Annotated in this window: 35 protein-coding genes and 1 pseudogene; 15 read left to right on the plus strand and 21 right to left on the minus strand. The window is 40.6% G+C overall.

Annotated elements, in window-relative coordinates:
* Positions 1 to 174 precede the first annotated feature (174 nt).
* Positions 175 to 771: an Sbal_3080 family lipoprotein gene (locus AB4153_RS17065; protein ID WP_229372555.1), complete on the plus strand. Its 597-nt coding sequence runs from the start codon at positions 175 to 177 to the stop codon at positions 769 to 771.
* 97 nt (positions 772 to 868) lie between these two features.
* Here AB4153_RS17065 and AB4153_RS17070 read toward each other — a convergent pair.
* Positions 869 to 1,126 (minus strand): annotated as a pseudogene (locus AB4153_RS17070) (phosphoribosylformylglycinamidine synthase subunit PurQ); the annotation flags it as partial.
* Between the two features lie 350 nt (positions 1,127 to 1,476).
* Here AB4153_RS17070 and AB4153_RS17075 point away from each other — a divergent pair.
* A complete protein-coding gene (locus tag AB4153_RS17075) occupies positions 1,477 to 2,397 on the plus strand; it encodes a manganese-dependent inorganic pyrophosphatase (RefSeq protein WP_102528488.1) in 921 nt (306 codons plus the stop codon).
* A gap of 145 nt (positions 2,398 to 2,542) precedes the next feature.
* On the opposite strand, the gene AB4153_RS17080 is transcribed toward AB4153_RS17075, so the two are convergent.
* A complete protein-coding gene (locus AB4153_RS17080) occupies positions 2,543 to 2,866 on the minus strand; it encodes a hypothetical protein (protein WP_102528487.1) in 324 nt (107 codons plus the stop codon).
* A gap of 197 nt (positions 2,867 to 3,063) precedes the next feature.
* Between AB4153_RS17080 and AB4153_RS17085 the strand changes: the two genes are divergently transcribed.
* Entirely contained in the window at positions 3,064 to 3,405 is a 342-nt protein-coding gene (locus AB4153_RS17085) for a DUF4156 domain-containing protein (protein WP_102528486.1), read from the plus strand.
* 52 nt (positions 3,406 to 3,457) lie between these two features.
* Here the strand turns inward: AB4153_RS17085 and AB4153_RS17090 are convergent, their stop codons facing one another.
* Positions 3,458 to 4,738 (minus strand): glycerophosphodiester phosphodiesterase family protein, encoded by a 1,281-nt coding sequence (locus AB4153_RS17090; protein WP_371998255.1) that lies wholly within the window; start codon positions 4,736 to 4,738, stop codon positions 3,458 to 3,460.
* A 304-nt stretch (positions 4,739 to 5,042) separates the two neighbouring features.
* On the opposite strand from AB4153_RS17090, the gene mgrA reads away from it, so the two are divergent.
* Positions 5,043 to 6,059, plus strand: coding sequence for an L-glyceraldehyde 3-phosphate reductase (mgrA, locus tag AB4153_RS17095; protein ID WP_102528485.1), 1,017 nt, complete (start codon positions 5,043 to 5,045; stop codon positions 6,057 to 6,059).
* Between the two features lie 10 nt (positions 6,060 to 6,069).
* A complete protein-coding gene (locus AB4153_RS17100; protein ID WP_241906430.1) occupies positions 6,070 to 6,678 on the plus strand; it encodes a protein tyrosine phosphatase family protein in 609 nt (202 codons plus the stop codon).
* 42 nt (positions 6,679 to 6,720) lie between these two features.
* Here the strand turns inward: AB4153_RS17100 and AB4153_RS17105 are convergent, their stop codons facing one another.
* The gene (locus AB4153_RS17105; protein WP_102528484.1) at positions 6,721 to 7,512 is read right to left on the minus strand and encodes a TetR/AcrR family transcriptional regulator; all 792 of its coding nucleotides are present in this window, start codon (positions 7,510 to 7,512) and stop codon (positions 6,721 to 6,723) included.
* 323 nt (positions 7,513 to 7,835) lie between these two features.
* On the opposite strand from AB4153_RS17105, the gene AB4153_RS17110 reads away from it, so the two are divergent.
* From AB4153_RS17110 to AB4153_RS17130, 5 genes are all read left to right on the plus strand, one after another.
* Positions 7,836 to 9,347 (plus strand): flavocytochrome c, encoded by a 1,512-nt coding sequence (locus AB4153_RS17110; protein WP_102528483.1) that lies wholly within the window; start codon positions 7,836 to 7,838, stop codon positions 9,345 to 9,347.
* A gap of 11 nt (positions 9,348 to 9,358) precedes the next feature.
* Positions 9,359 to 9,727: a cytochrome c3 family protein gene (locus AB4153_RS17115; RefSeq protein WP_102528482.1), complete on the plus strand. Its 369-nt coding sequence runs from the start codon at positions 9,359 to 9,361 to the stop codon at positions 9,725 to 9,727.
* 39 nt (positions 9,728 to 9,766) lie between these two features.
* Positions 9,767 to 10,897 carry a hypothetical protein gene (locus AB4153_RS17120; RefSeq protein ID WP_102528481.1) on the plus strand — a complete coding sequence of 377 codons (1,131 nt, stop codon included), beginning with the start codon at positions 9,767 to 9,769 and terminating at the stop codon, positions 10,895 to 10,897.
* Between the two features lie 166 nt (positions 10,898 to 11,063).
* Positions 11,064 to 12,149, plus strand: coding sequence for a hypothetical protein (locus AB4153_RS17125; RefSeq protein ID WP_102528480.1), 1,086 nt, complete (start codon positions 11,064 to 11,066; stop codon positions 12,147 to 12,149).
* A 284-nt stretch (positions 12,150 to 12,433) separates the two neighbouring features.
* Positions 12,434 to 13,174 carry a cupin domain-containing protein gene (locus tag AB4153_RS17130; protein ID WP_102528479.1) on the plus strand — a complete coding sequence of 247 codons (741 nt, stop codon included), beginning with the start codon at positions 12,434 to 12,436 and terminating at the stop codon, positions 13,172 to 13,174.
* 471 nt (positions 13,175 to 13,645) lie between these two features.
* On the opposite strand, the gene AB4153_RS17135 is transcribed toward AB4153_RS17130, so the two are convergent.
* Positions 13,646 to 16,318 (minus strand): TonB-dependent receptor domain-containing protein, encoded by a 2,673-nt coding sequence (locus AB4153_RS17135; protein WP_229372539.1) that lies wholly within the window; start codon positions 16,316 to 16,318, stop codon positions 13,646 to 13,648.
* Positions 16,319 to 16,502: 184 nt separating this feature from the next.
* On the minus strand, positions 16,503 to 19,331 hold the full coding sequence (locus AB4153_RS17140) for a hypothetical protein (RefSeq protein ID WP_371998215.1): 2,829 nt from the start codon (positions 19,329 to 19,331) through the stop codon (positions 16,503 to 16,505).
* A 735-nt stretch (positions 19,332 to 20,066) separates the two neighbouring features.
* On the opposite strand from AB4153_RS17140, the gene AB4153_RS17145 reads away from it, so the two are divergent.
* Positions 20,067 to 20,603, plus strand: coding sequence for a prepilin-type N-terminal cleavage/methylation domain-containing protein (locus AB4153_RS17145; protein WP_102528476.1), 537 nt, complete (start codon positions 20,067 to 20,069; stop codon positions 20,601 to 20,603).
* Positions 20,604 to 20,680: 77 nt separating this feature from the next.
* On the opposite strand, the gene AB4153_RS17150 is transcribed toward AB4153_RS17145, so the two are convergent.
* From AB4153_RS17150 to AB4153_RS17210, 13 genes are all read right to left on the minus strand, one after another.
* The gene (locus tag AB4153_RS17150; RefSeq protein WP_303513917.1) at positions 20,681 to 22,639 is read right to left on the minus strand and encodes a TRAP transporter fused permease subunit; all 1,959 of its coding nucleotides are present in this window, start codon (positions 22,637 to 22,639) and stop codon (positions 20,681 to 20,683) included.
* A gap of 133 nt (positions 22,640 to 22,772) precedes the next feature.
* Entirely contained in the window at positions 22,773 to 23,696 is a 924-nt protein-coding gene (locus AB4153_RS17155; RefSeq protein ID WP_248956167.1) for a TAXI family TRAP transporter solute-binding subunit, read from the minus strand.
* Positions 23,697 to 24,101: 405 nt separating this feature from the next.
* Positions 24,102 to 24,995, minus strand: coding sequence for a penicillin-insensitive murein endopeptidase (gene mepA, locus AB4153_RS17160; RefSeq protein WP_371998216.1), 894 nt, complete (start codon positions 24,993 to 24,995; stop codon positions 24,102 to 24,104).
* 245 nt (positions 24,996 to 25,240) lie between these two features.
* Entirely contained in the window at positions 25,241 to 28,411 is a 3,171-nt protein-coding gene (locus tag AB4153_RS17165) for an efflux RND transporter permease subunit (RefSeq protein WP_371998217.1), read from the minus strand.
* 9 nt (positions 28,412 to 28,420) lie between these two features.
* Positions 28,421 to 29,728: an efflux RND transporter periplasmic adaptor subunit gene (locus AB4153_RS17170; RefSeq protein WP_371998218.1), complete on the minus strand. Its 1,308-nt coding sequence runs from the start codon at positions 29,726 to 29,728 to the stop codon at positions 28,421 to 28,423.
* A 621-nt stretch (positions 29,729 to 30,349) separates the two neighbouring features.
* A complete protein-coding gene (locus AB4153_RS17175) occupies positions 30,350 to 30,766 on the minus strand; it encodes a hypothetical protein (protein ID WP_102528470.1) in 417 nt (138 codons plus the stop codon).
* A 216-nt stretch (positions 30,767 to 30,982) separates the two neighbouring features.
* Positions 30,983 to 31,552 (minus strand): LPP20 family lipoprotein, encoded by a 570-nt coding sequence (locus tag AB4153_RS17180; protein WP_241906428.1) that lies wholly within the window; start codon positions 31,550 to 31,552, stop codon positions 30,983 to 30,985.
* Positions 31,545 to 32,807: a transglycosylase SLT domain-containing protein gene (locus AB4153_RS17185; protein WP_371998219.1), complete on the minus strand. Its 1,263-nt coding sequence runs from the start codon at positions 32,805 to 32,807 to the stop codon at positions 31,545 to 31,547. The genes AB4153_RS17180 and AB4153_RS17185 overlap by 8 nt, the downstream gene beginning before the upstream one ends.
* Positions 32,808 to 32,811: 4 nt before the next feature.
* On the minus strand, positions 32,812 to 33,621 hold the full coding sequence (locus AB4153_RS17190; protein ID WP_371998220.1) for an ETEC_3214 domain-containing protein: 810 nt from the start codon (positions 33,619 to 33,621) through the stop codon (positions 32,812 to 32,814).
* Positions 33,614 to 34,228 (minus strand): hypothetical protein, encoded by a 615-nt coding sequence (locus AB4153_RS17195; protein ID WP_371998221.1) that lies wholly within the window; start codon positions 34,226 to 34,228, stop codon positions 33,614 to 33,616. Before AB4153_RS17195 ends, AB4153_RS17190 begins: the two co-directional genes overlap by 8 nt.
* Before the next feature lie 230 nt (positions 34,229 to 34,458).
* A complete protein-coding gene (locus tag AB4153_RS17200; RefSeq protein ID WP_157936222.1) occupies positions 34,459 to 35,541 on the minus strand; it encodes a CsgG/HfaB family protein in 1,083 nt (360 codons plus the stop codon).
* Between the two features lie 227 nt (positions 35,542 to 35,768).
* Positions 35,769 to 35,963 (minus strand): DUF3012 domain-containing protein, encoded by a 195-nt coding sequence (locus AB4153_RS17205; RefSeq protein ID WP_102528464.1) that lies wholly within the window; start codon positions 35,961 to 35,963, stop codon positions 35,769 to 35,771.
* A gap of 75 nt (positions 35,964 to 36,038) precedes the next feature.
* Positions 36,039 to 36,392, minus strand: a complete 354-nt coding sequence (locus AB4153_RS17210; RefSeq protein WP_102528463.1) for an STAS/SEC14 domain-containing protein — start codon at positions 36,390 to 36,392, stop codon at positions 36,039 to 36,041.
* Positions 36,393 to 36,551: 159 nt separating this feature from the next.
* On the opposite strand from AB4153_RS17210, the gene arfB reads away from it, so the two are divergent.
* The 3 genes from arfB to AB4153_RS17225 all read left to right on the plus strand — a co-directional run bounded on the left by arfB (position 36,552) and on the right by AB4153_RS17225 (position 37,971).
* Positions 36,552 to 36,968 (plus strand): alternative ribosome rescue aminoacyl-tRNA hydrolase ArfB, encoded by a 417-nt coding sequence (gene arfB, locus AB4153_RS17215; RefSeq protein ID WP_102528462.1) that lies wholly within the window; start codon positions 36,552 to 36,554, stop codon positions 36,966 to 36,968.
* A 132-nt stretch (positions 36,969 to 37,100) separates the two neighbouring features.
* On the plus strand, positions 37,101 to 37,547 hold the full coding sequence (gene aroQ, locus AB4153_RS17220) for a type II 3-dehydroquinate dehydratase (RefSeq protein ID WP_248956161.1): 447 nt from the start codon (positions 37,101 to 37,103) through the stop codon (positions 37,545 to 37,547).
* Positions 37,548 to 37,581: 34 nt separating this feature from the next.
* Entirely contained in the window at positions 37,582 to 37,971 is a 390-nt protein-coding gene (locus AB4153_RS17225; RefSeq protein ID WP_102528460.1) for a DUF3859 domain-containing protein, read from the plus strand.
* Between the two features lie 2 nt (positions 37,972 to 37,973).
* Here AB4153_RS17225 and AB4153_RS17230 read toward each other — a convergent pair whose 3' ends face one another.
* Positions 37,974 to 39,950, minus strand: coding sequence for a diguanylate cyclase (locus AB4153_RS17230; protein WP_371998222.1), 1,977 nt, complete (start codon positions 39,948 to 39,950; stop codon positions 37,974 to 37,976).
* 245 nt (positions 39,951 to 40,195) lie between these two features.
* Here AB4153_RS17230 and AB4153_RS17235 point away from each other — a divergent pair, with 245 nt between their 5' ends.
* On the plus strand, positions 40,196 to 41,203 hold the full coding sequence (locus AB4153_RS17235) for a class I SAM-dependent rRNA methyltransferase (RefSeq protein WP_371998223.1): 1,008 nt from the start codon (positions 40,196 to 40,198) through the stop codon (positions 41,201 to 41,203).
* 76 nt (positions 41,204 to 41,279) lie between these two features.
* Here AB4153_RS17235 and AB4153_RS17240 read toward each other — a convergent pair.
* Positions 41,280 to 42,516 (minus strand): tetratricopeptide repeat protein (locus AB4153_RS17240; protein ID WP_371998224.1); only part of this gene is annotated, 1,237 nt, incomplete at its 5' end.

Consider the following 42,516-nt stretch of genomic DNA (forward strand, 5'->3'; position numbering starts at 1 on the left):
AAGGGAAATGCTGTTGTTTCCCTTTCGTCGGGTGTGGGCGAAGCGCCACGACTTTACGCCTAAACATTTTTAGTGATTTATATCAATAACATAAAACCACCAATATGTTATAAACCTAAGTCAATAACAGTTAATTAGAAGTCATTATTTTTAAAAATTAAAATGGAGTTAATTTTGAAGAAAGTATTAATTAGCGTAGGTTTTATACTTTTAACAGGTTGTACAAGTGTCAATATCGAGCAACTTGACCCTAAAATGCAAGTAAGTCACGTATGTATTGAAGAAAATCCCAAAGTAATCGTTCACGACTTTTTACCTGTTGTTCAAAAAGGCTTTAAACGTCACGGAATAACAACTGAAGTTTATACTGACAGTATGCCAAACTATTGTGACTACCATTTGAACTACACCGCTTTGAAAACTTGGGACATGGCTATGTACATGCACCATGCAGAGTTATGGCTATACCGTGGGCTAGATAATATTGCATATGCCGAATATCACCTTAATGGTAAAGGTGGATTAGCTTTAAATAAGTGGGCAAGTGTAGATTCCAAAATGGATCCGGTTATTAATAAACTTCTATCAGGTTACTCACCTGAGATTGTTGATGCTTACCGTAAAGCTATCCCAACGAATAAACCTAAGAAGTTAGCCTCAGAAAGTACAGAAGATCAATTAAGGAAATTGAAAAGGTGGTTGGGGGAACAGCTTATTACTCAGGAAGAGTATGAACTAGAAAAACAAAAGGTACTTACAGAGAAGTTATAACAAAGCAAAAGCTAATTAGTTAGAGATTAAAATCCAATAAGAAAGGCGACAGTTTGGTCGCCTTTTTGCTGTTAACTCATATTAGGTTAATTTCAAATTATCCTAACTTAACGCGTGCATTACGGAACATACGCATCCATGGGCTGTCTTCTGCCCACTCGTCTGGGTGCTAAGAGTTCGCAACGCTTCTGAATACACGCTCTAGATGCGGCATCATAATAGTCACTCAGCCATCTATGGTAGTTAATGCAGGGTTTGCATTTGGTGAACCATTTGGGTTTTCTGGGTATTGCGTTGCAATTTGACCGTAACCGTCAACGTAACACAGCGCCACTGTATCTGATACTTCAGAAATTTAGTAGGGTAATTTAGTAGGGTCAGTGTAAGCTTTATTTGAGCACCATACATTTCCTGACCTCAAGACCAATTTTATACCCTTTGCTCTAACTCGTTTCTGTCCAAATATTTGTTAGTGTTTGTGAAGCCAACATCGGTAATAAAGTAACATGCCTTATGAGCGGGTTTATCAATGGTAATCCATTTCTCTGCTTATGCTTGTTGCACGATTAAACGCTAGCTTTTCCCTCGCAATTAGCAGTCATTGCTGCGCTGTCCGCGCTTAATAAACCACTTCAGGCTTTTTAGTTATTGGTCGCTTGGTGATTTCTTGTTAAAATCGCAGCAAATTTATAGGAGCGTTTAACAATGGCAATGTATGTAGTGGGTCATAAGATCCCAGATTCAGATTCAATCTGCGGTGCAATCGCACTAGCTTACTTAAAAAATCAAATTGAAGAGCCTGCAATTGCAGCACGTTTAGGTGAGCTTTCACCTGAAACAGCCTATATCTTAGATAGATTTGGTTTTGAAGCACCAGAATTCAAAGAAAGCTACGCAGGCGAAGAAGTTTACATCGTTGACCATTCAGAACTTACCCAAGCACCAGATGATATCGCTGAAGCGACTATCGTGGGTATCGTTGATCATCACAAATTAGGTGACTTAACAACCTCTACTCCGCTTGAGTGTTGGATCCGTCCAGTAGGCTGTTCAAATACAGTGATTAAAATGATGTACGATTTCTACCAAGTAGAAATCCCAGCTAATATCGCTGGCATCATGATGTGCGCTATTTTAAGTGACACGGTTATCTTCAAATCGCCTACCTGTACCACTGCTGATATCCGTTGTGTTGAAGCATTAGCTGAAATCGCTGGTATTGAAGACTTTAAAGAAGTCGGCATGGAAATGTTCAAAGTAAAATCAGCAGTTGAAGGCACACCAGCCCGTGACCTTGTATTGCGTGATTTTAAAGACTTCAACATGAACGGTAACCTTGTGGGTATCGGTCAGCTAGAAGTTATCGACTTAGCAGTATTTGATGATATCAAAGCAGATTTAGAAGCTGATATTGCAGCACTAAAGGCTGAAGGCAATCGCCACAGTGTTTTATTATTGCTAACTGACATCATGAAAGAAGGTTCAGAAATGTTAGTGGTTTCTGACGATGAATTCCTTACAGAAAAAGCATACGGTAAAGCCAGTGTTGATGGCCGCGTATGGTTAGACGGTGTATTAAGCCGTAAGAAGCAAGTTGTACCATCTCTACAAGATGTGTTTGCATAAATTGCAGAAACTGCGAGTCTTCAATGTACCTCGCTAAAACGAAAAAAGCTGAATCATTTGATTCAGCTTTTTTGTATCAAAAACAAAATGCAGCGTTAGCACTTAAGAATCGAGAGTTAAAAACATAAAGTATCAATACTCACGATTAATGTGTTTCGGTCAGAAGTTCAATCCAAGCCTCTGAATCTGCAACCATAAACTTGTAACTTTTATGATTGTTTAACTCTATTTTAATCGCATCAGCGGTTACGGGTAATATCCCGCCTCCCGTTCCCCAGCACTTTTCAACCTTCTCAATATCAGTGAGTGCAATCTCATACGGCCCCATTTCAAATATCTTATTTGAAGCTTCAAAATACAAACGGCTTTTAGTTAACGATAGCTGGCCATCTCCACTAAATGCCCCATTCTGCGCAGTAGCAAATGTAGACCTTACAACTGTTTCATCACCAAAATCTATTGTACTCATTGGTCATTCCTCACCTTGTCGCTCACTGATATCACCGTTAATATTGCTCGCTGTTCTCTAACAATAAATAGATGTACTATCAGTTAGCATCACCGATATTACTGCTATCATTAGCCATAAATTTCATTTTACTGAATTAATTATAGTCGGCTAAAGCTGAACAGCCATTGAATAAAATAAATATGAATAAGGCGATTATGAATACCCTTAAAGTACTTTTGATAAGTTTGAGCATACTTAGTCTGACTGGCTGTATCACAACCCCAGAAATGAATAGTGAACATGTCGCAGTCTTGTGGTCAGAACAAGGTGATATGGATATCTGTGAATTAAAAGGCACTCTTATTGGTTCACAGGGGCATTGGTATGATTATCTGTTTATTACCAATAAAGATTTAACTCAAGGTGCTATTAATCAATTAAGAAATGATGCACTTACACTAGGTGCTAATACGGTATTTCTTTATAAGCCAAAAGTCTTTACCACTTCAGTCACCTTGTTAGCTAATGCTTATACCTGTCCAGCTAACGTAACATAGTCAACCCCTATATCAACTCAACATTGATATAGGCATTGAAATTATTTTAATATCACTTTACATCCATACAGTTAGCATAATAAGTCACAGTCGCGGGCCAGTCTGAAAACACGCCCATAACACCGACGTCTTTTGTTAGCACATCCAATAACTCAAATGCATCACCTTCATTATCGACAGCGTCAGTTATCGATTGATAATACCAACCGCCTGCGCCTTGAGTTAATAGACCTGAACGTTCAAGTGTCCAAGTAATAATATTCAGTCCCGCCCCTTTAGCCGCGACAGCATACTCTGAGGGAACTATTTGATTCTCGGCATCTAGTGTCACCACCCCCCACAATGGCGGGGCAATAATCTTCACGCCATCATTTGCTAGCTCATCCATAGTCGGTGACCACGTCGCACTGTTTTGTGGGTCAAAGTCAGCCAAATCGTATCTATCGTCAAGATACACTCCTTGCTCACCAAAATCTGGACTATTGGCAATCCAGTATTTCACATCTTCAAGGTTAAATGATTGAGGGTAAACATTGGCGGCATCGACATCTGCAGCAACATATTCATCTACCATTTTTTGGGCATAATCTTGCTGGCTAAAACCGTCAAATGGCATTGCTACACTGGCCGACTTTAGCTCTGGTGTCATCTTTACTCCAGCCGCTTTAAACATAGTGATACTTTCAGCATGGGTCATTAGCGTGCCGCTACCTGAGTATAAATCGGTGCGCCAGTTAGCCGTTCCAGCCATAAACTCTTCAACTGTCGTCGCATTTGGGTTTGCACCATCCATTTTACCTTCAAGCATTTTAAACTCAGCCAAGGTGATATCACTGGTACAACATTGCGCCGTCGCCATAACGCCATTTACTAAGTCTGCAGGGCTGAAAGGGACTGAGCACTTAGCAGCAAGCTCAGGAATAGCTAAAATATTAGTTGTTGTTGCCAAATCACATTGCGAATGACGACATACCAGCGCTTTATCTTGAGTAAATGTCACATCACATTCCACTACACCTGCACCTGAATCAATCGCAGCTTGATAAGACTCTTTAGTATGCTCAGGAAACTGCATTGCCGCGCCCCGATGGCCGATGGAAAAGTCATGTCGATACATTGTTTCACCAGCACATTGGGTCAATTGGTTTTTTAACTCACTGTCTTGCATTTGCTCAACTAAATATGAGGGTCTTGGGCCAACACTTACCACCACGGTTTTATCTAATTTCGCATCAACCTCACCTTGGCCGTTATCATCGTCATCATTACAACCTGAAATAAATAACAAACCTAGTGACATTGCTATTAGCGCAAGTTTGTTTTCACTCTTCATCAACATGCTTAACTCCATTTAATTTTTAGATGTACCTAGCAATCAGCTCAAACTTAAGCACAATTTGCTAAGCCACTTCGGAACGTAACCTTGCATAATCTAAAGAGTAAATGTGACTACAAAACAAACAAAATATGACATTTATTAGCATTTAATAATACAAAGAGTCCCATTAATGGGTGAACTCTCCGACTAACTGTAATAATCTATTTTAAATAGCTAATGGATAACTTGTAATAGTTCATAGGCGTCAAACCTTACTGAGATAATGTTTGCTCAAAACCGCTCATTTTTAGGATGATAAATGATTACTCACGAACCCAATGCACACTATATGGCCAACCCTAACCGATATAAAAATATGGCTTACGAACGATGCGGGCGCAGTGGCATTTTGTTACCTAAGCTCTCCCTAGGGTTATGGCAAAACTTCGGTGAAAACGACTCTCGAGTCAATGCTGCTAACATGCTTCATACAGCCTTTGACTCTGGTATAACCCATTTTGACTTAGCTAATAATTATGGCCCTAATTATGGTGCTGCCGAATCAACTTTTGGTTCAATCTTTAAACACGACTTAACGCCTTATCGTGATGAATTGATTATTTCTAGCAAAGCGGGTTATGACATGTGGCCAGGCCCTTACGGAATGGGTGGATCACGTAAGTACTTGGTATCAAGCTGCGATCAAAGCCTTAAACGCACTGGCTTGGACTACTTTGATATCTTTTATCATCATTGTATGGATGCTGATACGCCATTAGAAGAAACCATGCAGGCACTGGATTACATTGTGCGTTCAGGCCGTGCTTTATACGTCGGGATTTCAAATTATCAACCTCAGCAAACCCAACAAGCCATTAAGATACTGCAAGATTTAGGTACTCCTTTATTAATCCATCAACCACGCTATAACCTGTTTGATCGCTGGATTGAAAATGGTCTTACGGAAGTGCTAAAAACTGAAGGCGTTGGCTCGATTGTATTTTCGCCTCTGGCGCAAGGCTTATTAACCAGTAAGTACCTCAATGGTATTCCTAAAGATTCTAGAGCAGCACAAGAACATCAAATTTACCTCGCCGAAAAAGACCTCACTTCAGCAAAAATAGCAAAGGTGAAAGCCTTAAATGAACTAGCACAGCAGCGTGGACAATCGTTAGCGCAGATGGCCATTGCATGGACACTGAATAATGAAGCTGTAACAACCTGTTTAATTGGTGCCAGTCGTCCGGCGCAAATTCTCGACTCTGTTAATGCACTGAATAAGCTAGACTTTAGCCAACAGGAATTAACTGCAATCAATAACATTCTAAAGGAATAGGATTTAAACGATGAACAGCCTAATCAATGATAAAGCAACATCTGGCAAACCACTAAAACACCGTGCAAAAGGGGCTATAGCCATGACAATGATGATAACCGCATTAGCCCTAGTTAACCCTGTTGCCGCTGAAATTAATCCCGCACAGCTTGCAGATATAAAAGCGATCAAAATTAACAACAGCCAGGTGATAACCGCAGGTTTGCCGACAAGCTCTGAGTTTGAAACGCTCAAACAAGCAGGCGTTGAGGTCGTGATTAACTTAATTCCGACCAATAATCCTAACTTTCTTGCTGAAGAACCCGAATTAGTAAACGATTCAGGGATGAAATATGAAAACATCGAAGTCGATTGGCAGCAGCCAACAATAGAAAATGTTGAGCAGTTTTTTAATGTGATGGAACAAAACAATGATAAGTCGATTTTAGTGCATTGCGCCGCCAACTATCGCGCCTCAGCATTTTACTATTTGTACCTAGCTACCCAAGGTATCGATGTTTCTGGAGAAGTACTAGAAGATACATTATCGCCTTGGGGGGACTTACAACAAAGCTTTGAAAAATACCCACAATGGCAAGCACTCATTGAACAAGTAAAGCTCAAATATACAAATCAATAACCTAAGCGTTTAAGGGAAATCTATCCGTGGCAGTCCTACATCTTAGCTGCTTGCACTTGAGTGACTTAAGCAGCCACGATGATGTCCATCAAGTTTCGCGGATAATGCTTTACACGAACTGCAGCTTAAGCGCCTTTTATAGTTCTTTTCAAAAAACTCTGAAGTTCGATTTTCTAGGCTCTGGAACAATTCTTGATTGAGTGCCGTTTGCCACTGATATTGAGCCATCAATCTCGATAAGTGGCGGTAACATGTCGTAGATTGATCTGACAAAAAGTCTGGTGAAATCAATTTACTCTCAAATTGAGTCAGTGACCCTGTTAAGTAAAAAGCTATCCCTTGAACCAACTCTTTGGCTTGTAAAGGTGTTGCTGTTAGTTCACCATTTTCAATAGCTAATTGCACCGCATCAGTTAACCATTGCCAAAACGAATTAATACGTTGTTTGAATAGCTTTACTTTTTCATCACTTGCTAACTTCCAAATCATTGCATTAACAGAAACAGACCGTAAGGTAAAAAAGCTTCTGCTTCTTTTAATGGTTTCAAAAGTAAATAAAATAGGTAGCAATAATCTTTCTTGTGCAGATAGTTGAGGATTTTTTTCTACAAATAGCGGCATGTAATTTGAAGTCGCACTGCGTAAAAACAAGCACACTAAAACATCTTCTTTGCGTTCAAATAACTTATACAAAGTCCCTGTTGAACAGCCGACATCTTTAGCTATCTGTGAAAATTTGAATGACACAATCCCTTGGGACTCAATCAAAAGCTCTGCAACATCTAAAATTTGGTCACAGCGAAGTTGAGTCAATGTTTCTGTAGGACATTTCATAATGCATACCTAATATTTGATTAACTCAATTATCATCCTTATTACTCTTTATAGGTATAACATCGGTAGATAATCGGGATTAAGTTCACGCTCATTAAGCTTTTTCATTGGTCTTTGTGATTCAGTTCATATCTTATTTCAATAGTGATAATTAACTCCCGTTTATTCACGTAAAAACGCATTGATAACTCAGTAGTTCATGAACAATGTTCTTGACCCACTTCACGAATAAAATTGCCCCCCCAAAAAAAGCGTGATGCCATTCAAATTTGAACAGCATCAATTTGTTTATCTTAGTCGCATCAAAATGTGAGGAAAGATAAATGCACAACAGACGTAACTTTTTAAAATTAAGCGCAGGTGCTGCAATCGGCGGATTAACTGCAGCCATGCCAGCTAGCGCACAACAAAGTCAATGTGAAGAAATTAACTGGGATGAATCAGTTGATGTTCTTGTTGTTGGTTCTGGGTTTGCAGGACTATCGGCTGCTATTAATGCCAAAAAGCAGCAAATCGGTAGTGTACTTGTATTAGAAAAAATGCAGGTAATTGGTGGTAATTCTGCAATTAATGGCGGTTGGTTAGCGATTCCTCAAAATCCAATTCAATTAGCTCAAGGTATTAACGATGATTCTCCAGAAGAATTAGTTAAAGACCAAATTATCTCAGGCAGAGGCATGCAAAATGTCGATATGCTGAGAACCATCGCGAATCGTTCATTAGATTCTTATGACCTATGTATTGAAACCGGTGTGAAATTTCGCGAAGGATTTAACATCCAAGTGGGTGGTCATAATAAAGCGCGCGCTATCAGAACTCAGCATGGTACTGGCGGTGATATCACCACTAAATTATTCGAAGCAGGTAAAAAGGTAGGCGTGGAATATCGCTTACAACATTACATTGAAGACTTCATTATGGACGGCCAAGAGATCGTTGGTGTGAAGGTAAGACAGAATTATCGTTACCCAGATCTTAAAACGGGTAAAACAATCTATATCAAGGCTAACAAAGCCGTTATCCTCGCGCACGGTGGTTTTGCCCAGAATATGGAATTACGCCAAATGGTCGATCCATCACTGGATCCAACATTAGATTGTACCAATGCTCACGGCGCTACAGGTGAAGTAACCTTAACCGCAATGGCTAACGGCGCCCTACCTGTCCACATGAATTTAATCCAAACCGGTCATTGGGGTTCTCCTGATGAAGGCGGATTCGGCTGGTCGAATGCATTACTTTCGATTGGTTGGCACCAAGGTGCAGCTATTAGTGTACTTAATGGCAAACGCTTTATGGATGAGCGTGCAGATCGCAAGACCTGCTCTGAAGCGATTATGAAAAATCGTTATGAAGACAACAGTCCAGCCTACCCAATTGTGCTGTTCAACTATGAGAACTATAAAGACGACGACCGTGTTGTTCGTTCATTACGTGACGAAATGGCTTGGAAATTGGACTCATTGGATGATGTTGCCAAGAAGTTTAGTATTTCTGCGACAGCGTTGAAAAACACAATTACTGAATATAACCAGCATGTTGTAGACAGAACCGATCCGTTATTCAACCGTAAGATGGACACTGCAGAGGTATTAACAGGGCCATTTGTTGTTTCACGTATTTGGCCAAAAGTGCATTACTGCATGGGTGGATTAAAAACAGATTTAGGTGGCCGCGTGATTGATGGTCGCTCAATGAAACCGATTAGAAAAATGTATGCCATCGGTGAAGCTACTGGCGGCATTCATGGTGAAGCTCGCTTAAGTTCGACCTCATGTCTTGAGTGCTTAGCAATGGGCATTATCGTTTCTGAAACTATTAAATCTGATCTGTAGGCTGAACCACCATGAAAAAATTATTACTAGTCGCTTTTTTATCTACTGCGTTTTTAGCCACCGCTAATGCGGGTGAGCTATATACCGTCAAAGGAAAAACGCAAGGCAGGGTGAACCACGAGATGCTTTATCAAGATGGCTGTAATGCTTGCCATCAAGGTTCACCAAGAGCGAATACCACAGATGAGGCCTGTGTGGCATGTCATGGCACTGTTGAAACAATTGAAATTGATGAATCAATTTTAGCAGTACCAGAAGCACACCCACACAAGTCTTTGCATTATAACCAAGGCGCAAGCTGTTTAGCCTGTCATAGCGAGCATACAAAAAAAGCTCCTACCTGTGCTGACTGTCACCGTACTTGGTTCCATGAAATGTAACACAACAATAAAACAACAATGATTTTATAGGGAACGAGAATGAAGAAAACCGCCAAGTTTATGTTGTCGATGGTGGCCACAGCGATTGCTATGTCTTCTGCGCCAGTAATGGCTGAAGAACAAGAAGATGGTATTAACATCGGGGGCGCAGTGCGCGTCAATTATGCGTATAGAGATTACGACGAATCTAATAAAGATAAATTAGGTGAGCTTGATTTCGATATGGCTGCCATTAAGTTTGATGGTAAAAAAGATGACTGGGGCTTAGCTGCTGAGTACCGCTTTACCGCAAACACCAATTACATCAAATATGGTTACGGCTATTATGATATTGATCCGAATTGGCAGCTACAAGTCGGTATTAATAAAGTGCCCTTTGGTAACCCTGAGTTTATCTCTAACAGTTGGTGGTTTGGTTTACCTTACTACTTAGGTTTTGAAGATAATCACGATGTGGGCATTAAAGCCTCTTACGACAATAATGGCTGGAACACTGATTTCGCGTTCTACAAAAATCCTGTTTACAGTGCAACTGAAAACAAGCGTTATTCAGCGTCATTATTCAGTGGTGAAATCAATGGCACTGAATATCATAACGAAGAAACCAATGGGTTTAACTTTAGACAAACCTATACCTCTGAGTATGAAGGTGGCTCTACAACGTTTGGTGGTTCTGCTCAATATGGTCAAATCTATAACAGTGATACAGGTAATATGGGCGACCGTTATGCTGTAGCGTTGCATTTAGATAGCACTTACAAAGGCTGGAACTTGCAACTGCAAGCGATGCAATACGAATATGACGCGGCTGACTCTGCTGACGACAATAAAATCGGTATTGCAGTGGTGAGTTGGCAATATGAAATCGCTTCTAAAGGCCAGGCCTATAGCGCTAACATCGCTAAAACCTTCGCCACAGATTTCGGTAGCGTAAAATGTTACAACGATTTCGGTTTAATGACCCCAGATGTTGCTGATGACAGTTATGACAACAGCATGCAAAACGTCACAGGTTGTGCGATTTCTGCTGGTGCAACTTACACTATGATTGACTTTATTTTGGGTAAGAACATGACGTTTTCTACCGCTAATAATGACCACGTAGGTTTACCTGAGTTTGGTAATGATTGGGACAAACGTATTAACATAAACTTTGGTTACTACTTCTAATGAAGTCGTAATCAAAACCGTTACCAACGGTTAATTCATTACTCTCAAACAGGCAGGAACTGACTCTCTCGTTTCTGTCTGTTTTATTGCTCACTTTATCAATCAAACATTGTCTTTATCAACTAAAACCAATGTCATAAACCACTAAGCAGTAATCACTCCAACTATGAAAACACCTTCAGTTAAACTGCCTCTACTGGCCTGTATGGCGGTAGTTGCTCATTCTTCACATGCCATGGATGTCGAACTCGGTGGGTTCATTAAAATGAACGCTCGCTATGTGAGTGGTGATGTCGAATTTCAAGACTTATGGACTGGTGGAGGTTCAATTTCTGAGCCCACTAAACGGACACAATTTAGTGCTCAAGAATCACGATTAAATCTTGCTATATTTTCCGAGGAGGTAAAAGGTTTTATTGAAATGGATTTTGTCGGTTCCTCTCAAGGTAACCCAGTTATTTCAAATTCATACAGCCCCCGTCTACGGCATGCTTTTATCGAATATCAAGATGTTATGGCAGGGCAGACTTGGTCAACGTTAGTCAATACTTCAGCCTTTGCTGAAACAGCAGATTTAGGCGGGCCATTGGTTGGTCAGGCTATGGTGAGACAAGCTTTAATTCGTTACACCCATAACGATTGGCAATTTGCACTTGAAAACCCTTATACCTACGGTACCGATGCAGTCACTGAAAGTAACGACTCAAGCCAACAAGAGTGGATTGATACCCGCAACGACTATGTACCTGATCTCATCGTACGCTATAACAAAAAAGGCGATTGGGGCAACATATCAGCATCAGGCATTATTCGTTATCTCGATCCTGTTGATACCCAGCAATTAAGTAAAGGTATTTCAGTGGCTGGAAAGTTTAGAACCTTCGGCAAAGATGACCTTCGTCTACAACTACATTATGGTCATTTAGGGCGTTATGTAGGGACTGATGCCGCAAAAGATATTATTGATGGTGAATTAGAAACCACGCTGTCAGCTATGATGGCTTATCGCCATTTCTGGACTCACAGACTCCGAAGTACCGTTTTTATAGGCCATACAACGACAGAAATTGAGCGCACTCGTCGAAATCATTTTGGCGCGAATATATTTACCAATCTTACTCCTGAGCTCTCTGTTGGTTTTGAAGTGGGGCAATACGCCATTAACGATAAATCGCCGAGTTACAGTAATGAATTAGTAGACACTGGACAATCACAATACGCCCAGCTCAGTATGCAATATTCATTTAGGTAATAAATGTGGAATTTAATTTCAAATTGCAGGGTTAAAAACCTATTTCGTATAATTGTTCGTATTTATAAACCAATTAAACTTATAAAAATTGACCAACAACAATAAATCAAATGAATATTTGAACATATTCTCAATTACTTAAGATTAGCGATACTAGTCACGAATAAAATTGTCGTTGCGATACCTGCGTGATCTATTTCACCTTTATGTTACCAAGATGAATTTATAGTTAAGTCATAGCAAAAGTAAAGATTAATATCTCACAGTTCCAACTAGGATAAACAATGAAACTTAAAATGATTTTTGGTATTGCTGCGCTTGCATCAACAGCTGCTGTTGCGCAAGGCCCACAATGTAACCATGCACAACTTCCTTACCAACAAACAACACCAGTACCATTTGACAGCAGTGTTCATGCTCCTCAAAACACTATGCCAGTGCAGTGTAGTAACCCTGAAGTTGAAGCATATATCGCTGATTGGGAAGCTGGCAAGATTGATTTCAACACTATCCAAGCCAATGACAGCATCGCTAAAGATCAGCGTTTCTGTAAAACACTGGATAATGAAGGCAACGTACTTGAAGCTAAAAACTGTGAAGTTGCTAACTCTCCAGTAGGATACATCTGGAAAGACTTGGCTGATTCACCAGTGGTTATCGGTATTACTAACGGTGGCAAGTCAGATCATGAGCCTCATTTCCACGGCCAACCTGAGTGTTATTACGTGGTAAACGGTGGCAGTAAAACGTTAGCAGAAAACAAATTCCAGCCATTGGAAAAAGGCCAATATTTCTATATCCCAGGCAATGCTATCCACAACACACCAATCCTTGAAGATAAAGGTCTTGGCGTAATGTACTGGTATCCAAACAATGCTAATTTCAACGGGTTTAAATACTACTGGCGCCGTGATGTGAAAAACCTTCGCGTTGCAGAAGAAGCCTTTGACCGCGTAGATGAAATCCGTAAGCGCGATCTAAACTTAGGTCCTTACGGAACAAATGAAGCAATCTTTAAAAAGTAAATAGCGACTAGCTTTTATAATTTATCGATCGTTAAGTATTTAATAATCCCCATTTAAATATCACCTCCAAATATAAGTGGCCTACTTTTAATATTAAAGTAGGTCACTTTTTTATGTTTTAAAAACAAAAACGGCCACTTTCTTGTTCCAGAAGAAAGTGGCCTAGTGTTATTTTTTAGCAATAAAAGGATGAAGTAATATCGCTAAATTGAACACTGATCTTGCTATTTTTACTTATCACTTCTTCGTTTAAAAACGCCTGTCTTAAATAACGTCTTATCAATAAAGAAGCGTGTGATTAATTGCAAAGAAGTGTTCCAGACTTCCTACTCTAAATCACACTACATACTGGATTTTTAGCATTAAAAGGATGAAGTAATAATGCTAAAAATCAGTACCTTGTTACACTCAAGAAAACCAAAGGGTTACCATATACCCGCAGTGCAGTGACAGATAACCCTGTTACTATTTTTAGTATTGGTAATCGAATTGCAGAGTGAATTCTGTTCCAGGCTCTTTTGCGTATACCACCACGTCTTGCTGATCGTATTCGGTAGTTTCGCCTAGGATATTCTTCACTTTAAATTTCACCCCAAAGCTTTCTGTTGGCAGGTAGCTGTATGTGAAATCTAAACTATGAAAAGGTTGCTCATAAACATCATCTAACCCGCCGCGTCCGCCATAAGCAATACGTTCACCAAACACGTTGTATACCAGTGTCGCACTATGTGATTCATTGGCTGAATCATAGCTAAACTGCATGTTGGCAACCCACTCAGAGTGACCTGTCATGCGGCGCTTATTATTAGTTGGGTCAATCTCACCATTCGCTAAGATTTCAATTTCTGAATCACTTAAGGTTAAGTTACCCGCGACAAAGAAGTCTTCCCAGAATCCGCCTTCTGTGCCGATAAAGCCAAGGTCATGTAAAAACTCGGTTTCGATACCATAAATAACGCCTGATTCAGCATTGTAAAACTTGAGCTGACGACCGGCTTCAGAAATACGTTGAATCGCTTCAATCGGGGCATCGACGTCTTTGTAGAAACCGCCAACACTTAAGTTTGCGCCATCTTCTGAGTAGTATTCCCAACGTAAATCCAAGTTATAAATATCAGAGCTTTCAAGCTCTGGGTTACCGAAGAAATCAAAACCAGTAATAGGGTCTTGGAAACGTACTGGCGCAACTTCACGTAAGTCAGGGCGCACCAATGTTTTACTTGCACCAAATCGCCACTGACTCACATCAGATGATTTCCAGGTTAACGACATTGATGGGAACCAGCCATCTTCAGCGATAGCATAGTCTTCCATGTCATAACGGCCACCTTCATCTGAGATTTCGCCATCAGGCGTTAGTGGTAATGTCACTCGGCGGAAATCTTCATAGCGAACACCAGCAACAAAGCGCCATACGTCATCAAAGTCGATATCAAGGTTAACAAACCCTGCATCAATCATTTCTGCGGCAATGTAATCTTCGGTGTCTGTTGAAGCATCTTTAAGTTCTAAATCAAGTGTGTCATTGGCAATATTGTCATCAGAGAAAATATTATCAAAATCAGTCGATAGGATGTCGCCATTAGGATCGGTTGGACTTAAGCCAACATCAAAACCTAAACGTGTTGCATAGCTTTCACGGGTGCGCTCAAAGTATTCGTAACCACCACTAATTTTTAGCACGTTCATGCCAAATTCAAACGGTAGAGTTAAATCGAACTTGTAATTTTCGGTATTATCATCAAGGCGGCTATAAACATATTTAGGCGCATCTTGAGTATTCAAGTTACGGCTTGTCATGTTATTAGCATCATCAAACAATACGTTATAAGTGTACGAAAGCTCATTAGGTGCATAACGCTTAGAGCTTGCGTTTGAATACATCCAATTAGCTTCTAAGTCCCATAGATACTCAAAGAAATGGTTACCCTGAATTTGGTTACTAATCAGATTACGTTCTTCATAAGCCACATCGTAAACTTGCAGAGCATTAGGCTCTGAAATCGTATCGATGGTTTCTTCAATTGCCACAGATACATCATCTGAAGTGTCGCGCAGGTAAGTTGAGAAGGTTTGAATTTTATGGTCGTAACCAATTTCTAAACCTAAATTGAGCATGCCAGACATTTGCACAATCGAATCGGTACCCATAACATCTTTTGAGTTTTCGATTTGCACGTTGTCAGCATCACCGGCTAATTCCACTTCCGTTTTGGTGTAGTTTTCAGCTTGTTTCTTATAAGAAACTGCCGACATTGCGCCAAAAATAATGTCATCAGTAATATCCCAGCGATCGCCAATAGCGATGTTACCGCGAATACCTGGGTCAGTGCTTTCAGTAAATACCGTCATATCACGATACATATCACTGGCTAACCCACGGTTAATTTCCTGCGCCTCGGCAAAATCAATGGTACCGTTTGAACCAGTCACGATATCAATTGGGCTGATCCCGCCATACATATTATTGACATCATTAATGCTGTTAGGCATTGAACGAGTGCCGTCATCTTGGCCCATCCAATCATCACCACCACCGTTATAAGTGAAAGTGTCATCAGAATCGTTGGTGTTGTAACGGCCACCCAAAGACACTTTAAAAAAGAAGTCTGCAGGTATGGATTTAGTGCGAATATCAACATGACCACCACCAAAAGCTGCTGGCGTACTGGCTGTACTGGCTTTTTGTACTGATAGTGACTCAATAATAGAGGCTGGGAACATATCCAGCGGTACCACGTTACGAGTTGGGTCTGGTGATGGCACAACCGCACCATTTAAAGAAGTACTTGAATAGCGTTCGCCCAAACCACGTACGTAAATAAACTTGCCATCTTTTAGTGTCAAACCGGTCACACGGCGCAGCGCTGCGGCGGCGTCACTGTCACCGGTGCGAGAAATTTGGTCTGCACCCATGATGTCAACAACCGTTGGTTGTTCACGACGTTCTTCAACTGCTGCTGAAGCAGAAGTGCGCAAGCGACCCGTTACAGCAATCACTTCAATTGGGAAATCTTCACCTGGATCAACTGCAGGCGTTTCTTCCGAGTAAGCTGGTAGCGTTGTAAAAAGAGAGGCTGCAGAAATGGCAGTGACAACAGCTAGACTTAGCTTGTTAGCGATAAAACTCGGCTTGGTTTTCATAGCGTTTTTCAATCCTGTACACAGTTCAGGTTGCGCCTTCGTCTTGGGAAACTCTATTTACATGGCTTACACAGACGAGGCAGAAAGTATTGTATTATTGACTCAATATCACTTACTTAAACCCTGAGATAAGGGTTTAAATTAATGCCAGCAAGCACTGCTTGCTGGCATTATCAGGGCAGATTTACTTGATAAATGCCCAACCTTCACGCCAGTCAGTCTGGCCATCGAATGCACCGATATAATCAGTTGATTCGAAGAAAGTATCAGTCGTGCTCATATCAAGACCAGTACCCAGTAACACAGTGTCAGTACCTGCTGGCATGCCATCTGTTAATGTGACTTCTTGTGCAGAGTTACCTGTTTGCGCTAGGAACCACTCTTCGGTATCAACCGCATCAGTTGTCGCATCATTATCTGAGCTGTATTTAAATGGCTCGTTACAATCGATTACTGAGTGAGAAATCATTAATGAACCATCATTAACATTGTCAACAAGACCGGCATACGTACCGTCTAGCTCTAGACACTCACCTGATTCAGTCTCCGAAGTTGAACCTTTACGACCTTGAATCAATAGGTTGTGGATTGACGCTGCTGTAGCAACACGAAGGATAATCCCTTCACCTTTGTCGCCACTGGCATTTTCAATGTCAGTACCTGGAAGGATGGTCACGTTAGAGATAGTTGGGTTAGACACTGGTGTATCGTCAGTTCCTTTATGGCTATCACCTTCAAAACCACGGTTTGCTTGACCATCTTCATGAGTGATATACACATATTGTGCTTTACCCTGCCAGCCATTAGTCCAATCTAAGCTGTCATCGAAGTTGTCAGTTAAGTAAACATATTTAAGGTTGACTGCACCGCCCCAGAACTCAACACCATCATCGCCATTAGCGTGAACTTGGATATGGTCAACTTGCGTACCGCTACCTACTGCCGCAAATGAGATACCGTTCATTTCTTGAGTATCGTTCACTTTAAAGCCAGCATACTTAACTACCACATAGCTGATTTGACCGCTGTTATCAGCATTGTCGTTACCGCCGTATGGGAAGTCGCCCACTTCGAATGAAGCATCACATGCATCTTTATCAGGACAAGTATTGGTTTCGCCGTTACCAAGAAGTACTAAACCACCCCATTGGCCACGCTCACCTTCTGCACCCGCAATCACATCTTGCTGCGAAGTCATCACGATTGGATGTTCAGCACTACCTTGAGCCATGATTTTTGAGCCACGGCTAATCGCGATGTAGCTGTTATCTGTTGCAAATAACTGAGTACCAGCTTGAATGGCTAATGTTGCTGAGTCAGTTTTATCACCGCCAACAACCACTGCACCGCCATCCACTTTATACATCACGTTTTGACCAGCAAGCAGTGTTGTATTCGTGGTGATGTTACCTTCGATTGAACAGACTAAAGTCACGCTGTCATCTTTATAAAGGCCTGCAACCACATCTTCTGCAGTTGTGCCAACTGGGCAAGATGTTAATACTGGTAATTCAGTTGGCGCTGGCGCTGCGTCTTCATGAATCGCAGTTGTCCAGCCCGTAGTCCAATCAGTTGTACCGTCGAATGCACCGATATACTCAGCATCCATTAAACGGTCATCCATGTTAGCTAAATCTGCTGCACCGCCAGTTAATGCCACTGAAGATGAGTTAGGCATGTAACCAGTTAGGTCAGATGCACCCGCTAGGTTACCTTCTTGTTCAAGGAACCATTGCTCAACGTCAAGTGCAAGTTCGCGACCTTCATCAGCATCTGGTTTTGCATTTTTAAACGGCTCAACACAGTCGATTAAGCTGTTTTGCATGTTTAAGTTGCCAGCTTCTGCAGTAATAACTGTGTTGTCATCATTCACTTCTAAACACTCGCCAGATGCCACATCACCTTTAACCAGCATGTTGTAAGCGTCTACTGCAGTGCCTTTACGGAATAAGATACCTTCAGCATCATCGCCGCCACTGTTAGTGCCATTAGCCACTTGAATAGTAAAGTTAGCTAAAGTTGGACGAGATTGAGGTTCTGCGTCTGCGCTGCTGTTACTGTCAGCTTCAATACCACGGTTAGAACCGTTATCTTCTTGACGGATATATACGTGTTGCGCGCTACCTTGCCAACCGTTTGTCCAGTCTAAAGAATCATCAAAGTTTTCAGTTAACACAACGTGAGAAAGCGATACGTTACCGCCCCAGAACTCAACACCATCATCGTTATTTTTATGAATTTGGATATGGTCAACAGTTGTGCCCGCACCGACTGCTGCAAAGCTGATACCGTTCATTTCTTGTGTATCGTTGATTTTAAAACCACCGAACTCAACGCGAACATATTGGATAACACCTGAATTATCTTCAGTGTCATCACCACCGTAGCTGTGACTTCCTACTTCAAATGCAGCATCACAACTGGTTAAATCAGGGCATGAGTTAACTGGTGCGTTACCTAAAACAACTAAGCCGCCCCATTGACCCGCTTGACCTTCTTGACCCAATGCAGATTCAAGTGATGTAAATACGATAGGTTCATCTTCTGAACCTTCTGCCATGATTTTAGAGTCACGACTAATCACTAGGTAAGACTCACTGCCACCCACAATTTTAGTGCCTGGCATGATAGATAATTCAACTGAATCGGCTTTATCGCTACCAGCGATAACAGCGCCATCTAGCATCCAAACAACATCGTTACCAAGAATAATATTGTCACCATCTTGGCCGCCAACATTCACTGTCGATGCAGCAGTAGAAGGTGCTAATGTGCCTGACAATACCCAAACTTCTTTACCGTCGATTGCTGCAATAGTTGCACTCTTCTCAGCAAAACCACCGTAAGCAGCTTCCTGTTCTGAAATGTCAGGAGTTGTAGGACCTGGGTTAGTTGGCGTTTCACCGTCTGAACCTGTATCGATATTAATGTCACCACCACAACCAGCAAGTAGCAAAGTTGCAGAAAGTGCTGCAGATACAGCATTAAGTTTAAAAATGTTTTTCAGTTCCATTGTCATCTCCGAGGACGGATTTAAGCGTGTTAAGTAATTCGGCTGGACGACAAACTAACCCTCAAAAATGACAAAAAGACTGCGTAAAAATGACAACAACATTTCATTAACATGAAGTAAATATTAAAATCGAATATAGACAATGACTTACAACTTGATACAGCTTGTTTTTTATTGTCACATTATTAACAATTATTTTACTGAGGTAACGTTTGGTACAACTTTAGAGGGGGCGACTGGAGGAAAAATAAACTAAAACTCAGGTGAAAAACTTAAAAATAGACCTACATCTGACCTAAAATAGACAGTCTATATTGTCTGAAAATGACAATATTATGACTGTCGAAACAGGTTCTTTAAGATGAAGTTATAAATGATTAAGTTAAATAACAAAACTAATCACCTTTAGATTTACGGTATCAATCAACGTTCATCACGAAAAGAAACCTGTAGATAACAGATTTAATCGATTAGTACCGATTTAAAAAACGAAAGAAACCACGTAAATGATGCCATATTGATGGTGATATTATTCATTTAGTCAATATTTTACTTAAGCTTATTTGTGCTTTACCATAACATTAGCAACCGTTAATTTTAGTGCTATTAATATTAACTGCTTACAATATTCAAAATATAAACTGATACTTCAACTGTCATTTTTCAGAAACGAACAGACTTGGTTCATTTCCCCAAATTAGAAGTTCACAGCATCATTCACATCAAGGACAAGGAATGTTATTCAATACAAATAAGTCACTCACACAACGCACAACTGGCAAAGGCTTTACCCTGATTGAGTTAGTGGTGGTGATTATAATTCTTGGTATTTTAGCAGTCGTTGCGGCGCCAAAGTTCATCAACCTACAAAGTGATGCCAAAATCTCTACCGTTCAAGGTGTTAAAGCGGCAATACAATCATCGCTGGATTTAGCCTACTCACGGGCAGCCATTGATGGCGTTGAAAAAGACGACCGCAGTGTAATTGATTACAATGGTGAAGTGATTGAGATGAAGCTTGGCTATCCAGAAGCATTTGGTGAAAATGCGGGTGGCGGCTTACCACAAATGTTGGAAATAGGCTCTGAAATTGATTTCTGTTTTGGTAGTGGAACCTGTACACCTAATGTTGAAGTTGGTTCGTCTAATGTTCGCTATGGTTATGATTTAGATGATGAAACGATAAACTGTCATGTTCGTTATATTGAACCAACTGGCACCAATGGTTCAGATACCACTTATACGTTAACGGTTGATATTTCAGGTTGTTAGCCACCTATGAGGTTTTATGTAGATAAAAAATAGGTTTAGCCGTTCAAGCTAAGCCTATTTTTTGTTAACAAGCCCTACTAAATCGCTGCTTTATCTTGCGTTTTCCATTGTACGGCCAATAACCCCAGCACCACCGCCACACCAATAACGCCTGTGCCAAATGGATTAAACAACACCCAAGGGACAGTGGCGATTGCAACCAGTCGTTCAACCGTTGAAAGCGGACGTAAAAGGTAACCTTCAATCGATATCGCAATAGCCACGATAATGCTAGCGGTCTGAATAATCGCAAAGGTAAATGCCATCATGCCTGCATCAGGATTAAGCAAATCGGTATAGGCCATCATAATTGGGATTATGAACAAGCCACCTGCTAGCTTAAATGCCTCAACAGATGACTTCATTGGGTTGGCATTTGCCACCCCAGCTCCCGCAAATGCAGCCAGCGCAATCGGTGGAGTTACATTTGAAGTTTGCGATAACCAGAACACAATTAAGTGCGCTGTTAATAATGGCAAACCAAAGTCACCCAACATTGGCACTGCCATTACTGCCAGTACAATATATGCTGCAGTCACAGGTAATCCCATGCCTAACACTAATGCCACTATGCTAATTAACCCAAGCGCCACCAGCATGTAACCGCCCGAAAAGTCCATTACAAATTGAGTAAACTGTAGCCCAATACCGGTTTGCCCTACTACACCAACAATGATGCCAGCGGCGCCACAGGCAACTGAAATTGGCAGCGCTAATAACGCACCATTTTTCATGCCTTCGATAAACTTTTTAAGACCTATTCGGCTGTGTTTACGCAGTGCTGCTGTCACTAAAATTGCCGCGCAGCCTGCAACCCCTACTAGCAATGGTGAGTATGCCATCATCAATAATGACGTGATGATAGCGAGCGGAATAAGGTGATGAGCGCCGTGTTTCATTACCTCAATGACGGCCTCAGTGCGACTTGCCGCTTTTAGGTTCAACTTGCACGCCATTAAATGCACATAAAGTAAGGTACAGAAGAAATACAAAATGGCAGGCGCAATGGATGCCAACATGATTTCACTGTAAGGCACACCAGTAAACTGCGCCATCACAAACGCACCTGCGCCCATAATCGGCGGCATAATTTGACCACCTGTTGAAGCCGAGGCTTCAATCCCAGCAGACTGCTCAGGCGTATAACCCAGTTTTTTCATCATTGGAATCGTCACTGCGCCAGTGGTTACTGTGTTTGCAATTGCCGAACCTGAAATTGAACCTAATCCAGCAGATGCCAATACAGCCGCTTTTGCAGGGCCGCCGCGATATTTACCTGCAATCGAAAAAGCTAAATCAATAAAGAATTTACCTGCGCCAGTGACCTCTAAAAATGCACCGAACAGTACAAAAATAAACACGGTTGTCGCCGCAATACCCAAAGCAGAACCGAAGACACCATTAGCAGAATAGATTTGGAATTGAATCAACTCTTGTAGTGAATACGCCTTAGTCGCCATTGCTCCTGGCAAGAGATCACCAAAGCCACTATAAGCTAAAAATACGCCAGCAATCAGCACCATCACCCAACCAACGGTACGTCGACAACCTTCTAATAATAAGAGTAATAATGCACTACCTGCGACTAAGTCGGCTGTACCTAAACCATAAAGCAAATGGTCAATATCGTTATAGTCAAAAATCGACATCCGATAACCGGCAAACACGGTCACGCCACACAACGCAAGATCAAATACCCTGCCAAGCATATAGCCTTTTTTACGACGATTTTTAACTAATGGATAATGTAAAAAAATCAGAATCAACACCCAACACAAATGAACGGGGCGAAAATAGGTTGCTGATATCGTTGAGGTAATACCTTGCCATATTTGAAATGATGATAAGAGTACTGCGATAACTAGCGTAGTGTAGCCAATAATTTTAACGGTTCTTTCATAAGGAAGAGCGCTGGCAACACCTGCGTCAATATCGACCTGTTGCTCATTATCCCCACTCACATACTGCTCGGCTTTTTTGCCCTGTTCTTGGGTCATAGTTTTTCCTCTTTGCCAATGATTGAGTTAAGCCACAATCAATGACCTAAATATACAAAGGCAACATTACGTTGCCTTTGTCTTTTTCACGTTCACCTAAAGGTGTTATAACGACCTAGAAAACTAAGTTAGTTTACTTAATGCTATCTAAATACTTTTGCGCACCAGGATGTAATGGTACACCTTGTAGTCGTTCAGCATTTTCAGGTGTTGTCGCTTCTGCAACCTTAACCACTTTTTGCACTTCTGACATGTTCTCAAAAGCTGCTTTAGTTAAATTAAACGCCATTTCATCGCTCATTTTGGCGCTAACTACAATCACGTTCCACACACTTAATGTCGGCACTGCGCCTACATTGTTGTATACATCAGCAGGAATGGTGTAATTACTGTAAGCAGGATTTTTATCAATGAAAGAGGCACTTTCATCTGCCGATACAGGAATAATGCTCACTTTATGAGTTAACGCCACTTGAGTAACCGCGCCAACACCTTGCCCGCCAACAATAAAGCCAGCATCAATTTGGCCATTGGCTAATGCATTGGTCGTTTCTGAATAGTTTAGGTACACCGCTGTGATGTCTTTTTTCACATCAATACCAATAGACTCAAGTAATGCAGCAGAGGTCACCGCTGTACCACTGGCAGGAGCGCCTAAAGAAATACGCTTACCTTTAAGGTCGGCTAGTGAAGTAATACCAGACTTTTCAAGACTGATTGCGTGAACTAAATTTGGATATAGTGCAAATAAGGTATTCACAGGCATAGCACTTCTGAACTTACCTTCACCTTTATAAGCATCAAGCACAACATTGCCCATCGCGATCCCAGCAATCATATCGCCGCGAACCACTTTAATGGTATTTTCAACAGAAGCGGCTGTCACCTCTGCTTTCACATTAACCTCTGGGACTTTATCAGACCACACTTTCGCTAACGCACCACCAAATGGGTAGTAAATACCACTTTGGCCACCAGTACCTATTGAATAGTTTTCTGCTTGAACCGCAGATGGCAATATTAATAATATCGCTAAAACTAATGCACGATGAAACATAGCCTTCCCCTTAATTTCAATCACGTCCTAATATTAGGATATGATTAAAAACCTTTGTTTATTAATAACTTTTTGTTAACAGTTACGATTTAATTAGCCATCGATAATCACTTATGAGGTAGGCAAAGTCAAGGTGTAGAATAGTCGTAAGAGTTTAGTATTATCTAGACCGAGATCGTCAACAAAGAATGAGAGCTTTTTATGAAACACTAAAAATAAAACAGTAAAAATAAAACAGTAAAAATAAAACAGTATCGGCAACATGTTTTTATGGCTTAAATTAACTTTGATAAAGCAACAAGATCATTTTATACACCCGTTCTCATTCAGCTGAACTGATGACATGTAAGGAATGCATTATTGAGCGGCTCAATCTCAATGAAATCTCATTAACGACATGAAGGCTTATTCAGCTTGATAAAGTGTTTGGCATTGTTCAGGTTTTACCTTAACGGTTTTTGATTTCGGCTTAGACTTTTGTTTGGATTTGGACTTGTATTTAGGTTGCTTACTCGCTTCATTTGACGCCAATATTTGTTTGCGCCACCAATCAAGCTCATCACAACCTGTGCCCGTTGGTGGCGCTTTTTGGTTTTGACATAATGCATCATTTTCAGGGCAAGCCAAACGCACATGCATATGAAGAGAGTGTCCCCACCAAGGGCGCACTTTAATCAGCCAACTGTCATCTTGCCAGTCCATATTGCACAGTTGCTGTTTGATTGCTGGATTAACAAAAATCCGCGCAACCTCGCTAGACTCAGCTGCTAACCTGATCATAGTGCCGTGATGATCTTGCCAATCTTGATTAACGTTAAATGCCGACTTATCAACAAGATCTAACTTCTGAGGGGTTTCTCTGGCATCTTTTGTCAATGTCTGCTCAGCGTGGCGAAACCAAATATCTGCATCAAGCCCAACTTGGTGACTTGAATGACCCGATTCAAAATTACCACCGCGAGCCATCGAGATATCACCAATCAAAATATCATTCATCCCTGCTGCTTGGGTCTGTTTAGCAAAATTAGTAATAAAGGCCACTAATTGAGGGTGGCCATAATAGCGATGACGCTCTGTGCGTATCACCTGATAACCTTCACCTATCAAGGGTAATGCCTTTGCCCCTGCCAGACAGCCATTGGCATAAGAACCAATCGCTGCAACCTTACCTAAAGATGGAGTATCAAATTTACTCCATTTCATCTGTTGAGCGAAAACTGCAGGGATAGATATAGAGATTAGAATAGTGCCAATAAGTAGTGCGTTTTTCGGCAGAAATACTTTGAACAAATATGACATGTGCAGCACCCTTTTACACTTCAGATGATGAAAAACATAAACAAATTAAGCTTTATCTTTATAAAGTCTAGCAAGAAAATAAGACCGTGAAGTCAGCCTGTTCGGCATTAAGAAGAAGGAGTTGAGAAAAAGGAGTTGAGAAAAGGAAATAAGAAATTAAAAAGGCATTATCATTTTTTAAATGATAATGCCTATATTGCCATTAACTGCAAAGGTAACTAATTGAATTAACTTGCCTCATTACCCTATCGAACATTATTCCCTTTTGGTATTTCATTTCTATACAACCACTGATACATCGTCGGTAATACCAACAGCGTCAGTGCAGTTGAGCTAAACAAGCCACCGATGATCACCACGGCTAACGGTTGTTGAATTTCGCTGCCGGCACCTGATGACATTAAGATGGGGATTAACCCTAGTGCAGAGGTGAGCGCGGTCATTAGCACTGGCCGCAATCGACCAACCGTGCCTTCATAGACACTCTCAAATAAGCTCTCATCACCTTCCATATTTCTAACATGTGCACGTCGCTGATTAATCGCGTCTACTAGTACCACGCCGTTTAACACCGCCACCCCAAATAAGGTGATAAAACCGATAGAACTCGGCACGGACAAATAGGTGCCTGTACTATATAAAGCAACCACCCCACCAATTAGCGCCAGTGGTACATTCGCCATAATTAAGCCAACCTGTTTGATTGAACCGAACGAGAAATATAGCAACAAGGCAATTAATACTATGGATACTGGCACTACTAACATCAGCTTTTGTTGCGCGCGTTGTTGGTTCTCGTATTGACCACCAACCACCACAGTGTAACCTGCTGGTAACTCTGCCTTTGGCACTATGGCATAAATGTCATTCACCACTGAGCCCATATCACGTCCCGATACATTAGCTTGTACTACAACGCGGCGCTGCACATCATCACGGCGAATATTCGGTGGCGCCATTTCTACGCCTACTTGCGCCACATCGCCTAAACGAACTTGCGCGCCATTGGCACCACGTAATATCAAATCTCTAAGTGCATCGGGTGAGCTGCGGTAAGTTTCAGCTAAACGCACATTGATATCATAGCGGGCATTACCGTCAATGACCTGTCCTGCACTCACACCACCAATACCTTGACTCACTAGGCTCATCACTTGATCGACACTAATACCGTAACGCGCCAATTGCTCTCTTAATGGCCTAACGACCAATTGAGCCTCACCGCTGACTTGCTCAAGCGACACATCTACCGCGCCTTCAATCTCACTAACAAGCTCAGTAAGTTGCTGCCCCTTTTCAGACAAGACATTAAGATCAGGCCCAAAAACTTTAATCGCTAATTGAGCTTTCACTCCTGATAAGAGTTCATCAACGCGGGTAGCAATAGGTTGTGAGAAGGTAAACAGCAAACCTGGGAAAACACTTAATTCGTCTTCCATTAAGTGCTGTAGCTCAAAACGATTTTCGGCACTTTGCCACTCATCAACAGGTTTTAAGCCGATGTAGATTTCAATGTTACTCACCGGCTCAGGGTCGCCGCCAAGTTCAGGTGCGCCAATACGACTTAAGGCATATTCTACCTCTGGGAATGCCATCAATATTGACTCTATTTTCGGCGCTATATCTAACGATGTCGCCAAACTTGCAGTTGGAGCAAGCGTCACCCGCAGGTTAATAGTGCCCTCTTCAAGTTCAGGTACAAACTCAGTGCCAAGTTTTGGCACTAGCAGCATACTAGCGATAAATAATGTAGCAGCAGTTCCCATTACAGTTGCAGGTTTATGCATTACCGCCAAAAGCAACTGCCGATACCCTTGCTCAATTGGCGTCAAGATTGGGCTTTGCTTGAGGGTGACACCGCGATTAAACAAGTACACCGCCATTGCAGGAACAGCAATCAGCGCAACTAACAATGCAGATATCATCGCTAAAATAATACTTACCGCCATTGGCTGAAATAGCTTGCCTTCAACCCCTTCAAGCGCAAATAGTGGCGCGAACACCACGATAATAATCGCAGTAGCAAAAAAGATTGGGCTGCACACTTCATTAGCCGCTCGCATGACTTTATCCGCTGTTGGATCTGAACTGTTTTCCTCTTGAGTTAATTGTTTAAAAATATTCTCAACCATCACTACTGAGCCATCAACCAACATGCCAATAGCTACCGCTAGGCCACCAAGCGACATTAAGTTAGCCGACAAACTAAAGTAATACATGATCATTAACGCTAACCCAATCGATATAGGAATGGATAGCAGCACTAATAGCGTGGCACGTAAGTTCACCAAGAATAAAGCCAGAATAACCACAATAAACACAAAGGCCATTAACAGTGCATCAATCACAGTAGTAACCGCTTGCGTAACTAAATCCGATTGGTCATAAAACACCTCAAATGAGACGCCTTTTGGCAGTGCTTGTTCAATTAAACTAACGCGCTTTGAAATGCCATCAATGGTGGCTTTGGTATTCGCGCCCATGCGTTTAAGTACGACGCCAGCAACGACTTCGCCCATGGCATTGACTTCGGTTTTGCCATTTACTGGATTTTGCTCTTTACGGGTAAAAGTAACCGCCCCTACACGGATTTCACGGCCATATTCCACCTTGGCGATATCAGTAACACGAACTGGCGTCCCCGCGACCTCTGTTAATGGAATTTGCCCTATCGCCTTTAAGCCCGCATGACCCGATGGCAATAAACCATAACCACGTACAACCAGCTGCTCTTGACCTTGGGGCATAAACCAACCACCCGCATTACGGTTATTGCTTTCGAGCGCTTCGGTGACCTGGGGCATAGATAAGCCGTAGCTTAATAATTTATTCGGGTCGACTTGCACTTGGTATTGGCGAACATCACCACCAAATGACAACACCTCTGTCACCCCTTCTACTGGCATTAAAATCAGCTTCACTAAGTAATCATTAATACTACGAAGCTCTGCTGCATCAACGCCTGACGCTGGGGTTGCCCGTAAAATATACTGATAAACTTGCCCTAACCCAGAAGTATTGGGGCCAATCTCAGGTACACCAACGCCATCTGGGATCATTTCTTTAGCCGCTTGTAACTGCTCAAACACCTGCTGACGAGCAAAATAAATATCGGTGCCTTCAGCAAAAACCACTGTAACTATCGACAATCCAGTGCGAGATAATGACCTTACCTCAGTGACTTCAGGTAAGGCGTACATAGCCGATTCCACGGGGTAACTGATCAGTTTTTCAACTTCTTCAGCAGCGAGCCCCTCGGCTTCAGTGTTCACTGTCACTTGCACATTGGTTACATCAGGAAATGCATCCAAGTTTAATTTGGGCAGCATGAATACGCTGGCGGCAACAATAAATATCAATGCCAAGCCCACTAGCAATCGGTTTTTCACCGCTGCTTCAATTAATTTCTGTAGCATTAGTGGCCCCTAGTGGTTATGGATATCAAAACCTGCTTTCGCAAGTTCAGAAGCTAAAAGAAAAGCACCACTCACCACCACTCTAGTGTTGGCAGCAATCCCCGTTACCATATTCATCCCACGTTGGCTTTCAACTACCTCAACTTCAATCGCTTCAAAACCATCAGCATCTTGCATAAACACCTGCCAATGCCCATCAGATCCTCGTGTTAAAGCGGCATCAGGTAATATCACTCCACCACTCAATGCACTTGGTAAGTACAACTCAGCAAATTGACCTGCATGTAATCTATATTTGCTGTTATCAATGCTTACGAGCACTTGTTCAGTTCGGGTAACCAAATCAAGTTCATGTGAGCGGCCAATAATAGTGCCCTCAATAGATAAACCATCGACTTTAACTAAAGCTTTATCGCCTCTGCTAATCCCCTCCGCTTGGTGTGCTGACAACTGAGCCTGAACCCACAAGTGTGATTCATCGGTAAGCTGCATTAACGGTGTTCCACCAGCGGATACCTGACCTAACATGGCAATATCCTGCTGCACACGGCCATTAATTGGTGCTAATAATTGATAACGGCCAATGGATTCTGGCTGGTTAACTAAAGCGTTAATTTGCGCGCGAGTCATTTTTAGCGCTTCAAGATTCGCGCGGGTGAGCTCTGCTTGTACTTGCGCCTCTAAACGTTGGCTTTCACTCACCGTGTTTTGGCTCATACGCTTAATCCTGTCCCATTCAGCTGCAGCGTTAATATAATCGGCTTGCGCTTGCGCCACTGCCGCGCCACCTAAGGTCAATAACACTTGCCCTTGTTTCACTAATTGACCCGGCACCACATGTCGCTTTAATACTCTGACATCGAGTTGTGGAGCTAGTGTCATGGTGCGATCGCGATCAACGATTAATGTGGCTGTGGCTACATCATCTAAATTGAATGTGCTGCTGGATAAATTGACGACTTCGATACCTGCGAGCTGTTGCTGCTGCGCTGTTAATACTAAAGCGTCGCTATGTTGTTCATTGGGTTGTTCATTGGATTCTGTAATAAGTTCTTTGTTAGGTTCTTTGTTAATTCCTTTATTAAGTTCTTTGCTAAGTCGTTCGCTTCTTTTACTGCCAGGTTTATAACTAGAACTAGGCTTATCGACCACTGAATCGGTCTGGGAATTTGTTTCTATTTCATTGTGGGCATGTCCATGCTCCGCTGCATCAGCCTGAGCAGCCCACGCCGTGTTTGCTACAGCTAACGATGTCATTAGAGCTAAAGAAATAATCGCTAGTCTAATTTGAGTTAGTGTTAAAAGTTGAGTCTTCATAGTGTTACCTTTCGAGTTGCTACCCGCAGGCAATGTTGCTGTTACAACCACTGCAATATTGCGAATAACGACGGAATACTTTTATTGAAAAATGATTGGGGGAATTGCTTCGCATCCACTTAATTTTTGGAGCTTAATTTTGGAGCTTAATTTTTGAAAGTAATGTTGAATAAAATCCCGCAACTACTGGACCTTTGAACGCTAGAAGTTTGATCGCTAAGCATTTGACCATTAGGTATTTGAACAATAGAAACTGGACCAATAGAAACTCGGTCACTAGCCGCTTTAGCAGAGGAAGTCATTGCACAGAAATGTACAATCAGCGCTGAGGAAAAAATCGATTTTTTCATCATTTATTCTCGTTTCGACAAAGGTCAAAACAGTAAAATTAAGTGATGATTAACAAGCAAAACTTGTGGATTCTGTATAAGCAATATTTATGGCGATGAGCCGCTTGCACTAAACGCAATTCAATACTGTTCGCTAGCTAATGCCCGAGCACTAATTAGTGCCAAGCACAACTGAAAGTATTAATGCGCAAGCATGCACAGCAATATCATCGGCAAAAAAGCCAAACAAGTTTTAAAATTTGCAGAGTTAATCAGTTATAGAGTTAACTGATTACGCAATGGGAGGGCGGTAACTTAGGCGAGCGTCAGGTGGAATATAAGCTTGAATAAAGGTATGGGGCGACTCAGAAATAATGGCCGCAGGCAGTAAATGAGCAACGACATCAATCGTTGCACTATAGCCACCATGGCACTGACAATCTAAACACAATTCATAGCTCTGAGTATCAGAAGATACTATGTGTTCGTGGCGTTCAATGTTTGAGTGAGTATTAAATAAGTGGGCTAAATCATCGCCCTTATCACAGCTATCAGCAGGCGCTGAAAAAACGAGGTGTGAATGGTTTACTTGCTCATTTTCACTTTCACCAAGATGTAATTGATGCTCACCCAAGTTAGTGCTGATAAATTGCAGCAACATAACGGCGACCATTAATTTAGCAAATTGTCTAAACGTGGAAAGTGACAAGTAAAAACCTTTTATTCATAACAATAACGAGCTGAAATAAGTAACTAAAATAAGTAACTAAAATAAGTACTAAAATAAGCAACTAAAATAAATAAAAATGAGCTAACTAGTGTCAGCTAGCTCTCATTCAATATGACCTAGAGTTTAGCTAAAAGTTCTCAATCCACTAGTGAAAAATCTTAAAATATTAATCTAAATCACAATTAAAGTATCAAATTAATTCATTGAATCTAATTGCATTTGTAACTCTTTAGTTATTTCAGTCGTTCTAAAGTCAATATACATTGCTTCTCTCGAACTTGGGTCTATTGTAGCACCTGCTGCTGTTAACAGTTTTTCAAATAGTGCCTCCGTGTTTTCCATTTCAACCAGTGCACAAAGCTGCTTTTGATTATCAAGTCGCGCAAAAGCAATTTCTTTTGTTTTTGCTCCAGTCAAACTTTGTTCAGCGACTTGATTACTGACTCCATAGAAAGAAGATTGAGTTTGCACCTCCAGCCCTTGCTGGATTTGGCTATTCTTAGTTTGATCCATTACTTTAGCTCGAATTTGAATCTGCGTTGCTAAATCAGCTCTTGCATTGGCTATTGCTTGGCCTCTAGCCGCTGACATATTGCCTCCCCATAGCACACAACTTGATGACGCTAACCCAGTTTCACTGGTGGGCATCAACACCCAACTAGGGATTGAGTCGTTGGAATCTAAAGGCATCGATTCTGTTTGAGCCGTACTGTTACAGGCACACAAGAACGTAATTAGTCCGATTATAAATATAAATTTATTCATCATTAATATCCTTATTTGAAAGGTTCCATTGTTGAGTTTGCACTTGGTATCGAGTCACTAATTTACTGACTTTAATCAAGTATTTTTGTGTCTCAGAGTAAGGCAATTCATTAATTAGTGTTTGATACACTTCTTGTGGGGCTAATAGATTTATTTTCTGTACTGCAGGTACTAACTTCATACTTCTGTCGCTATTAAACACCTTAGCGACATTTCCTGCCCCCGTATTATAAGCTGCAGTGATACAATATTGACGGCTAAGTGGATGTTCGATACCCGATAAATATTGAGTGGTTAGAAGTTGTAAATAACTTGCTCCATAAATGATATTTTTCTCGGGTTCAATCAGTATTTCACGCGTGGGCTGTGACTCATAGAGTACTTTATTAGCCACATCTAACCCTGCTGTATGAGGCACAATTTGCATTAAACCAAATGCGGGAATATGTGATTCGGCATCAGATATAAATGAAGATTCCGCTTGAGAAATAGCTAATAACAAGGATAAATTTATATCTGTAGCAGTTGATTGTTCTATATAGAAAGGAATATATTTTTGTACTTGAAAATATTCGAATTTGTCTGGTAATTGAATAACTTGTTCTTGAATATTTTTATAGCTTGGATTGTTTAACTTATTTTGTTCAAATTGCTGTTCAGCCTTAATTGACCGTGTATTGGTAGTTTCTATAATACTGGCTTTATCTGATTGTGAGTTTTCAATACCAACTTGCGCTAAGGACTGTTCTTTATGAGCGATTATTTGTTTATTAACCACACGCTTCGCTTCCGCTTCTGTAGGCTGTTCCACTAAATCCACAGAATCTGTAGTCAGGAGACGTGCTCCGCTATTTTCAGAGGCCATATCAAGATTATCGATTATTAACTTTGTGTTGGGATCGTTTGATAAACTTTGATATACCGCATTAGGTTCGACTTTCTCGTCAGTAAGGTGTTCAATCTTAACAGTTCTAGTAACGGCATTTATCTTAATTCTAGTTTGAAGGTCCTCAGTGTAAATAACCTCTTCTTCAATAGACGTTTGATCTGGTACTACCCAATCTTGCATTATTTGCTGACGGTATTGATCAAACTCATCTAATTTTTGCTGTCGATAAGCCTCAAACTCGGTATTTTTTTGTATTTGAAATTGTTCAAATTTATTATTTTTGTTTTTTAAATACTCCTGAAACTTACTATTAGCCACTCCATCATTAGCAACAAAAAATATCACTATAAAATATAAAATACGCATCACTTCATCCTTTGAAATAGGTATTAAATTCTTGTCTTGTTAATAAAGCATCCGCAATCGTTTCAGGCTCAAGAGCTGTAACCGCATAAAAACTGGCCTTTTGTAATAACAGTTGGCCCACTAACGCCTCTATTTCATCCGATTTATCTAACATAGATGCTTGCTCTAATTGAGATAAAAGTGTTTTTGTATCTTGGTATTGCTGTCCGTATTCAGTAAAACCAGAAGTTATATTTAAGTTCATACCTTTGGAGCCTAAATTACGATAAGTCATAAAATAAACAAGATTATGATGGTCAAAAAAGAAACTATTGTTTTGCTTTGAAATAGACCCTATGTCATCTTGAGTCAAATTAAAGTCTGTAAATGGAACATCTGGTGAGAAAGCGGATAACACTATACTGCCATGAACTAAACTGTGAACAACTAGCCCTTCAACCCGCAGCTGGCGACTAATGACAGTCATTAAGTATTTATCTTGTTTGTAATATCGATATTGAAGTGTTTGATCCACTGAAGAAATTTTAATGACTTGTGGTACACCTATTTTAGCTTCCACAAAAGGTAAATAGTTACCTACGTTGATACCATTTAATTTTTGCTCTTCTACCCTGTCAGTAAAGTGGGTAATGAAACCTTGATAACCTTCTGTTAATAGCTTCTTTGTTCCATTCCAATTGCCTAGTCCCATTAAAACAAGCGACGAATAAATGATAAATCGCGATAGATTAGCCCAAAAGCCTTTTACTTTAGGCTCAGTTTCAATACTGGAACCTGTAGCAACTTTTGACACTCCTTGCATGAATTTACTCATAAGGAAGGCGCTCTAATTTTGCTTCATTCATAAGATCAACATGGAACAAATCGATACTATCAGCCATAGCTAATTCAAACAGTTCAATTGCCGACTTTCCTCCAAAGGTAACCCCCTTCCCTTTGTAAGTTTTATGCCAAATAGAGCGGTTTTCATGGAGAACCTTTATCGTTAAATAATTGATGGCTGCATCAGCTTTGAGTAGCTCAACTTGATTGTCTATCAAATATGTTATTTCACACTTTTTAGCAGTATTGAACATCATGCCTTGCTGTACTAATTCTTCACTTAATAAGCTTTTTATCTGTTCGCTTTGTTCACCGGATGCCTTAATGCAAGTATTATGCGCAATAAGCTTCTGTTTAAATTGATGTTCCAACTCCGCTTTACCTGCCTGCAAATCTTGTTGAGAAACTTTTATGCCTGAATACACGATACAATTTTGAGGATCAACCCAGCGATCAAATATTGTGGCTCCTTTCAATACTTGCTGACTTTTTTGTAACGCAATGGCTTGATATTTACTTTTTGCAATGGAGTTATGAACAGATATGGCAGTCCTTTCTTCGCTAATGACATGAGTATTAATCAATTTGGATAATGACACTCGCGCAGCTTCATCTGCACGCTTTTCGTCTTGGCTTTTTATCCCGCTACATTGATAGGCACCTGATGCTAACGATATTAAGTCGTTACTTTTTTGACTTACCACCCAAGTAGGCTCTGCCTTGAGTGGCATGTAATATTGACTACAACTACAAGAAAAAACAGATGAAGTAAAAAAAGCGCAAAGAAGAATACTAAACTTAAAGCATCTAACTAGAATAAGTTGTTGCATTAAGTTGCCCCACTAGCATTTAAAGCTTCAACATTATTAGTATCAACTAATCTTTGTTTAATCCGTTTTTCGCCAGCAATGATTAACTTAAGGGCATCTATATCATTTGTCATTTCTGTAGCATGATGATAAAACGCTTCTGCCATTTCTACATCTGCGCTAAATTCTGCACATACTGCATTGTTATAAGTAATAGCAATAGAGGAAGCATATTCACTTTGAGATTTTTTGAACATTAGACATGCATTTTCGTATAGCTGCTCTTCAGCAAATTCGACCCCCATTTTGAACAAATCTTGTGCTTTTTCGGATACTTTACTACTGACACTTTCCATAAGTTCTACATCCGTCGTAGCAAAAAATGGGGCCACATCAGCCCTCAGTTCAGTAGATATCTTTGCTAAAGCCTCTGATGTTAATTTCTCATCAGATAAATTGGCTTCATTATCATCATTGCAATAATTATGTTCGGCTACCTGACGATACTTCTTAGACAAAATAATCCTGCCCGTTTCAACAGATATAGCTTTGGGGTCTAAATTTGCAACGACTTCCTTCTTAGAGCAAGAAACGGAATATGTTCGGTACTTATCACACTTATACCAATTATCTCCTTGCTTGATACACTCTTGTCGCTCTTCTTTATAATTTGTATTTATTGTATTAATGGAAAGCTTGCCACTTAACAATGTATCAGCGCCGGTTAACTTTCCTAACTTCACTCGGGTCGCAGAGTCAGTCAGTATGCCATCATGCATTTTTTGTTCATCAATTATGGCTTCAATCGCTGAGCGCTCAACAAGTGTAAAATACGGAGAATTGTTCAGTTTGATACTGGCCAAGTTAGCCTCAAGTAAACTTGAAGCTTCAAGTTCTCTTTTATCATAAACAACTGCAATTCGATGCATATTTTGGCTACTAGGCTCCCTTGCTGGTTTAAGGTATGAAACAGGTATAGTTAGAGAGTTTTCTGATGAATTTAATAACGTTGTTAGATCAGGAATTTTGATATCTGTCATTTTACAGCCTGTAATAAGCAGTAAAAAAATAATAATTGAGGCGAGTAGGGTGTTAAGTTTCATAGTCAATTCCATAACCAATTTAACGATCCGTGTTTGGACACATAAAGCTATCGTTTATTATTTGTACAGAATTAATTTTTGTTCAATTCACTTAAATTAGCATCACACAAAGGGATGAAAGACATCTGAAAAAAGTATTTTTTCGATATTAAAATGACACTAAAGTTATACTTTAAAGGTAAAAAAATACGCTAAACTAAGTACACTGATAGTCTAGCGTTTTAATCTTAAAATACGCAATGCTTAGCGTAATCAGCGGCTTCATTAGCAGTCCAATCACCACTTGGTTTATCTTGCATTTGTTTACACCAAGCTTCACTCCCCACTTCAGGTGCACAAGCACTAAGGCCTAATATCAAAGCTGCAGCTGCGAAAATAACAGTTAATTTGGTGGCTAAGTGGGTTACTTTTTTATTCAACATTGTCTAATACTTCCTTGAAATAACATGATTAAAAGCGATAAATGATTAAAACGGATTAAATTGGCATCACAGTCTTTATTGTTGAAGCCAAGCAATTGCCTGTTGTTTTTGTTCTAGCGGATACCAAGTGACTTCGCCTTGCATAAATGGGCCAAGTAAATTGACCGCATTGCCCACCCAGTCTGGTCCGCCAACAAAGACTAATGCATCAAAGTGCGGTAATTGTACTTTATCACCACCCGATAACGAGCTAACGTCCCAACCTTCAAGTAGCACATCGGCTTCAATGTATAAACGTACTTTACCGCTATCTTCTCGATATTGAGTGATTAACGGCTGCAAGTGTGTTTGGTAATCTTCGGTAGATAAACGGCCACTGACAAATAAACTGATAACACCTTCGGCGATATCTGGGATTTGGCACAACATAAAGCAACTCCAACGGTATTGCGGCTGGCTGACAATATTAATTCATCAACGACAGCCTATATTCTTGCTGATAGTAACAAATCTTATCAGCAGTACTATAGAAAAGTTTGTTAAACTCTCCACACTAATGCGCTAAAAATAGTTAAGTTAACCCTAAAAATGATAAATATTACCAACCGCGTCAGCATTGAAGACAATGAAATTGAATGGCAATTTATCCGTTCAAGTGGTGCGGGCGGGCAGCATATTAATAAAGTCTCTACTGCGGCACAGATTATTTTTGATATCAGACAGTCTTCATTACCGGAGTTTTATCAGCAAAAGCTGTTGGCAAAAGCTGATCACCGCATAACCAAGAGCGGAAAAATCATCATCAAATGTCAGCAAAGTCGCAGCCAAGACTTTAATCGTCAGCTCGCATTAGAGCAGTTTATTGAATTGGTGAAAGGCGTCGGCATTGTGCAAAAGGCACGTATTCCCACAAAGGCAACCAAGGGAAGCCAACGCCGCAGGGTCGACTCGAAAAAGAAACGTGGTGCAACCAAAGCATTACGAAGCGGAAAGTCAGATTATTAGCAAAGATTTTAATCATTTATAATGATGAAAATAATTCCCCGTTTGGCATTCATTAACGTGATAAATTACACTGACATAAGATACATTAGCTCATGTATTAATAGTGACTCACTAACTTAGCAAGGAACCTCAATGACGACTCAAGCCAAAATTTTATTAGTGAATGGCCCTAATCTAAATTTATTAGGTCGTCGTGAACCGGGTTTATACGGCAGTGATAATTTAGACACACTAGTGGCAAATGCTAAGATTCAAGCTGCAGCAGCGGGTATCGAGTTTGATCATATTCAGTCCAATGCTGAATTTGAATTAATCAACGCCATTCATGCAACTGATGCTCAGTTTATTGTGATTAACCCTGCCGCGTTTACCCACACAAGTGTCGCATTACGTGATGCACTATTAGGAGTGAATATTCCCTTCATTGAAGTCCATATTTCCAATGTGCATGCCCGTGAGCCATTTAGACACCACTCTTACCTTTCAGATAAAGCTGTTGGGGTGATATGCGGATTAGGCATTCAAGGCTATGAGTTTGCAATGCAAGCAGCGATTAAGCATTTATCATCAGCTGAGTAACTTCAGCCAATACCCGTCGATAAAGTAAACTTTCATGAGTAAATTAAAAGCAGATATCAGCATTATCCAGTCAGGCATCTTCAGCCAATGGGATTCAGACAGTGATGAGTTACCCCGCTTTTTGAAAGCGACCGTCCATGTGCCTGCTGAACTGGATATGGAGTTTGGCTTTGTTACTCGCATTAAAAAAGCTAAAAACCAAGTACTAAAATATTGTATTTACCATCCTGATATTCCTGATGCCGATGGCAATGTCCGCCCACCATTTGATGGTGAAGTGTATATCAAAGAAAACGATTGGAAGTTTTACTTGGGCGACTGTATTTGGTCACCCGTGAGTAATAAAGTGGGTAATTGGCGAATGACATTAGAACTGAATGGAAAAGTCATTGCCGATAAAACCTTTAAGGTCCATAACGTTTAAAGCTACAGCACCTCTTCATTTCGGCTGATTACAGCACAATTTCGGCCTTGGCCTTTAGCTTGATATAGAGCAACATCGGCCATGGTTTTATAATGTAGCCAGCCTTTTACAAGTTCATTAGCAGCCACTGGCATTGTCGCACCAATTGAAATACTCACAGATAACTCTAATTCGGCAATTTTCATTGGCTGTTCAGCAATCACGTTATTAAATCGCTTAAGCACCTGTGGTTGTAGTTCGGCTGATTCTAACGCCAGTAACACCATAAACTCTTCGCCACCCCAACGAGCTAAAATATCTTTGCCTCTAATGCAGCTTTGCAACCTTTCAGCGCAGGTTTTCAGCACTTCATCACCCACTTCATGACCATAGGTATCGTTCACATTTTTAAACTTGTCACAATCAAGCATCAAGACGCTGTAATAACTCACCTGAGATCTTATCGCCTTATGTTCGACAAAGTTTTCAAGATAACGGCGATTATGCAGACCCGTTAACGGATCTTTATTTGATTGCATGAATAAATTTTTGTTAGTGGAACTTAAGTGCTTAATTCGCTTTTCATGAGTCACATAACGATGAATCAAAAACACTAAGCCGATAAAAGAAATACCCAATACCAGCATCCACAGCTTCTCTTGCAAACCTTTCTTTTCTAATGTGGCTGCTGCGAGCTCATTCTCTGCGGTTAAAAGGGCAATTTTCTCTTCTTGTAATTGGGTATCAAACTTCATTTGCAGTTCAAATATTTGCTCTTCGCGTTTATCAAATAGCTGCTTTTTCCTTCCTTCGTAATAAGCAATCAAATGGGTGATAGCTTGAGGAAATCGTTCCGTTTGTTGGTATAAATTGGCTAATAACTGATGCACGCTGAGTGAAAAATCTTGATTATTAATTTCAGTAAAACCAGCCAACGCTTGTAGCGCATTAGTTTCAGCGTCTTCAAAATTCTGCTGGTACAAACGTACTTGGCTTAAACCATACAGGCATTGATTACGCGCTAGTGGGTCGTACATTCCAGCCGACAGTTCAATACACTCCATAACAATAGACTCAGCCTCTAAATAACGCTGCTGATTGATTAAAAGCTCACCTTGAGTCCACAGAGCGTTAACCACTAATTGCGCATTATTTGACTTACGAGCGACCGCTGTACTTTTTTGACTGAAGTCAGTTGCCGCTTCAATATCATTTACTTGCAGCATGATGTGACTGGCATTGCTGTATAGCACGACTAAATGCTCAAAGCTCGCTGCACCACTGTTGATATATAAATCTGTTGCTAGCTCATTGTATTTTATTGCATTAGGCCAATCTTTAACCCGCGAGTAAACAACTGAAATATTGGAATAAACTTTACTTAAAAAGTTATTGTATTTGATATTGAGTAGTAAGGAGATCGCCTGATGATAATCATTGAGCGAGGCTTCATATTGTAAATCACGAGAATGTAATACGCCCCTAGCATTTAAGGCTCTAGCCCACAGGCGGTGATAATTTAACTGTGAGGCTAATTCAATTGCCTGATCGATTAAGCGTTTCGCTTTATCCCCTTCACCTTGTCTGGCGGCGAGAATACCTTTTAAAGTTAATGCCTCTGCCACGACCCATTGTTGATCAACATCTTGACCGTATTGATACATTGCCTTCGCAATAACTTCAGCTTGTTCAATATCAGTTCGCCCCAAGATTATATTATGCTTAATGCGATAATAAATGGCTTTGTAATAGGGGTTCTCATCTATAGCACCTTGATTGTTAAGTACCTCTAACTCTGCTTCGACTTTTTCAGGCTCTGCATCTGCTTGATAATAGAGTTCAACCAACTCACGACCTTGCTGACTGTTATAAATAGTCTCTAAAGGATCAAATACCACCTCATCAGCTTTACTATTAACAGCTAAAGTGCAAAACAGTGTGCCAATAAAAAACCTAACCATTAATACTTTTAAAAAAGCAGGATCATTATACGATTTCAACTAAAACCCCTAGAATCTAACCAAGTTGGGATAGATACCTGTAATATTATTCTGATTTTTCACGGTTCAATACACTTAAAACATAAATAATCATGCTAGGTCACTTTATTGATATTTAACCTCTTATTTAGCTTAGTCAGTGATAGACAAATCTACAATTTAGTTTTAATGCGCTTTTACCGACAGATGCGCCCAAGCTTGATATAATTACGCATTATTCATTTTTCTTGTCACCGAGCATTTTTATGTCACTTCAGTCTTTGTTAACCCAAGCCATTAATCAAAGAGCAGATTTTCTCGCTCAATCCGAAGTCAATCAAACAGATTGCTTTCGCTTATTTCATGGCACTGTAGAAGGCGAAAATGGCCTTAATATTGACCGTTACGGTAACGCTTGGCTTATTCAAACATTTCATCAAACATTAACTGAAGAACAACTAGAACAAATAACCGATTTACTCACAACTCTAACGCCTTTGCCTGTGATCTATAATGATCGTGCTAAAAGAAATTCTCGAATAGAAAACAACTTACAAACTGAACATCATGAGTTTGCTTGCTCAGAACAAGTTATCCAGGAGAATGGAATAAAGTTCACCTCTAAACTTCGCCATGAAGGCCAAGACCCATTATTGTTTCTTGATATGCGTATAGGCAGAGAATATGTACGAGCCAATAGCCAAGATAAAACAGTATTGAACTTGTTTTCGTACACTTGTGGTATTGGTACCGCTGCTGCTATGGGCGGAGCAACTCGGGCTGTTAATGTGGATTTTTCATCTTTTGCCCTTGCAGCAGGTAAGAAAAATGCAGAGCTAAACCATGTATCAGAAGTTTGTGAGTTCATTCAAAGTGATGCGTTTCCTGCCCTAAGGCAGCTAGCAGGACTTAAAGTTGGCGGTCGTCGCGGCCAAAAACTACCAAAGTATCCAAAACTGGCAGCAACTCAATTTGACCTAGTCTTTTTAGACCCACCTCGTTTCGCTAAAAGCCCTTTCGGTACCGTTGATTTAATTAATGATTATCAAGGTTTATTTAAACCTGCCATGTTAGCCACAAAAGACGGCGGTACTATTGTTTGTTGTAATAATGTCGCTAAAGTTGACCGAGAAGCTTGGTTAAATAGCCTAGTACGCTGTGTAGAAAAGCAAGGGCGTCAGGTAAGCGCTATCGAATGGCTTCATTGCCATGAAGACTTCCCTTCATTTGATGATAACCACCCGTTAAAAATCGTGGCGTTAAATATTGATTAGTCATACAGAACATTACATTTGCATAAAAGCCAGTTAATGGTTTTTATGCAAATGAAACGCAAAGGTACAACAGCTGTCACTCAACCACTTCTTGCTTTGTAGATTGCTTTAGCCAATTCAACTTGGCTAAATACTTCTGCTGACTCTCGCCCATTGAAGTAAGTGATAACGCTTGTTGAATGGTTTTTTCAGCACTGACATATTTCCCCAAAGCATTCTGCGCTTTCGCCAATTCATAATAAGCTTGATGATAATAAGGGCTGTTATTAATGAACTTTTTAAAATAAGTTTCTGCCGCTGAATAATGTTGTAAAGTTAATGCCTCTATTCCCATCGAATACCAACCGTAGGGGCTATGATTTTCAAGTTGTAGCAATTGCTGAAGAACGGCATCCGCTTCAAGTGCTTTTCCTTGTTCAGACAAGGAGTATTGATAGTTACTCAACAAGCTAAGTGAATTCGATTCAAACTGTAACCCATATTGATAATACGCATCTGCAATTTGGTGTTCGGCAACGCGTCTATGCACTACTGCCATCATATTGATCAATGGTACATACCGAGGAGCCAACGAGAGCCCTTTTTCAAGAAGTGTATAAGCATAGGTTAATTCGCCCGCTAATAAAGCATCAGCTGCAAGGTTACGATAAAACATTGCAATAAATTCATGCTCACTCACCACCCCACCAGTGCGATCATTGCTATCTGGGAAATAGTCAATCACAGTAAATTCACTACCGTTTAAATACACGCCGCCAGCATCGGTTTCATACAAAAATGTTCGAACATGATCAGACGTTACAATAAGGTCATTAGAAATATGCGTTAATAATGGTGCCGAGTGAACGACCTGAAATACAGCTCTTACGTCTAAGTGCTTTGCAACTCCATAGGTCAGCATCGCCAATGCCATACAGTTACCCGCGCGCTGCTGCCAAGCTTGAGAAGTGCTGTAATTCAAGCCCTCATAATTAAAGTTGACCATTTTATCTTCAATAAATCGGGCAACTTGATACCTTTTCGACAAACCGACAATATCGTCACGGGCTATAAATTCATTAAGCTCTTGTTTCTGCTGTGGTAGTAACTCTGACAAACTTTCAATTGAAGGCACTGTTGATGGCGCTTCGGACTTGATGAAATAGCTCGCAGTTTCCGGCATGGGTAATGAAGCCGCTGAGGGTGTTGATGTTGTTGAGCTACAAGCACTCAATAAAGAGCAACTTAGCACTCCAACAGACAATATAAATTTTGAATTAAACTGAGGGCCTAGCAATGGGCTTTTAAGTCGCAAGCTTTTAAGCAATGAGCTT

Origin of the sequence: Shewanella sp. 10N.286.52.E4, assembly GCF_041468785.1 — a bacterium.
In the GTDB taxonomy this organism is placed as follows: domain Bacteria; phylum Pseudomonadota; class Gammaproteobacteria; order Enterobacterales; family Shewanellaceae; genus Shewanella; species Shewanella electrodiphila.

Bases quoted from the DNA above. Each gene is read 5' to 3' on its own strand.
- AB4153_RS17205 (WP_102528464.1), bottom strand. From the start codon at position 35,963: ATGTTGAATAAAAAAGTAACCCACTTAGCCACCAAATTAACTGTTATT.
- AB4153_RS17200 (WP_157936222.1), bottom strand. From the start codon at position 35,541: ATGAAACTTAACACCCTACTCGCCTCAATTATTATTTTTTTACTGCTT.
- AB4153_RS17150 (WP_303513917.1), bottom strand. From the start codon at position 22,639: ATGACCCAAGAACAGGGCAAAAAAGCCGAGCAGTATGTGAGTGGGGAT.
- AB4153_RS17115 (WP_102528482.1), top strand. From the start codon at position 9,359: ATGAAAAAATTATTACTAGTCGCTTTTTTATCTACTGCGTTTTTAGCC.
- AB4153_RS17125 (WP_102528480.1), top strand. From the start codon at position 11,064: ATGAAAACACCTTCAGTTAAACTGCCTCTACTGGCCTGTATGGCGGTA.
- AB4153_RS17075 (WP_102528488.1), top strand. From the start codon at position 1,477: ATGGCAATGTATGTAGTGGGTCATAAGATCCCAGATTCAGATTCAATC.
- AB4153_RS17100 (WP_241906430.1), top strand. From the start codon at position 6,070: ATGAACAGCCTAATCAATGATAAAGCAACATCTGGCAAACCACTAAAA.
- AB4153_RS17190 (WP_371998220.1), bottom strand. From the start codon at position 33,621: ATGAGTAAATTCATGCAAGGAGTGTCAAAAGTTGCTACAGGTTCCAGT.
- mepA (WP_371998216.1), bottom strand. From the start codon at position 24,995: ATGTCATATTTGTTCAAAGTATTTCTGCCGAAAAACGCACTACTTATT.
- AB4153_RS17105 (WP_102528484.1), bottom strand. From the start codon at position 7,512: ATGAAATGTCCTACAGAAACATTGACTCAACTTCGCTGTGACCAAATT.
- AB4153_RS17170 (WP_371998218.1), bottom strand. From the start codon at position 29,728: ATGAAGACTCAACTTTTAACACTAACTCAAATTAGACTAGCGATTATT.
- AB4153_RS17140 (WP_371998215.1), bottom strand. From the start codon at position 19,331: ATGGAACTGAAAAACATTTTTAAACTTAATGCTGTATCTGCAGCACTT.
- AB4153_RS17180 (WP_241906428.1), bottom strand. From the start codon at position 31,552: ATGAATAAATTTATATTTATAATCGGACTAATTACGTTCTTGTGTGCC.
- arfB (WP_102528462.1), top strand. From the start codon at position 36,552: ATGATAAATATTACCAACCGCGTCAGCATTGAAGACAATGAAATTGAA.
- AB4153_RS17120 (WP_102528481.1), top strand. From the start codon at position 9,767: ATGAAGAAAACCGCCAAGTTTATGTTGTCGATGGTGGCCACAGCGATT.
- AB4153_RS17155 (WP_248956167.1), bottom strand. From the start codon at position 23,696: ATGTTTCATCGTGCATTAGTTTTAGCGATATTATTAATATTGCCATCT.
- AB4153_RS17130 (WP_102528479.1), top strand. From the start codon at position 12,434: ATGAAACTTAAAATGATTTTTGGTATTGCTGCGCTTGCATCAACAGCT.
- AB4153_RS17145 (WP_102528476.1), top strand. From the start codon at position 20,067: ATGTTATTCAATACAAATAAGTCACTCACACAACGCACAACTGGCAAA.
- AB4153_RS17110 (WP_102528483.1), top strand. From the start codon at position 7,836: ATGCACAACAGACGTAACTTTTTAAAATTAAGCGCAGGTGCTGCAATC.
- mgrA (WP_102528485.1), top strand. From the start codon at position 5,043: ATGATTACTCACGAACCCAATGCACACTATATGGCCAACCCTAACCGA.
- aroQ (WP_248956161.1), top strand. From the start codon at position 37,101: ATGACGACTCAAGCCAAAATTTTATTAGTGAATGGCCCTAATCTAAAT.
- AB4153_RS17185 (WP_371998219.1), bottom strand. From the start codon at position 32,807: ATGCGTATTTTATATTTTATAGTGATATTTTTTGTTGCTAATGATGGA.
- AB4153_RS17225 (WP_102528460.1), top strand. From the start codon at position 37,582: ATGAGTAAATTAAAAGCAGATATCAGCATTATCCAGTCAGGCATCTTC.
- AB4153_RS17210 (WP_102528463.1), bottom strand. From the start codon at position 36,392: ATGTTGTGCCAAATCCCAGATATCGCCGAAGGTGTTATCAGTTTATTT.
- AB4153_RS17085 (WP_102528486.1), top strand. From the start codon at position 3,064: ATGAATACCCTTAAAGTACTTTTGATAAGTTTGAGCATACTTAGTCTG.
- AB4153_RS17090 (WP_371998255.1), bottom strand. From the start codon at position 4,738: ATGAAGAGTGAAAACAAACTTGCGCTAATAGCAATGTCACTAGGTTTG.
- AB4153_RS17135 (WP_229372539.1), bottom strand. From the start codon at position 16,318: ATGAAAACCAAGCCGAGTTTTATCGCTAACAAGCTAAGTCTAGCTGTT.
- AB4153_RS17080 (WP_102528487.1), bottom strand. From the start codon at position 2,866: ATGAGTACAATAGATTTTGGTGATGAAACAGTTGTAAGGTCTACATTT.
- AB4153_RS17165 (WP_371998217.1), bottom strand. From the start codon at position 28,411: ATGCTACAGAAATTAATTGAAGCAGCGGTGAAAAACCGATTGCTAGTG.
- AB4153_RS17235 (WP_371998223.1), top strand. From the start codon at position 40,196: ATGTCACTTCAGTCTTTGTTAACCCAAGCCATTAATCAAAGAGCAGAT.